This window comes from Streptomyces cinnamoneus, from assembly GCF_014650495.1.
Lineage (GTDB): Bacteria > Actinomycetota > Actinomycetes > Streptomycetales > Streptomycetaceae > Streptomyces > Streptomyces cinnamoneus.
The window spans coordinates 287,927-344,200 of record NZ_BMVB01000005.1 but is presented as its reverse complement, the minus strand read 5'-3'; the positions used below and the strand labels follow the sequence as shown (position 1 = coordinate 344,200).

Genomic DNA, 56,274 nt, shown 5'->3' with positions numbered 1-56,274 from the left:
GACGGTGGACAGGGTGGACTCCCGGCCGGCGCTGTCGGTGACCTGGACGTCGATCTTGGGGCCGTAGAAGGCGGCCTCTCCCTCGGCCGCCTCGTAGGGAAGGCCCGAGCGGTCGAGGACGTCGGTCAGCAGGGCGGTGGACCGCTGCCACTTCTCGGGGGCGGCGACGTACTTCCCCCCGGGGCCCGGGAGGGAGAGCCGGTAGCGGGTCGGGGTGATGCCCAGCGCCTCGTACGCTCGGCGGATCATCTCCAGTGCCCCCTGTGCCTCCTCGGCGACCTGGTCCAGGGTGCAGAAGATGTGCGCGTCGTTCAGGTGGATGGCTCGGACCCGGGTCAGCCCGCCGAGTACGCCCGAGAGTTCCGAGCGGTACATGCCGCCGAGCTCGGCCATGCGCAGGGGCAGTTCGCGGTAGCTGTGGGAGCGGGAGCGGTAGATGACCGCGTGGTGCGGACAGAGGCTCGGCCGCAGTACGACCTGCTCACCGCCGAGGTCCATCGGGGGGAACATGTCGTCGCTGTAGTGCGCCCAGTGCCCCGAGAGCTCGTACAGCTCCCGTTTGCCGAGCACCGGGGAGTACACGTGCCGGTAGCCCGCCCGCCGTTCCGCGGCGCGGACGTACTCCTCCAGGACGTGCCGTATGGTCGCGCCGTCGGGCAGCCAGTACGGCAGTCCGGCGCCCAGCAGCGGGTCGGTGTCGAACAGGTTCAGTTCGCGGCCGAGTTTGCGGTGGTCGTGCATGGCGGTCTCCTCGTGGACATCGGGCGAGTGACCACAAGCCGAAGCCCCGGGGCACTCGCCCCGGGGCTTCGGACTGAGACATCTGTCAGCGCGCCGGGACACTCTCCGGCGTCGTCGTCATGGCAGCGCGCTTCATGCCGGGGACATTAGCAGGCCGTGGCGATGCCTGCTCGGTCTTTTTCGTCGACGAAAGTCGCCACGCGCGTACGCAACTTGGCTCACGTTCCGCACGAAGCGCGGCCCAGGGAGGCAGGTGTGCGGCCGAGGAGGGTGCGGGACGTGCGGGTCAGGTGGGCCTGGTCGGCGAAGCCTGCGGCGGCCGCCGCCGAGGCCACCGACGCGTGGGGCAGGCCGGCGACCGCGTTCCGCAGGCGTCCCCACTGCCGTAGCCGGACGAGGGGGACCCCCACCGACTCGCGGACCAGGGCCCGTAGCCGTGACGGCGACAGGCCGACCTCGGCGGCCAGCTCGCTGATCGAGCCGTCAGGTCCGGGAAGGGCGGCTGTCCGTACGGCGTGAGCCACCCTCTCGTCAAGGCGGGACGCGGGCGCGGCTCCGGTGAGAGCGATCAGTTCGCTGCAGGCCGCCGTCAGGTCGCCGGCGGCCGCGCCGAGCCCGTCGGCGTCACTCGGCCCGAGCGCAGCGAGCAGGCGTCGTACCGCGTCGGCGTCGAGCCGTACGAGCCCTGTGCCGGCGCGCAGGTGCCAAGGGTCGATGAACAGGGCGGCGTACGGGGACGTCACTGCGCAGGTATGGGTGAGTTGGGGCGGTACGACCAGGCCGGCCGCGGCGAGCGGCGGGTGGCCCTCCCGCCCGATCCGGACGTGACCGCCGACCGGCAGCACCACCTTCCACACCGGGTGGTGGTGGCGGGCGACGCCGGCCCCACCGGATTCGGCGAACAGCGTCGCCTCGGCACCGGTGGAGAAGACGAGCCGGCGATCGTTTTGTTCAAGCGTCCATGCGCGGGGCGAAGGGATCATCGCGCCATGCATGCTATCGCTGCCGTCGCGCTGGCGGTGTTCCTGATGGCCGTCGGGGTGCTGCACTGGGTGACCCCGGGGTACTTCCGTTCCCTGGTGCCGCCCTGGCTCGGTGCGGCCGCCCTGCTCGTGGCCGTCAGCGGAGCGGTGGAGGTCGGGGTGGCCGTGCTGGTCCTGGTGCCCCGGACCCGGGCAGCGGGCGGGTGGGCGGCGGCCGGGCTCATCACCGTGTACCTGGTCTCGCACCTCGACGCCCTGCGGCGCGCGCATCCCACACGTCCCGGTGTGCTGGAACGGCCGGCGGGCGCGGTCGCGCGGCTCGTGGTCAACCTCGGCTACGTCGCCTGGGCGGTCATGGTGGCGCGCGCACCGGCCTGACGCACACCGACGCCCCCGTCGACGCACGTCGACGCCCGCCGACGCACGCCGGCTCACGCTTGCGCACCAGAAATCACCGGAACTCACCAGAACTCACCGAAACCACATAGAGCGAGTCACGCCATGAGCCACCACCTCGTCGTCCTCGGAGCCGGCTACGCCGGTCTCGTCGCCGCCAAGCGCGCAGCCCGGCGGCTGCGCGACAGCGACGTCACCATCACGCTGATCAATGCCGGGGACCGGTTCGTGGAGCGCATCCGGCTCCACCAACTCGCCGCCGGACAGCACCTGCACGACCTGCCCTTGCTGGACCTCCTGAGCGGCACGCGGGTCGGACTCATCACCGCCCGCGTGTGTGCTGTCGATGCCGCTGCCCGCACCGTCCGCCTCGACGGTGCCCCCCACTCCGTCGGCTATGACACGCTCGTCGTCGCCCTGGGGAGCCGGCCACACCACGGCACGGTGCCGGGGGCGGCCGAACACGCCCACACGCTCGCCGGAGCGGGCGAGGCGGAGCGGCTGCACCGCCACGTGAGCCGGCTTGCGCCCGGCAGTACCGTCGCCGTGGTCGGGGGCGGCCTCACCGGCCTGGAAACGGCCTCCGAGCTCGCCGAGACCTACCCGGCCCTGCGGATGACGCTGTTCACCGCATCCGGCACCGGCGACGGGCTGTCACCGCACGCCCAGCGGCATCTGCAGCGCGCGCTCGACCGGTTGAAGGTCACCGTCCATTCCGGCACGCACATCACAGAAGTCCATCCGGGTGCGTTGTTGTCCGACGACGGCACGCCGCATGCCGCGGACGCCGTCGTCTGGGCCACCGGCTTCCGCGCCCCTTCTCTGGCGCGCGAGGCGGGGTTCGCCACGGACGAGCAGGGCCGGATGACGGTCGATCGAACCCTGTGTTCGGTGTCCCATCCCGAGGTGTACGGGGTGGGAGACGCGGCCGCGGGGCACACCGGAAGCGCCGGCATCACCCGCATGTCGTGCCAGACGGCCATGCCCATGGGACGTCAGGTTGCCGACGTCATCGCCGCCCGCCTGACCGGCCGCGAACCGGAGCCGGCCCGGGTCAGGTACGTCTTCACCAACATCAGCCTCGGCCGTCACGACGGCATCGTCCAGTTCACCCGGGCCGACGACAGCCCGCGCGCCGCGGCACTGACCGGCCGTACCGCGGCGGCCTTCAAGGAGGCCGTGGTGCGGAGCACCGTCCTGGCCATCCGCCGCTGTTGACGGGGCGACCGGCTGACGGGCTGACGGGCTGTCCGGCTGTCCGGTTGCAGGCCGGCACCCGGGCGCAGGTGGTCAGTCGACGGGCGGGACCAGTCCCAGTGACCGGATCAGGTCTCGCATCTCGTCGCGGTAGAGCGCCCCGGGCGCGAAGGCGACGGGGGAGAGGTGACCGTAGAGCTCAAGCGCCAGCAGGCCGTGCATCCGCCCCCAGGTGCGCAGGGCCAGAGCCACCGCCTCGGGGGGCAGCCCGGGGTGCTCGGCCCGGACGTGGGCGCCCAGCTCCTCCCCGAAGTCGGACCACTGGTAGGAGGTGTGGCCGTGGGCGGCCCGGGCGTGCGGCCATGCGGCCGCGATCAGGGCGGTCAACCCGGCGCAGGCACGGGCGCGTGCTGCGGCTCCGGGGCCGCCTTCCGGCGGCCGGTAGCCCGGCACGGGGTCGCCGTAAACGAGGCGGAAGCCCTGGGGGTTGGCGAGTGCCCACGTCCGCAGCGCTCCGGCCCATGCCTGCACCCGGCCGGCGGCATCGTCGGCGGGCCGGGCGTCACGGGCCGCTTCCACGGTGTCGACGAGGTCGGTGTACACCTCGCCGACGAGCGTGGTGATCAGGTCGTCGCGCGTGGCGTAGTAGCCGTAGACGGCCCCCGCCGTCATGCCCATCTCCCGCGCGATCGCCCGCAGGGAGATGGCGTCCGGACCGCCCTCGGCCATGAGCTTCAGCGCGATCGTCTTGATCTCCCGGGCCGTCTCGGCCCGCAGGCGTTCCCGTCGGCTTCTCGTCACGTTACCCACCGTTGACACTTTACGGCACCGAGATACTATCTGCCGTATGGAAACTGAACGCCGTGTAGTAAATGCACGGCGTCCATCAAGGAGGGGGAATCCCATGGACATCGGAGTGCTGGGGGCGACCGGCCTCATCGGCCGGGCGGTCGTGGCGGAGGGCCTGCGTCGGGGTCATGCGGTCACCGCCGTCACGCGGGACGCCGCACGCGTGCCGGCGGACCGCGGCGGTGCGACGTGGCGGGTTGCCGACGCCGGCGACCCGGAGGGTGCGTCCCGGGCCGTCGCCGGTCTGGACGTCGTCGTGAACGCCATCGCCCCCGGGGGTGACATCGCCGACCAGATCGCCCACGCCGACGTACTGCCGGCCACTGCCTCCGCGCTGCTGAAGGCGCTGGAGCGTCACCCCGCCACCCGCCTCGTCGTGGTCGGCGGCGGTGGCAGCCTGGAGTCGGCGCCGGGCGTACGGCTCCTGGACGACGAGGAGGGATTCGCGCGCGTCCTGACGGACGTTCTGCACGTCCCCGCCGAGTACCGCAAGGTCGTACTCGCCCACGCCGAGGTCCTGGACCTGTGCCGCCTGTCGGACCGCAACTGGACCTACCTCAGCCCCTCGGCCGGCCGCATCGAACCCGGCGAACGCACGGGCCGCTACCGGTCGGGCGGCGACCAGGTGCTTCCTTACGAGGAGGGCGCCGGCGACATCTCCACCCAGGACCTTGCCGTGGCCCTGCTCGACGAGATCGAAAACCCCCGTCACATCCAACGCCGCTTCACGGTCGGCTACTGACGGAGGGGGGCCGCTTCGTCCTTCACGGCCCGCCGGCCGAACGGGCTTCCGGGCTCTGGCCGGGATTCGGTTGTGCATGCGGGGCGGTGCGTAAGGCTGGTCGACTCGTCGCTTAATGGGATGGTTGTTGCGTTCGTCCCATTACCTGTGATGGACGTCAGTGGTCTCCTGGTGGTGTTCCGTCGCGGGCCGGGGTGTCCGCGTCGCACGGACCTTGGGGAGGACCCAGGAATGATGCGATCGATGATCAGACGCGTGTGGAGGCCGGCAGTCGCCGCTGCGGTGGGCGTGTGCGCCTTCGTGGGGATGGCGGCGCCCGCCCCTGCCGCACCGCAGCCGCCGCAGGCCCGGGCCGCTGCTTCGGGCTACCTGAACCTTCACCAGTGCATGTACTACTCGTCGTCGGCCACCAATCACTTCAGCACGGTGGTGCCGAGCAGTGACGGGCGGTTCGCGGCGGGGACGAACGTCTCCGGTACCGCGGATTCGCAGGTGTCCTGTGGTGCGGGTGACGGGAACTATCAGGTCGTTCCGATCCTGTCGGGCGTCAAGGCGTTGAACCTCGCCTCGGGGCGCTACGTGAACATCCACCAGTGCGTGTACTACTCGTCCTCGGCGACGAATCACTTCACGACGGTGGTGCCGAGCAGTGACGGGCGGTTCGCGGCGGGGACGAACGTCTCCAACACCGCGGATTCGCAGGTGTCCTGTGGTGCGGGTGACGGGAACTACCAGCTCGTCCCCATCCTGTCGGGCGTCAAGGCGCTGGACCTGACCTCCGGGCGCTACGTGAATCTGCACCAGTGCATGTACTACTCGTCCTCGGCGAGCAATCACTTCAGCACGGTGGTGCCGAGCAGTGACGGGCGGTTCGCGGCCGGGACGAACGTCTCCAACACCGCGGACTCGCAGGTGACCTGCGGCGCGGGTGACGGGAACTACCAGCTCGTCCCCATCCTGTCGGGCGTCAAGGCTCTCGCCGTGACCTAGCCGGGCCGGCGAGCGCCGTTTCGTGGCGAAGGCCCCTTCACCCGAGGGTGGAGGGGCCTTCCCCGTGTGTCACGCGTCGTGCCTGGGCGGCGCAGAAGGCTTTCCGGAGGAGTTCGCCGAATTCGGCGGGGTGCGTGGTCAGACCGGTGTGTCCGCCGGGGAAGTGCAGGAGTTCCCTGCCGAGGCGCTCGGCCAGGAAAGCGGCGGAACGGTAGGGCAGCTCACCGCGCGAGTCCTGGCCGCCGGCGAGCACGAGCCGGTCCGACAGCTCCTGCAGCCGGTGGGCGTCCGGGGCGTAGGCCATGAAGCCGGGCACGATGCGCCCGACGAAGTACGGCAGGTTGGCCATCGTCTGCTCGGCCCGCGCCGCTGCCTGCGGGGGAAGCGTGGTCGCGGCCTTCGGCCCGGTGGTGTCGCCGTCCCTCTTCAGCCCCGCAGCGAACACGGCCATCGCCGGCATGGGCCCCTCTGCGTGCAGGGTCTCCTGCACGCGTGCGATGAACGCGCGATGTTCGGAGGCGTCCGGCAGGACCTCCACCACCGGCGGCTCGTGGGCCACGAGCCGTTCGATGCGGTCGGGGTGGGCGGTGAGCAGGTGCAGGGCGGCGATCGCGCCCGAGCTGGCACCGAACACCCGGGCGGGCTCGTGGGGCGAGAGCAGTTCCAGCATCCGGAACGCGTCGTCGGCGTGCTCGGCCACATGCTGCTCGGCTTCGGCGGCGTCGAGCGTGCTCCGGGACATCCCGCGCGGGTCGTAGGTCGCGACCGTGTACTCGGCGGCCAGGGCGTCGGCGATGCCGTCGAAGGCGGCCGCACCCCCCGCCCCGCCGGGGATCAGCAGCAGGAGCGGGCCCCGGCCACGTACCTCGTAGTGCAAGGTCGCGCCGTTCACGCGCAGGGTGCCGGTGGTCGGGGCGGTCATGAGGGTTCTCCTTCTCGGGACGGAGGCCAGTGCTCCAGGAGGGTGTGCAAGGCGTCGAGGGCGCGGACCCAGGAGTGCTGCGGCGAACGCTTGTGCGCGAAGCTGCCCGTGGCCTCCAGGGCGACGAACCCGTGGAACGTGCTGCGCAGCAGCCGGACCGCGTCGGTCAGATCGGGCTCGGCCAGGCCGTAGCCGCGCAGCATGCCGTAGGTCAGCTCGATCGCACGCCGCGGTCCGGGCGCCTGTGCGGCCAGCTCGGGGTCGATCTGGATCGGGGTCTGCGTGGCCGCGTAGCGGCCCGGATGCCGGTGGGCGTACTCCCGCCAGGCGTTCGCGAACGCGACCAGCGCGTCCTTGCCCGCACACCCGGCGGTCGCCTCCGCGATGCGGAGCGTCTTCTCGTCCGCTGCCAGCAACGCGATCCGCCCGCGCAGGTCCTCCAGGTTGCGGACGTGCGTGTAGAGGCTCGCGTCCTTCACGCCGAGTCGCCGCGCCACCCGCGCCATGGTGACCTGGTCGAGCCCGACCTCGTCCGCCAACTCGGCGGCCGCGATCGTCACCCGCTCCGCGGTCAGTCCTGCCCGTGCCATGAGCCCTCCGCTCTCCTAGGCGTCCTAGGTTAAACCTAAGGGTCCTAGGTTTGCAACGGGTGCAGATGCAGCTCGCGGCCGGCAGACGGGTGACGTCCGCGTCGGCGGAGCACGGCGTCACCCGCTCACCCGCATCTGCGGGCCGCGCCGACGCGCCCGGCTTTTACTGTCCTTGAGGCCGACGACAGCCGATCGTCGAAGGTGCCATGGCCGAAGTCCAGGCCGCCGCCACCGGAACAGCAGACGCCGCACCGCTGCTGTCCGTTGGCGACCGCTGGGAAGGATTCCTCGACGAACTCCAGGCGGGAGCCGACCCCAACGCCCTGGACACCCCTGGCACGACCTCAGCGAAAACAATCGAGCTCAAGTCGGCCAACTGATCACCGTCGGCGCCGCCACCGCCGACGGCAAAAGCCTCTTCGGCATGAACCTCGCAGTCCACGTCGCTCTCAAGCGCAAGGCCCGCCCTGGTCGCCGGCATGGAAATGAGCGGCAACGAACTGATGACCCGTCTCGCCGCCGCCGAAGCAGGCGTCAACCTTGACCGACTCATCCGCCGCAAGCTCACCGAAGCCGACTGGGGACGCATCGCCAAGGTCGCCGACCAGCTCGCCACCGCCAAGAACTCCGTCCTCGACGACTCCGCCAACCTCACCCTGTCCAAAATCCGGGCCCGCATGCGATGGATGACCTCCCGCGGCAAACACCCCCGCCACCGTCGTCGCCGACTACCTCCAGCTCATGCCCCCTGAAGGCGGCAAAGCATCCGACAGCCGGGCCGTCGGACCTCGTGGCAGTCGTCTCCTCGGTGCCGCCGCTCGTCGTGGCCACATGCTCCACATGGCGGCCGTGCCGGTCGACGAGCTGCCTGCGGCCGACCGCAGGCGGGAGCTGGAGGAGGCGGCGAGCTTCTTCGCAACCGAGGTTGAGGAGTCCCTCCACCTGGCAGCGCGCCAACTCCTTGATGCGACTGTTCGAACCTCAGCCGCTCGCAAGGAGCGAGCCGGCAGCGGCGAGACCCCGCAGATCCGAGGGAGGCCGGAAGGCGGTTCCCCTCCATGTCGTGAAGAAGATGGTAGCCGTCATGAAGGCTGAAGGGGCGGCGATCAACGGCAAGACGCCGGCAGGGCGTCTGGGCTGTTCCGAACGGTCGGCCTATCGCTACCTCGGCGAAGTAAGAGCCGCCTGACCGCCGAACCGGCGAAGCCCCCCTCGCCGGTCGGGCTTCGCCAGCCCGGCGGTTGAGCCCGGGCCGGCGCGGCCGGCCTCGGCCTCGAGCTCTGTCACCAGTGGGTGAGGTCCACGGCGCGGGAACAGTGCGGATCGGAGTCGTCCGCCGTCCAGCGCTCCTCTTCGGTAATCAGGGAGGGCAGGGCCGCAGTCAAGGCAGTGATGGCGCCGGACAGCCGCACGTCGGTGGCTACTACGCCGGGGGTCTCCGTTGTGTCGAGGTAGAGACGGAACCGGTCCTGCCCCGTGAAGAGGAAGCCGCGTAGACGTGTGCTCGACTGGTCCTCGATGAAGGGGCAAGCGATGGTGCGAAGAATCCTCAACGCGTTGTCGTCCGGGGTGTCAGCGGCTGGTTCTACGTCGGTCTGCTCCACGCGGACGAGCCTCATGCCCATCATCGTGCTGACGCGATCATTGGGGTGGAAGTGGGTACCCGTGAGCACGGAGCGCAGGATTCCGATGATGTCGTAAGCGGTCAGCAGACCATCGTCTGTCCGCAAAGGGATCTCGTAAGCGATCAGCTCGTCCGGTGCGCAGGCGTGCTCACTTCCTGTGACGATGCGGATGGCCTCGGCCGGTGGCGGTACGGGGAGGACGCCTCGGATGAGCTGAGTGCCGGCAAGAGGGGCGTGGATGTGGTGGAGCAACAGGCGGGTGATGTCCGCCTGCTGCTCGCCGATCTCTTCATGCATGAATGTCACTCGTTGAGCCAGTTGGGGCACTTGTTCATGCCCTTGCAGTAGGCGGTGATGACGCCGATCTTCTGTCCGTCGCCTGCATCGTAGCGGCCGTCAGCGGTCTTGCGGGAGTACTGGGCGATGACGATGATGCGGACGTGGCGGCCTCCGTTGATGGCGTCGCCCCAGTATTCGAGCCGGTCGCCGTTCTTCTTGTCGACCTTGCCGGAGAGGGCGGCGTTGACGGCTCTGCACGTCTTGATGTTGTGCGGTCCGGAGAAGTGGTTCCAGCCGAGTTCGGAGTTGCCGAACCGTGTAGGTATCTTCCGGCCGTCCGGGTCGGTCTGCTGGCACTTGACTCGCGTGTTCCAGGAGGGCCCTGCGTGTGCGGGTGCCGCCATGGTGGCGAAGAGAGCGGTCGCTGCGATGGTTGTTACCGATAGCGCTGCGAACTTCTTCATGACTGGACCATGACACCTCCCCCGTTGGGCGTCGAGCCGGTTTTGCGACAGTGGCGACGGAGGGAGAAGGAGCGGCTTGGGTTGTGGAGGAGCACGCTCGCGTCAGTGGTGGTCTGCGGAGCCGCGGATTTCGCCGCTACAGCAGCTGCGTGAGAAAGGGGCTTCGGATCGCCTGAAACGACCCTGAAACCGTGGCAGTTACGAGCTCTTATGGTGTGCACAAGTAGGTTCGGCGACGGCGCACGGTCCGCGACAGGCCAATAACCCGAACGCGGCGCTCGTTCGGCCGAATGACCCGAGCCCATTCCTCATCAACTCAGGTCTTCCGCCGCCAGGGTTTGGGCGTCAGCGGTCGGCCTCTCGGTAGACCCCGGCCGATCGGTCAACGGTTTTCCTTGCCGCTGCCAGCCGTGCTGCCGTTGCGGGCCGGGAGGCCGACTGCGCGGCATCGAGCGCGGCGTGTAGCTCGGGCAGCAGCGTCAGGGCCGCCTCGATCAAGTCCTGGGACACCTTCGGGTCGGCCTGTACGGCGCTGAACGCCTCCAACGGGGCAGCTGGCGAAGATCAAGAACCCAGAGCCTCGTGACGACCGCGAGCATGTTGTGGCCGCGCGCCTGCTGGAGGCTGCCGAGGACACGCCTCGGCGTACGGAGACGACAAGCGCATCTGCGTTTCGTCACCGACACGGGAGTCGCCTCCCGTGTAGTAGGCATGATCAATGTCGATGAGTTCGGGCGTCACTTGCAGCCCGGCGGCCCTGATTCCTGCCGACACCCAGCTGCCTCGCACGAGCCCGCTACCTGGTTTTGGTCCGACCCGGTCTTGGTGGGTCAGCGGGCGAGGGAGACGGCGAAGGGCTTGAAGCCGTTTCGGCGCAGGATGTGGGGCACGATCAGGATCATGGCTTCGGTGGCGCGGGCTGTGACGATGTCGCCGAGGTCCTCGATCCGTTCGGGCTGCCAGCCCAGGTCGCCGAGCAGGCCGGTGACGGTCCTCTTCGCGTGCTCGCTGTTGCCCGAGAGGTAGACGGTCGGTGGGGTGGCCAGGGTTTCGGGAGCGGTCATGACCATGAACAGCATGGTGTTGAGGGTCTTGACCACATGAGTGCCGGGGAGCGCGGCCTGGAGCTTCTCGGCAAGGCTGCTGCCGGGATAGCACAGATCTCCGGGCAGGCCGTCACCGGCGTCGCGGGTGGCGTTGGAGACATCGATGAGGATCTTGCCGGAGAGCTCGGCGCGCAGGTCGGTGAGGCGCTCCAGGGAGCTGTCGCCGGGCGTCGCGTTGATCACGATGTCCGTGGTGCGGGCAGTGGTGCGCTGGTCGGCGAAGGCGATCCGCGGGGCGAGCCCAATGGTGCGGGCGGCGGTGTCTTCGGGGCTCCGGCCACCGAGGGTGACATGGTGTCCGGCTGCGGAGAGCTTGCCGGCGAGGTTGGTGCCGACGCGGCCGGCGCCCAGGATGCCGATGCTGGTCATGAGTGATGCTCCTTGCGGTATCGGGGTGGGGAAGGGCGGAGACGTCCGGTCAGGCGATCGGCGAGAGGACCTTGAGGGCGGCGCCGTGGATGCCGGGGGCGGCGGCCAGGAAGTCGCGGCTGCCGGTGTTCCAGGGTTCGCCCGTCAGGTCGGTGACGGTGCCTCCGGCTTCGGAGACCAGCAGGGCGCCGGCGACCAGGCCGGAGCGGACGTCGGAGAACTGCCAGAACGCGTCCATGCGTCCGGCGGCGACGTGGATGAGCTGCATCGTGGCGGGAACGGACACGCGCACGACCAGGCCGTTGATGAGCATGGCGGTGACGGAGTCACCGATCCGCCGGAAGGTGCGCTCGTCCTCGCCAGGCTTGGCCTGGCCGGTGCCGATGAGCGCGGCGGCCAGGTCGGTCTTGGCGGACACCTCCAGGGGCCGGTCGTTGAGGCGGGCACCACCGCCGGCGACGGCGGTGTAGGTGTCGCCGGTCAGCGGCAGGTGGACGACGGTGAGCACCGGCTGGTTGTCGCGGACCAGGGTGGCGGTGACGGCCCAGTCCTCCATGCCGTGGACGTGGTTGATGTTGCCCTCGGCGGGGTCGACGACCCACCACTCCCCGGGTGGGAGCGCGCCGCCGGCCAGCTCGTCCTCGGCCCACTGCGACCCTTGCCGGGCCCGCAGCAGAGGTTCCCGCAGCACGTCCAGCACCGCGTCGTCGTTGGCGTGGATCTCGCCGACGACCTCGTCCAGACTCACGCCCCGGGCGTGCGAGGTGTAGCGGTCGCGCAGCGTGACGCCGGCGGCCTTCACCGCAGCGGTCACGTCGGACAGGAGCGTCGCGTCGGCGTTGAAAGGCATGACTGTGCTCATGGTGGGCTCCCTGGGACCGGTCGAAGCGGGGCGGTTGTCTCGCCCCGCACTTCGAAGGTAGGCCGCCTGACCATTAACAACAAGTGCATGCTTTTCATTTGTAGAGTTACTCTCATGCAACTGGATCTGAACCTGCTCACCGCCCTGGACGCCCTGCTGGAAGAAGGCAGTGTCGCCGGCGCCGCAGCACGCCTCCATGTCACCTCACCGGCGATGAGCCGCTCGCTGGGCCGCATCCGCAAGGCCACCGGTGACCAGATCCTGGTCCGTACCGGCCGCAGCATGGTCCCCACCACCCGCGCGCTGGCCATGCGCGCCCAGGTCCACGCCCTCGTGCAACAGGCCCACCAACTTCTCTCCGCACAGCAGGAACTCGACCTGGCGGCTCTGGACCGGGTGTTCACCGTGCGCTGGCACGACGCCCTGACCGCAGCCTGCGGCACCGCCTTGACCGCGACCGTCCACCATCAGGCCCCCGGCGTCCGCCTGCGCCTGTCCGCCGAACCCGGGACGGACGACGCCGAACTGCGCCGTGGTGAGGTCGACCTCGAATCCAGCTCCAGCGCTCCGACGTTCCCCGACATCCGCCACCGCCTCGTCGGCAGGGACCGGCTGATCGTTGCCGTCCGCCCAGGCCACCCGCTCACCGAAGGCCCGCTGAGCCTCGAGCGCTACGCAGCCGCCGAACACCTCACCGTCTCGCGGCGCGGAAACCTGCGCGACCCGATCGACGACGCCCTGACCACACACGGCCTCGAACGACGCGTTGTCGCCGCCGGGCCCACCGCCACCTTCGCCCTGCAACTCGCCCTCGACACCGACCTGATCGTCACCCTCCCCGACGCGGTCACCCGCACGGCTCGGAAACAACTCGGCCTGACCACGCTGCCGCCACCACTCCCGCTACCCGACGTCCCCCTGTACCTGCTGTGGCACCAGCGCTACGACAACGACCACGCCCACACCTGGCTGAGAGAGCTGGCCACCGAAATCGTCCAGGCACTGTTCGCACCACCGAACGCCTCTCAACAGCCTCCCACCAACCGGACCAGGCCGTGACGGATACCTCCGGGGAAGGGCATGCGGCAGCTGACTCCCGTTCTCGTGAACATCACCTATTCGTGCAAGCGTGCGGCTCTCAATCTCACGTCGAAACGACGTCGCAAGTCGGGTTCTGGCTCAGCTTCTGTTGGTGCGGCCACGCTGAGTGACGGCTGAGCGTCTGTGGCCGGCTCGGCAACTTGCCCGAAAGTCAGCCGCGACCGCCAGGCCGGAAGACCTTTTCACCGGCCCGTGGCAGAACCGAACCTCCGTACTCGGCGAGTACAAGACCTACCTCGATGACCGCTGGAACGACGGCTGCACCAACGCCTGGAAGCTCTGGGAAGAGATCGTGCCACTCGGCTACAAGGGCAGCTACCAGCGCGTCCGCGCCTGCTTGCGCAACAAGCGCACCTCACCGCGACCCGTGACCGCACGACCTCCCTCTCTCCGGGCTGTCGCCGGGTGATTCTCCGCCGTCCGGAAACGCTTGGCGAGACCGAACAGCTCCAGCTCAAGACCGTCCGGGCTCACTGCCCCGAACTGGACGCCCTCACCCGGCACATCCGCACCTTCGCGACCATGCTCACCGAACGCCAAGGCGAGCGTCTGCAGGACTGGCTCGACGCCGTCCGACAAGACGAGCTGCCCAGCCTCCACACCCTCGCCGCAGGCATCGACCGCGACCGCGACGCCGTCATCGCCGGCCTCACCCTGCCCTGGAGCTCAGGCGCGGTCGAAGGACATGCCAACCGGATCAAGATGCTCAAGCGCCAGATGTTCGGCCACGCCGGCTTTCAAGTGCTCGGCAAGCGGGTTCTCCTCGCTCCGTAATCCAGTCAGGACCAGGCGCGGCACGGACATACGATCGGGACGTGACGATCAAGTACGAGTGGCGGGGTGACTTCGACAACGCCTCCCTGAACGCGCTGCATGCCGACGGCTTCGGCCACCCGGTCACTCAGACCGACTGGCGAGAACGGCTGCAGCGCCACAGCCTCGGCTGGGTCTGCGCATGGGAAGACGGCTCTCTGATCGGCTTCGTCAACGTTGTCTGGGACGGCGGAGCTCATGCCTTCATCCTCGACACGGTGGTCGCACAGCCCTGCCGGTCGAGAGGAGTCGGAGCCGCGCTCGTCGCAGCTGCCGCCAAAGAAGCCCGTGTCGCGAAGTGCGAGTGGCTTCACGTCGACTTTGAGGAGCACCTGCGTTCGTTCTATTTCAATGGCTGTGGCTTCAAGGAGACGGCAGCCGGACTGATCGCCCTATAACGCGGTGGACCAAGCCCTTCGCCCAGTACACGGAATCTCAGACGTCACGCACAGTGGCACCACCACACAAGTTGGGCCAGAACCGTAGGTCGCGTACACAGCCACGCGGCGACGGTTCGGGTATGGCTGTCGCCGATCGAGTGCCTGACGGCCCAGGATGCAGGCGGCCGCGCACGCCGGGCGTGGGAGCAGCGCTTGTTCCGCTGCTGGGTGCGCGGCCCGCCCGGACGGCGTGCGATGGCCCGGGCGGGCTCCGCATTCACGGTGGCGCACCAGACCAGTACCAGCCCGCATTCCCCGCCGTGAGGCGTCGCCGACTGGCCCGCGGACCGGAGGCTCACGTGGCTGCGCGGAGGGCCTTGAGGTCGGTGGCGAGGGCAGCGACGTCGAGTGTCTTGGTGGCGGCGCCCACCACGATGCTGATGGCGTCGTCCGCCTTGTACTCCAGGGTGTGGCCGTTAGCGTGGAGAAATGCCTCGGCGCAGGCCCAGGCGAAGAGCTTGTTGTGGGCTTCCAGAGGCTCGTGAAAGGCCAGGATCTGCAGCAGTGCTGCCGCCTTGAGCCAGTCGGAGGCGTAGGTGTCTTGCTCCATCCACCGTGCGCGCGTACGTGCCACTGCGGCGTCCAGGACCCCGAGGTCGTCGCAGGCGGGGTCACCAGGGAGACGTTCGGTGATCCACAGCAGGTCGCGGGCAGGTCGTCAAGGACGGAGGTACCGTCGCTCACTACGTCGTCGGGAACCCGGAAGAACGACTCATGGGTGAGTCGAAGGTCAAGCCCGCACGAGATCTTGTTCGATGCCTGAGCCCAGTCGGACGGGTCCGGCTGCCTTGATGTAACGGTCCTGTCGGTAACGCCCGGCGGGGCCGATGTCGGCGTGTGGGCGCTCCGTGTTCGGCGAACGCCTCACTGGTGCCAGGGCGTGCCTGGGCACACCCCGGTGAAGAAGGTGATGCTCGGGCGGGACCGAGGCGGGTGCACCCGGATGCCCGTGGCGGACGTGCGCGGGCGGCCAGGGTCCGGTGGCATGGCAGTGCACTGAAATAGGCGACGAGTCGTCCCCGAGTCCCCGGCACACACTCTCGACGGCGGCTGCAATCCGTTCGGCCGACCGATCTCGGCTGAGCACGGAGCTGAGCACGGAATTGACGAACGGTGCCGGACAGCACGCTCAGTCACATCAGGTGCGACTGAGCGCCCTGAGCGCTCTATTTGGCCCGGCTGAGCGATTTGGGTGGCCCGCAGGGCAGTGAGACAGGTCCGGTGGCGCCTCGTGTCTGGTCAGGAAGACAAGGATTGGACCCGGCCCGGCTCAACCTTCCGGTGCTCGCTCCGTAGGCTGCGTGACCTGCCACCGCTGATACCCGGCACCTCGCCGGGGTGGCTCCTCGTGTTACTCCGCGGGCGTGATCCGCCAGGTGCCGTGACGTTGGTCGAGCGTCGCGGTGAGGTCGGCCTGCTGCGGGAACGAGACGCCCAGCTGCCACCGGTCTGGCAGGGCAGCCAGCCCGATGGTGACCAGATCCTCGGTGACGTTGCCCAGGGCTCCGATCCAGTGAGGTGCGGTGGCGATCAGCTGCTCAGGTAGCCAGGGCCCGGGCTCGGGAACGTGCGAGAGAGGCTCCTCGGCGAGTTCGGCGAGTTCGGCGAGGGCGGAGCCGGCCAGCAGGGTCAGCAGCCGCGCCAGGACCGCGGCCGGCAGGGCGGGGTCGCGGGTCTCCAACAACACGTAGCAGTCGTCGTGGCCCGAGAACCAGACCCGGGAGTCTCCCAGGCGGCTCAGGAGCGGCTCGTCGACGTCTGTCGTGCCGAGCACGAGGGCGAGCTCGTCGAGTTGCTCCGTGGTCACGTCGGCGGGCACGTCGATCAGAGTCAGCTCGTACGGCGACCAGGTGCCGTCGAGGAGACGGGGCAGGAGCTCGCGGTCCATCACCAGGAACTCCTCCGCGAGTCCGTACGTGCCGGACGCCCAGGACCCGAGGGAGTGGACTGTGCACGGCACGCCGAGCTCGGCCGCGATCAGCGAGGGGCGCAGCGGATGCCAGTCCTCATCCAGGTAGGAGTTGGTCTCCAGCGACACCACCGCCACGGCGTCGTTCGCCACGGCCACGAGCAGGTCGACCAGCTCGCCCGCCTGGGCTGCACCGGCGCTCACCTGCCACAGGCCCTCGGCCTCGCGGATGCTGAAGCTCAACGGGAACGGCTGACGCTCCATGCCAACACAGTTCACGCTGAACGCGCCCTGCTGCCCGACCTCGATCACTGCTCCACCCCCGAGAACCCACCGGACGCCACTGCCCAGCCCGCCCGCATCAATCATCGCCGGTCGCCGAGGCGGGCCTGCCACGGCCGACCACCCCCTCGACGGAGGCGTGATCCAGGGATCACGCGCGCCCGCATATGGGGTCTGGCCGAGATATGGGTCAAAGGGGTCATGAGATGCTCTTGAAGCCTGGCAGGGCTCAGGCCATGTCGTTGTCCTCGGCGAGAGGGCGGTAGACCGTGGCGACCGAGGGATGCTGCCCCTTGTCCGGATCGGGTGCGGCGTGACCTGCTCGGCCTTGATGCCGTCCGGCAGTGCGACCACGGCCGTGTAGCGGGTGGTGCGCTCGACGAGCGTGGCGATGGCGGACGGCCGGCTGCCCGTGACGAGGTCGCCTTCCCCGTGCCCGGGCACCGTGCGGTCCTCGACCTCGGCCGGACGCTGGCTGATGGAGACCATGTCGCGGATGATGCCCCAGCACGACGGACGCCGCGCCGCCCGCGGTTGCCGCATCGGGAGCGCGGCCCGCGACCGCTGGGTCAGCTTGCGGTTGATGGCCTGCCTGCGACGCGGATCGAAGAGCGAGAGATAGGTCGCCTCGTGCGAGAGCTGCATGGCGCTCTCGCCGGGGAACCGGCGCTGCAGCCAGCCGGAGATCTGCTCCGGCGACCAGCTCAGCGCGAGCTTCTCCTCGACCACCGCTCTGAGGGCCGGCAGCAGCAGGGCCAGCTTCGCCGGCTTCGGACGCGAGAGGACGGGGGAGACAGTGGCCGGGCTGCTGCGGCCTGGCAACGCGGCGGCAACACCGCCTTCGACCACATCGAAGTCGCCCGCCTGGCCATCGCCCAGCTGCCCAGGACATACCGGCACGGATCGCGCACCCTGATCCGCACCGACTCCGGTGGCCGCACCCATGAGTTCCTCAACTGGCCCACCGCACACGGACAAGGGCTGTCGCACTCGGTCGGCATGGTCATCGCCGAGCAGATTCACCGCCGTGCTCAAAGTCCCGGCCTCGGCCTGGACGGCGGCCGTCGAACCGGACGGAGAGATCCGCGACGGCGCCTGAGTCACCAAGCTGGCCGAAGACTGCCTGGCGGTGGGCTCAAACGCCTGCGCCTGCGCATCTCCGGCCGCCGCCCAGCTCGTAACGACCGGCCGACGCCGATTCCTCCGCCTGGCCGGCACCTGCCCCTGGGTCGACGTGATCATCAGCGCGTTCGAACGGCTGCAGGCCTTGCCGAACCCCGGCTGGCCAACTGCAACGACCTGTCCCGACGAACACCCGACTCTCCGGAGCAGTGGAACCCGGCGCCCACCCGAAGCGACAGCCGGGCCACCAGCCTGCCCACCTGCAGAAGATTCCGCCCTGAACAGACGGAAAGGGTCCGTCCGTCTGCAGGCTGACGGACCCTCACGCAAGATCGAGGCTAGACGTTTAGGCAGGGGGTCTTGATGTACTTATGGTGGGGGATTTCTGTGCCACTCAGAAAATCCATGCTCAGTTTGCCTTGATAGCACTGCTTTCCTCGTCCGTTCTCTTTGGCGACGCTATAGTTCACGCCGTTCCCTTCGCTAACGATTCGGATGCCCGGGCTTTTCGGGTTACCGTAGGCGTGGCCGTTCTTCAGGAGACTGATCCAAGGCGTTACGATCACCGACCCGCCACGTTCGCAAAATATCCCGAAGAATGCCTCAACATCGGGGCCGGTGTTGTTGGTGTGAACGTATACGTCGGCAAAGCACTTCCCGAACTGATAGTGAGCGGTACGCGATGCCGCCTCGGCGTTTGGTGTGGCCAGTGCAGCCACGCTGAGGGCCGTTACGCCAACGAGGGCGCCCATCCTCGTCTTGTGCTTCAAAGGATTCTCCTTGAATGCAGGGAATGGAATGAGAACGTCGGTAGCGACCCCTGGGCTGTCGTGATGGGGGCCGTGATCGTCCGAATTTCGGTCAGCCTGTGGCCTGACGTCGGAGGAAGGTCCAGTGAGATGACTTTCCCCTGCCGTGGGCGGCCCGTCAGACCGCAGTTGTGGAATCAGCCGGAGGTACCTGTCGGGTACGGCCTGGGGCCGGCCAAGCAGCGTGCATGAGGACGAGCCGAGGTCCGGCGCGAGTGACACGGCACCAGCACCCTGGCCGGGTTTCGGCTCACCAGTCCATCCTCTCGCTTGGGACTCGAAGACATGACCTCACGGCTCGCCGGGTGACAGCGCTCAATAGTAGAGGTAAAGCGAGTAACCGCTGCCTGCGCTCTTCCTGCACTGCCACGGCACGTCGGCCGTGTGGCCGTCCGCAATGCACCTCGCCTCGGAGGAGTAATGGGCTGCGTAATGCCAACTCTTTGAGGCGGTCGCGGCCCCCGGCTGCCCGGCAACCGCAGCATTCGCCGTGCCCGCCGCCGCGACTCCCGCGCCGAACAGCAGCGCGGCGGTCAGCCCTACAGCAGCGGCAGTCCCTTTGATTTGGAGCATGGCTTCCCCTCGGCAAGAATTCAACGGTGTTTGTACTGCACGCCCATTCGCGAGCGCCACAGTTCATTCTGGCCGAGCAGGATTCCGTGCGGAAGGACTCATTGATGTGAAGCAGAAGGCGATTGATACCCTTCCCGCATCGGAGGTTGGGCGGCTGACCTGCCGTCCCGACAAAGGGGGAATCATGGCGTCCGATCCGAGTCCGCATCAGTTGCGGTTGCTCCTCGCGCTGGCGGAGGAGCTGCACTTCGGGCGAGCGGCAAGGCGGCTGTTCGTGAGTCAGCCCGCGTTCAGCCGGCAGATCCGCGCCCTTGAGGAGCACTTGGGGGTGAGCCTCGTGGAGCGTTCCACGCGGCGGGTGGAGCTCACGCCGGCCGGGGAGGCCCTGCTGCCGCAGGCGCGAGCCGTGGTGGAGGCCGTTGACGAGCTGCTGCGTGCCGCAGAAGCGGTGGCACACCCAGCTGCGCAGGACCGAGTGGTCATCGGCTCCTACATATCGGCCCTGCCCGCCCTGCGCATCCTTCTCGACGAACTCCGTGGACGCCACTCGGGCCCGGATGTCGAGTGGCGCGCCGTCGACAACATCGCGCAGGTCAGGGCGCCACTGGACGGAGAGGTCGACGCGGTCATCTGCTACGGGCCCATGCCCGCCGACTTCGAGACGCTGCGGCTGGGCAGCGAGGCTCGGTTCGCCTGCATACCCGAGACCCACCCGCTGGCGGAGCGCGAGTCGGTGACCCTCGCGGACCTGGCCGACCTGCCCGTCATCGGCTACTCACCTCACGTGCGCCGGGAGTACCGCGAGTTCTGGGCCGCCGACCCGCGCCCCGACGGCACCCCCGTGCGGTACTCCGACCACATTGCGACCACTCTGGAGGACTGCGTCTCCCTGGCCAGCCTGGGGCACGGCACTCGCTTCATCACCGAGAGCACCCTCGCCCTCATGCCCCGGCCCGGCGTCCGCTTCGTCCCTGTCACCGACCTCCCCCCGTGCACGGCCCTGCTGGCCTGGCCGGTCTCCCGCCCCCGTACCGCCGCCTTCGACTCGCTGCTGCGCCTGCTGCGCGCCCACGCACGCACGACGGACGAAGACACCCTCCGCCGCACCGGCAGGCGCTGGTGGAACCCGGCCTGAGCCCGACGGGCGATGGAAGGCCCTGACCTCGCGCTTCTGCAAACGGAGCGTCCGGAGGCCGATCAGGTAGGGGATAGCGCTCCTGACCTGGGAAGATGGGACTTGTCGAAGGCTCTGTCCACCGCAGGAAAGAAGTCACAACTTCTACGTGTCGACGGTAAGAGGCAGAAGCTAAGAAATGCCATGCTCAGCTACTCGCCGCCTGTGTCGGTCAACGGCACCCCGATGTACGAGGCGCGAGAACCTGGCTCGGCCCTGGTCAGTCACGGGAGCAACGTCACGAGGTCCATGGCATCGTCGATCGCCTCCCGCCACCCCGGGCCGCCACCAGTACCGAACGCCGCTGCAAGCGCGAACCCGACGGAGGCGTCGAGGGGACGCACATCCGCCGCCTTCGCCTGCCACTGCACCATCACCCGCCCACTGATCCTTGTCCTGAACCGCCCCACGCACATCCCGTCCCTCAGCAGTGAGCCTTCGCCAACTTGAAGTCGCAGGTGAAAGGGCTGGTGTGACCGGTTTTCGGGGTGCTCACGCTGGTCGTGGGCGGAAGTCTGCGAAGTAGATCGTCCGTCAGCGGTTGACTTCGAGGTTCGTCAGGACAAGCAGGGCGCGAAGGAGCTGGGTGGCACGGGCGGGGTCGGTGCGGAGTTTGGTGAGGGTCCGCCAGTTCTTGAGGTGGGCAAAGCCGTGCTCGACCGGTGCGCGTCCGACGGCGAGGACGCGGTTGGCGGTCTTCTGGCCGCGGGTGAGCTTGTGGGTGCGGCTGGCGTGGAAACCGGTGACGATCAGGGGGTCGCGTACGTCGTTGTCCAGGCCGCGGAAGCCGAGGTCGGCCAGTGCCCCGAGGCCGGCGGCGCGCAAGTGGGCCAGGATGTGGTCGTGGCGGGCGGCGGATATCCAGATCAGCCGGCCCTTCTCGTCGGTCAGGGCGAGGAAGTGCAGGCCGTGATGGTGGTGTTTGCCGGAGTAGTTCCGCCGGTCGGCCCTTCCGGTGCGGCGCTGGGTGCGGATGAGGGTCCCGTCGATCAGAACCACCTCTCCGCCCTGTTTGGCGACCTTCTTCAGGGCGCGGTCCAGGCGCGGGGCCTGCGCGGCAAGCAGGGCGATCAGCTCGTCGCGCCAGCGGCGGATGGAGGACTCGGACACATTGGTGCCACCAGCCATGTCGGCCAGGCGCTGGTCGTGACGGAGCACGGCCAAGACGATCACCGCGATCCTCCCGGACGGCAGGATCCGCCACCGGGACCGTATCGCTTTCAGGTGGCGTCGCAGCAGACCGGCAAGGTGGTTGACGGTGTGCGTGGACAGCGGCAGACGGCACTGGTAGACAAGCGGGCAGGTATCCCCGGCGCGTTCTTTGGTACTCGTCACACAGTTCCAACGGCCGTCGGGGGCATCCCGGTCACGCCCCTGACGCACCGTTCCGGGTGTCGCTGTGCCTGGTCACAGACGGGTGGTGAACCGGCCGTCGGGCAGTTTCCGCAGCCAGCCGCGGTCGGCCAGCCTGATCAGCTTCCCGCGCAGCGGTTCCAGCTTGCCCCGCACGCTGATGTCTACTTTCAGCACTTCGCCGACCTGGCGGGCCATGACCGGCCCGGCGGCCTGCCGCACGGCGGCCAGGATGCGCTGATACTCCGGCGGGAGCGTGACCTCCTCCACGCCCGGTGCGCGTTGCGGGATCAGCATCACCGCCTGCCCGCCCACCTGCCCGGCCGCCGCCGGCGCGGCCGAGGCGCGCTCGTCGGCGAGCTGCTCACTCACCCGTTCAAGGACTCGTTCGGCGACGGCGAGTTCGTCCCGCTCAGCCCGCACCTCTGCCAGCTGCTCTTCGAGTTCGTCCAGTTCCGCGCGCCGCGCGGTGATCCGTTCCCGCAGCTCGGGATCCAGCATGCACAGATCGTAGAAGCCCGTTGATGGGGTTGGGGTGTGATTGAGTGGCTTCGTTCACGAGCCGACAGCACCTGTACACGAGTTTGGGCAGTACTCGAAGCTCTGCAGACGTCGAGCAATTCATGGCTTCGGGCAGCTCGGGCCCCTGCCAAGAGTCTGGCAGGGACCCGTGGTGTAGAGAGCCGAGGAGGCCAGGACCTGTCCCTGGATGAGCAGCATCCTGGCCAACACGGCTACCGTCTGCTGGTGGCCTGACGGCCCGGCGTCACTTCAGGTGCCGGGTGAAGAACTGGGCCGCGGCGTCCCCCGCGAACTGCGGGACGCCGGTGTGCCCGCCCATATTGGCGTGCAGCGTCTTCTCCTTGGACCCGAAGGCGTCGAACAGGTCCAGGGCCGCCTGCCGGTCGTTCCCTTCGTCGTCCCACTGCAGCAGGACGTGCAGAGGAATGGTGACCTGGCGGGCCTCCTCGAACATGGCGCGAGGGACGAAACTCCCGGCGAACAGAACAGCGGCCGAGATGCGCGGCTCGACCACCGCCAGCCGGGTCCCGATGGAGATCACTCCCCCCGAGTACCCGACCGGGCCGCCGATCTCGGGCAGCGACAGGAGGGCGTCCAGGGCGGCCCGCCATTCCGGGACCGCCTTGTCGACCAGCGGGAGGATGAGGGCGTCGATGATCTCGTCGCTGACCGGCTCGCCGGCCTCCATAGCCCGGCGCAGGTCGGCGAGGGCCTGCTCGGCGGCGGGCCAGCGGGGCCGGTCGCCGCTTCCGGGGAGCTCGATGGTGGCCGTGGCGAAGCCGTGCGCCGCGGAGTGCCGGGCTCGGGCCACCAGTCGCGGGTACGTCTTGCGCAGTCCGAGGGGCGGGGGGCTGATCAGGATCAGCGGCGCCGGAGCGGATGCGGATCCGGGCGTCCACAGGATGCCGGGGATCTCGCCGAGGGTGAATTCGCGCTCGAGGACAGCGTCGTCGAGACGCTGTTCAGAAGTGAATTGCATGGTCGGGCCTTTCGGGAGTGCCATTGAACGGCGCTCCCGGACGACCTATCGCCCGACCGTGACCCCGGAGGGAAGCACCCATGTCGATACGTTCACGGGTACCACCTCCTCGCTCTCTTGCACGGCCTCCGAAAACGTAGCAGTGGCCGCCGTGATTCCGCCAACGGGTTTTTGCGGAGGCTCTGTGGCCGAACACCACGGCGTCGGAGTCACGCCTGTCACTGGTCGGGAAGCGCACGTCCGCCACCGATTCGAGCACCGAAAACCGGCAATCAACCGCTGACGGACGATCTACTGCGCAGACAGCCGCCCATGGCCAGCCTGAGCACCCTGAGCACCGGTCACACCAGCCCTTTGACCTGTGGCTTCAAGTTGGCGGAGGCTCAGTTGACTCCACCAGAACGTGACGGCCTCGAACCGGTAGGTGGCATCCGTGCACTGGACGGCCCCCATATGGACGCGACGAGTCGTGTGGTCCCTGCTCGGGGTGATCACCGCCGGTGTGTCCTCCACGCTGATGGTGAGCTCTTTGGCGTCGCGTGTGCCGATGGGCACCTCCTTGTCGCGCTTCGCTTGCCAGGTCCGGGCGATCCTCACCCGGGGAACAGCCGGACCGGATATATCCACAACGCCGTTCTCCCGGTTGAGACAGACAGTGATGGCGCCGTACAAGGGGTCGTGAGTCATCCGACCATGATCGCAAACAGGCGGGTGGCGGCCCCCTCGTTTCGGGCCCGAAGGTCAGCGGCGGAGGACATTGACGCATTCTCCGCTCATGGTGCGGCTACTGAGCACCACTTGGGACCACCCGTAGAGGTGCGGACGGGCAAGCCGATGCTGATGGTGGCCTCGCCGGCTCCATTCACGAGTCGTGGTTCCGGCTCAGGCTGTGGGCTCTGTCGCTGATTCGGGGGTGTCAGCTGGTCGGCGGATTGGGCATCGCCTGGGTGTGGACGGGAATGTGCACGTTGCCGATCTCCTCTTCCCGGGTGTGGGTTCCTGAAGCCAGCCGCCGAGCACCCCCAGGAGTGAGGGCCGGCCTCTTCGCCTGGCCTACAGGTACGACGAACGGCGACCAGGAACCTGGGAACCCGATCGAGAAGCTTTTTCGCGGTAGGCAGTGTCGCGTCGGATAACCGGAGGGCTTATCCGGCTGAAAACGAGCGTCCATCCCCACGCTCCGGGCCCGTGTCCCGTCACGGCGAATCTGCTTCGCTGTCACCGGATCTGCTTCGGGCTCGTGTCGCACGGGCCAGGTCCGGTGACACCGACGCGCGGTTACCTATCGCGCCGAAGGCTGAGTACTGGGCCTCCGCCTTATCGAAGGCTTGTTGATGGCTGCGACTCTGCGACATGGAGCCATCAACGGTGGCGGCCCGGGGCACTCGGTGCGGGCGGGGCGTGCTTGCTGCCGCCGGCTGCGTCAGAGCGTAAGCAGCCGGACGACCAACGGCATCAGCGTGCCGACTGTGAGCACGGACCCCAACACAGTGGCCTGCAGGTCGAACATCTTCAGGTCCCAGCCCGGGATCGCGAACCGGCGCGGATCTTCCGGATCGTACTGGACCATGACAAGGGCTCCCACGCCGAACTTTCCTCCGGCGGTTCCGCGGCTGCCTTTGACGGTTCCGCGGCCAAACCTGGATGAGTACTCGCACTCGCGGCCGTCCCGGGTCGTCCAGGCTGCGACCGGGTGGTAAAATGTGGCGCCTTCGTCGCTTCGCGTGACCTCATGTCGGACGATCCGGCCCTCTACGGTGACACCTCTGCGACGGAGCACGCTGGCGTGGCGGAGTCCGTACACGCCGAAGCTGAGAAAGCCCGCGCCAATCGTCAGCGGGATGAGTGAGAAGAGCCATTCACGTTCCATATGGTGTGCGACGCGTGCGTGGGCGTGCCGGTTGCCCGTGTGGCTGCTGTGGCTACCCACCACCACTGTTTCGCGTACTCGGTGGGGCGCTCACTCGCCGCCGGGCGGGCGCTGGAACCACTGCCCTGTCCGGTCACGGCGTGCTGCCTCGTCGGGGAACCGGGCGAGAATCGCCGGTTGTTTCCCCGCGTACGTCAGGAGCTCCCCGCTCACGGTCCCCCCTGCTGGCCGTTACGCTCCCCGGGCCGCGAGCAGCGGAAACACAGATTCACATGCACGCTGCCCTCTCTGCCGCCGCGCCTGCCTTGGTGTCGCACGACGGCAGAATAGGGCTGTGAATTCTGATCTCTATCCTGACCTGACTGCTTCGGGCAGCCTGGTCGCAGCGCTGGAACAGTCGGCAGCCGATCTTGGTGTCGATCTCACGGTGGTTCCCCATGAAGGTGGGTCCCCTGATACAGCGGGCATCGCCTCGGCAGTCCCAGGGCGAATGCCACTGTCCGTCTGCATCGGAGCAACCAGCCGCTCGTTTCTTTTGTCGGGCTGGGGCGAGGGGATCGAGCTCATTACCGGATCCACGCCGGATCTGGCGGATGTCGTCAGGGCTGGTATGGCGTGGGGACAGGGCAGGAGTCTGCGGGAGTTGCGGGCCGGGCTGCCGTTTCTGCACTCCAGTGAGCGTGCCGAGGCTCACGAACGCGGACCAGCAGCAGTGGTGGAACTGCAGTGGCGAAAGATGCGGGAGCAGGCAGCCAAGGCCCCGGATTATCCTGAGTTCGGCGAACTCGTGGAAGCGACTCATGCTGAACCGAAGCTGCGACAGCTCTATGTGTTCTTCAGCCACTGGACGCTCGGCTTCAGCTCCTGCACCGGATTCCCCTTCCGCATGGAGGTGGCCATAGCCCCGTCGTCCCCGGGCCGGCCCTACCTCGTCCTGGAGAGTCCCCACCACCGCATCCTCGGGGAAGCCGATACGGCCGAAGAGGCTGTCGCCCTGGCAGTGGCCCACCTCCCGGCCGGTCTCGGTCCGGCCATTGCCGGGACCGCTGACTCAAGCGCGTGACACAGGCGACGAGGGCGAGCAGGCAGAGTTGCTCCTACCTTGCGCGGGTGTCCCAACATGGTTGCAAGGGTGGCCTGCTCCCTCTGGGGGATGCAGAGCCCGTACAGGTGCTCGTCCGGGTCCAGGCGAGGGGAGGTGAGGTTCAGCGAAGTGCCAGGAGGAAGCCGGCACTGCGCGGTACAGCCGGGGCTCGGGATTCTGATAGCCGGCCATTTTGTGCCCGTTGAAAATAACGAATACGAGGGGGAGTTTTGAACGCATACTTAGGCCCGCTGGAGCATGCCGGCACCCGGTGGGTAGTCGGGGACCCCGACCGGCAGGGCGGCGCTCATCTGGAACTCTGTCCTGAAGGGATACGGACCTACATCGCGGGTCACGAGGAGGAATTGGTGCCATGGGGACGGTTCATGGGGCTCTCCATGGAGGTCACTGCCCGGCGCTGGTCCAGTTCCCGGACCGCCGGTGTGTTGAATGCTGTCTTCGGTGAGGGGGACGGCGGGGTGAACAGCAACGGCTCGTGCCTGACCGGCACAGTCAGGCACCCGTACGAGCTGTGGGTCGGGCGGTTCAGTCACCACGCTCGCCGCTACTCCTGGAGTGAGATCATGATGGCCGAAACGCTCATCCAGCAGCTGATCGCCGCCGGCGCCGCGCAACGGCTCGGCGATCCGGCCTGGCTGGACCGGGTTGTCGCTCTGCTGACGGCCGAGCGGCCCCGGACGCCCCGGCGGGCGGCGGCTCTCGTGGCGCACGTCCTCGAAGCAGAGGCCGGAATCGAAATACCCAAGCCCCTTCTAAACAATGGCATTCCCGCCCTGACAGTCGAACCCACGCCATAGGGCCGCCAACGACCGGACAATGCACCGGGCCACAGCAGGCCGCCCGAAGACCGGGGAGCCGGGTGCGTCGGGCGACGCCGAGGGCAGCGGCAAGACCCCCAAGCCACGCCAGCAGCCCCGACGTCGACCGGCTACGTCCCACACGGGGAGCACGCCTTCAGCGGCCCCGCTGCCGAGGCGTTCACGACGAAGTGCGGGCGCACCTCTGCCATGACGACGTTCAGGCGTCCCGTAACGAAGAGGTGCCCCGACGGTGACCGGGCGGAGCGAGCGCCGCAGACACCGGGTGGGGTCCGGCCTCTTTCAGCCGTGCAACCACGTCTTCGCGCGGCATCGTGAACTCGGCCGAGTACGTGCAATCCAACCGCGCGCCCTCGTTGATGCACTTCCTGCCGGTCGCCTGCTGGGGCATGCGGCCGCCGGCGAATCGCATGACCTCGGAACATGACGTCGCGTGGGGCACAAACAGGGGGACCACGATGACGTAGGAGAAGAGACCCGCAACGGCCGCGATGTCTCCCACGGTGGCCACAACGGGTACCAGCCATCCAAAGCGCCTCTTCGGACGTGGGGCGTGCTGGGGCCAGTGGCGCAGGCCGCTGCGGGGCACTCGGATTTGGGGACTTCCAGTCCGGCTCCGGGCCACTGGGTGTTGCCGTCTATACGGCCAGGTCGGCCAGGCCGGCCAGGCCGGCCAGGGCGGACCGGTCGCCGTCAGCGTCCTCATCGACGCCATCGTCATCCGGCTGCTCCTGGTTCCCGCGTCCACGACCCTGCTCGGCACCGGCAACTGGTGGGCACCCCGGTGGCTGGACCGCATCCTGCCCCGCTTCGACCCCGAAGGCCGGGACTCGGCCCGTCTGTCCTGAGCAGCCCGGTACGACGGGCTCGCGAGCCGCCCCCGACAGCCGGGGGCGCCAGGTAGTGGATCATATGGACGACATGGTTCCGGAAGGATGGGGGAGCGGAGAGTGGACGCCGCGGAAATAGACCAGGTCCGGTGGGATGCCGCCGAGATCTGGGGGCAGGCCGGTGACGCGGCACGGCTCACGGAGTTCGGCGAGGCGCTGGTGCAGGAACGCGCAGTGCTGCGCAAGCGGCTTCGCAACCTCGACCACCGCCTGACGCAGGTCCTGCGGGCCCTGGCGCTCACGCCGGGCCGGCAGTTCGTCGAGCAGCTGCTGCGGGTGTACCACGCAGCAGGGGGATCGGACGCCGGCGCGCCGTCAGGGCCGCGCTTCCTGGCTTCCTTGCTCGCCGAGGCTCAGACCCTGGAGGACCTGCTGCCCGTCCTGTCCCACGACGGCGGCGCCCTGTGGGACGAGCTTCGTGCCTGCCTGTTCCACGAACTGCTGCTGCGCGGCGTGGACGCGGAGGAGATCCGCCGGCGGTCGCACAACATCCACTTCTGCGCCCCGTGGGGCGGCCTGGCCTGGCTGCCCCAGAAACTCGCCGACATGGAACACGGCGCCCGCTTCCCCCGTCGCGGCTACAGCAGTGCGGCCGGCATCGGCTGCCCGGCGATGTCCTCGCCCGTCGCCCTCGATGCCGCCGCCCGTCGCGTGGGAGCCGGCCACCCGGTGACCGACGCCACGACCGTGCGCCTTGCCGAGGCGATCACCGGGCCCCCGGAACAGGGCAACTGGGGTGCTCACGACGTGGGTGTCTTCAGCACCGAGCGGCCCGTCACCCCGGAGGAACTGCCGGGCGTCGTGGCGTCACTGCCGATGGAGTGCCTTGCGGGCCTGGGGGTGGAGGACCGCTTCGTCTTCGCGCCGTGCTCCGTCGGGGAAGTGTGGCGCGTGCTCTTCGCCACCGCCTCGGGCGCAGGGGTGTACGGACCGGGGGTGCACGGTGCCTACGGCCGTCTGTCCGCGTGGTGGTCCATCGCGGGCCTCGCCGGCGCGCGCCCCGACGCCGGCCCTGCCGAGGTCGAGCAACAGGCGTCGGCCTGTACGTGGATGCGGTTCGAGGCGGGCTCCGAGTGGTTCCACAACGAGATCAACGACTACGGCATCGTGGCGCTCACCCCGGACGGCCGCCGCATCGCCGTACTGGCTGCCACCGACACCGACTGAACCACGCCCTTCCGGCGGGCCGGCCGGCATCCACGGCACTGGGGCGGCCGCCCTCGTCGGCCGGCGTCGCCGACCGACGAGGGCGCGTTTACCGCGTTTACCGCGGCTACCGCGTCTACCGCGGCGGTTCCTGCGCGACCCCGGCGATGACCGCGGTCACGACCTTGTGGACGGCACGGGACTTCGGCGGGGTGCCGTCCCGGTCGGCGAACAGCAGGTGCGCGGCCCCGATCAGGGTGGGGGCGAGCGTGTCGACGTCGGCATCCGCTGCGATACGGCCCAGCTCGCGTTCCGCGGTGAGGTAGGCGGCAAGCATGGCCGAAGCCTCCGTCAGCAGGGGGACGCCGGTCGGCGTGGTCCGGCGCAGCCGGGTGCGCAGCTCGTCCCGGGACGTGATGAGCGCGACGATCGCCACGGCGACCGACCCGAACAGCTCGGTCAGCGCGTCGGTGAGGTTGCCGGCGACGGTGCCGGTCCCGGCGGCGTCGCGCAGGGTGGCGGCCCGGGCGTCGATCCGGGCGATGCGCTCCAGCACGAGCTCGGCGAGGAAGGCGTCGAAGTCGGCGAAGTGCCGGTGCAGGACGCCCTTGGCGCAGCCTGCCTCCATGGTGACGGCCCGGCTGGTGAGCGCGTTCGGCCCGTCCCGGAGCAGGACGCGCTCGGCGGCGTGGAACAGCTGCTCGCGTGCGTCGCGCAGGGCTACCCCTGTGGGCACCGCGGGTTCCTCCTCGCTTCCGTCGGGCCCGCCCGGTTGACGAGTGGGCATGTGCCCACCAATAGTGGGCGCATGCCCACTATACCCCCGGAACGATCACGGCCGTCCGAGCACCGGCTCCATCAAGACCGGGAGGCGGCCCAGTCGTTCGGCACGGACGCCGAACGCTACGACCGTGCCCGGCCCCGCTACCCCGACGCCTTGGTGGACCGGATCGTCGCCGGTCGCCCCGGCCTGGACGTCCTCGACGTCGGCTGTGGGACCGGAATCGCCGCCCGCCAGTTCCAGGCGGCCGGTTGCAGCGTGCTCGGGGTCGAGCCCGACGCGCGGATGGCCGGCCTGGCACGGCGGTTCGGCGGCGAGGTCGACGTCGCGACCTTCGAGGACTGGGAGCCGGGCGGCCGGCGATTCGACGCGGTCGTCGCCGGGCAGGCGTGGCACTGGATCGACCCGGTCGTAGGAGCCGCCAAGGCCGCGCAGGTGCTGCGCCCCGGCGGCCTGCTGGCACCGTTCTGGAACGCGTTCGGGTTTCCGCCCGGCCTCGCACAGGCCGTCGCCGACGTCTGCCGACGGGCGCTGCCCGACGCTCTGTTCGACTTCCAGGCGATCATGAAGGAAACCCTGAGCGGGTACCAGGTGCTGTTCGCCAAGGCCGCCGACGGCATCCGGGAGGCGGGCGGATACGGCGAAGCAGAGCAGTGGCGGTTCGGCTGGGAACGGTCCTACACCCGGGACGCCTGGCTGGAGCAGATGCCCACCCAGGCCACCTTCACCCGGCTCCCGCCCGAGAAACTGGAGGAGGTGCTGCAAGGGGTCGGGGCCGCTATCGACGCGGTGGGCGGCAGCTTCACGATGCGCTACACGACGGTGGCCGTCACCGCGGTACGAACCGGCGCCGCCTGACCCGGCCCACCGCCCGGCCGCGCGGGCGCGGGGTGGGCACCGCACGCCGTCACAAGCCCCGGGCCCTTCGGTCACGGTGAGCGGACGGGGTGATGCCGCGTACGCGCTTGAAGGCCGCGCTGAAGGCGAAAGCGTCCGTGTACCCGATGCTCCTGGCCACGGAGGTGACCGTCGCGCCCGGTGCGCCCAGCCGGTCGGCGGCAAGCCGCATCCGCCACTCCGTCAGATAGGTCAGCGGAGGTCTGCCGACCAGAGCCGAAAAACGGCGCGCGAAGGCGGTGCGGGACATGCTCGCCTCGTCCGCCAGCGACGCGACCGTCCACGGACGGGCCGGCTCCTCGTGCAGCCGCCGCAGCACGTGCCCGATGTCCGGGTCGGCGAGCGCCCGGTATCCGGTCGGCGGGGTGCTGTCCGGGCGGGCGAACCACGAGCGCAGCACCCGCACCAGGAGCAGGTCCAGGAAGCGGTCCAGCACCACCTGTTGCCCCGGCCGGTCGTGCTCGACCTCGGCGGCGATCAGGTCGAGCAGGGGAGAGACTCCCTCCTCCGGCCGTATGACGGCGATGGTGGGCAGCGAGTCCAGCAGCGGCCCGCACAGCTCGCCGCCGACCCGGTACCCGGCGGTGATCAGCAGATCCGATGCGCCGTCGGCCGTCATCTCGTCGACCGTGCGGCCGGCCAGCCGCCAGTGACGGCCGGAGTCCGCCTGCGCCCCGGTGAGCGCGCACCGGTCCTGCCCGTCCACCAGCACGTGCGGGGGACTGCCGGGGTGGTCCGCGACGGTGTACGGCTGCGCGGTCCGCACCAGCGCGACGTCGCCCTGCCGCATCCGGACCGGCTCGCCCTCGGCGGGCACCAGCCACGCGGTGCCGCGCAGCATCGCGCTGAGCGTCAGTGACGCGGGCTCGGTGAACCGGAGCCCCCACGGCGGGCAGCTGACGGCGTTGCAGAAGACCGCTCCGTGGGCGCGCACACCGGTGAGATAGTCGTCGAGGAGATCCACCGTGGAACGATCGCACAGGTAATCGGCCGTTTCAACCATGGGCCGTACCGAACGGGCCGGGTTGACTGAGACGCATGACAGAGATCCTCGTACTCGGCGCAACCGGCAAGACCGGCAGCCGGATCGTCCCCCGCCTCCGCGCCCTCGGCCACACCGTCCGCGCCGCCTCCCGTTCCGGCGCCACGCCCTTCGACTGGGCCGACCCGACCACCTGGGACCGTGCGCTCTCCGGCGTCCAGGCCGTCTACTTCGTCCCCACCGAGACCCTCGGCCTGCCCGAGCGCTCGGAGTTCGTGGCGCGGGCGAAGGCCGCCGGGGTCCGCCGGATCGTCCAGCTCTCCGTACGCGGGATCGATCCGGAGGACGGCGGCACGCCGGAGACGGAGGCGGCCGTCCGGACTTCGGGACTGGAATGGACCGTGCTGCGCCCCTGCTGGTTCGCGCAGGACTTCGACGCCCCCGACTTCTTCCTCTCCGACGTCCGCGCCGGCACGCTGGCGACTCCCGCCGGAGACGGGCGCGAACCCTTCATCGACGCGGCGGACATCGCCGACGCCGCCGTCGCCGCACTCACCGGGGACAAGCACGTCTCCAAGGTCTACGACCTCTCCGGCCCGCGCGCCCTGACCTTCGCCGAGGCCCTCACCCTCATCGGCGACGCCACCGGCCGCACCCTCGTCCACCAGTACCGGGACGCCGCCGCGTACGCCGTCGACCTGATGCGCGCGGGCTACCCCGCCGGCGACGCCGAAGCCGTCGCCTCCTTCATGGACGGCATCGGCAAGGGCCACGACGACTACCTGAGCACGGGCGTCCAGGACTGCCTGGGCCGCCCGCCCCGCCCCTTCGAGGACTACGTGCGGGAGACCGCCGCCACGGGCGTATGGAACCCGTGATCCGTCACCGGCACGCGAACCCCGCTCATCGGTCACATTTCTTCGACGCGATCCGTCATGGCAGTGACAGCAACTGACAGCACGAAGGGATACGACGATGGAAACGCGTTCGATCACTGCGGAGGTTCCGACGGGTCCGCGGATGTCCGAGGACCCGGTGGAGCTCGTGCCGGAGCTGGCGGAGGTGTCGGCGGCGCTGTTCAAGGCCACCGGCAACCGCTCGGTGCCGCGGACCACGATCAGTCTGGTGCAGCTGCGCGCCGGCCAGATCGTCGGCAACACCTACCTGACCGTCCTGCACACGGGTTTCCTGCGCAAGGCCGGGGAGTCGGAGGAGCGGATCACCGCGGTGGCGTCCTGGCAGGACGCGCCGTACTTCACCGGCGCCGAGCGTGCGGCGCTGGCCCTGGTGGAAGCCGTGCTCCAGCCCTCCGCGCACGGCGAGAGGGTGTCCGACGAGCTGTACGCCCAGGTGGCCGAGCACTATGACCCCAAGGCGCTGGCCACGTTGACGATTGCGATCGGGCAGGTCAACTTCTTCATCGCCGTGGCCCTCATCGCCAAGCCGGTCCCCGGCCGGTCGTTCACTGACCCCTGGAAGTAGGACCGTAAGACTGGAGCCGGATGTTCGGGTCCCCGGCGGGGGACCCGAACATCCGGAGCGGCGGGGGAGGGACCGGCTCGCCGCTCACCCGCAGGGCCGGGGCGGGGCGTCACGGTGTCGGGACGACACCGAGCTGCTGGAGGAATCCGAGGAGATCCTTGTCCGACCACTTCTCCGCGAGCTTGCCGTTCTCGATGCGGTGCATCACCGTCGCGGTCATCGTGACCGGCCTGCCGGTGGCAGGAATGCCGGGGAGGTCCTTCTCGTGCACGCCACGGGCCGTCAGCCGGGTCACGACCTTGTCGCCCTCCGCGATCTGGTCCTCGATATCGTGGGTTCCGGGTGTGGCCTCCCAGAACAGGCGGAAGGCCTGTTTGAGGCCCTCGCGGCCGGGTGCGAACCCCGGGAACGGTGGCGGCGAGTGATCCTTGTAGTCCTCGGCCACGAGATCGTCCAGGGCATCCAGGTTGCCCTCGTCGATCTCCTGGTAGAACCGGCGAACCAGCCTCTTGTTCTCCTCGGTGGACACGGCACCTCTCTGCTGTCTTCACCTCATGCCGCCGGAGCGGTACACATGGCCCGCATCGTCACCCGTCGGCTCCCTCCGCCCCCTCCCCGGCACGCCGGACTCCCGTGGACGTTCACTCGGAAGCGCTGCCCGGGCGGCCGGCCGGGGTGGCGGTGAGTGCGGTGCCGGCGGCGTCGAGGATCCTTCCGAAGACGTGGGCGATGACGGGCTTGGCGACCACGCGGGTGAGGGCCGCGCCGAAGGGGAAGCGGACCTGGAAGGTGGTCGTCCAGACGACGAGCGTGCCCTCGGCGACCTCCGTGAAGGTCATGCGGCCGAGCTCGTGCCGGGCCGGCGGGAAGCTGCGGTCGACGGCGTAGTCGAAGTCGTACGGCGGGTTGTAGGACGTGATCCGCTCGCGGAACCAGCCGATCACCCACGTGTGCAGCCGGACGGCGCCCACTCCGTAGGGCGCGCCCGCACCCGGCCGGGCCAACCGTGCCTTCAGGACGAAGGGGGAGCGGGTGTAGTTGGTGGTCGTGGTGCACCATGCGAAGACGTCGGCGATCGGCGCTGCGATGACACGTCGTACCGTCAGGGTTTCCATGTCGCGTTCCTTCTCCTGGCCAACGGGCGCGGGACGACGGCCGCGCCGAGCTTGTCGGGGTTGCGTACGGCGTACATGCGGTGGATCAGGGCGTCGGCGATCTCGAAGACCAGCACATGGTCGAGCCGGTCGCCTGAGCGGACCAGCAGTGCGGGCAGGGCGTTGTAGCTGGCGAACTCGGCCTGGGCGCCGAGCCCGCTGGTCCTGGCGACTCCGGCGACGAACCGTGCGACCTGCTCGCGCCCCCGGACCGGACGGCGGGCGGCGGTGACCCGGCCCCCGCCGTCGGAGACGTGGACCACGCCCGGCGCCATCAGCTTCATCAGCGCCGTGACGTCGCCGGTGCCGGCCGCGCGCAGGAACCGGCCGACGATCTCCTCCGCCGTGCGCGGGTCGGGGGTGAAGCGCCTGCGCCGCGCCCGCACGTGCTCGCGTGCGCGGTGTGCGATCTGGCGTGCCGTGGTCTCGGTCTTGCCGACCAGGTCGGCGACCTCACGGTGCGAGTAGCCGAACACCTCGCGCAGGACGAACACCGCGCGTTCGTCCGGGCTCAGCGTCTCCAGCACCAGCAGCATCGCCATGGACACCGACTCCGCGAGCACGACGTCCTCGCTCACGTCCGGCCCGGTGCGCACCGGCTCGGGAAGCCACGGCCCGACGTAGTCCTCTCGACGCCGCTGTGCCGAGCGCAGGTGGTTCAGCGCCTGCCGGGTGACCGTGCGCACCAGATAGGCGCGCGGATGCCCGATGTCCTTCCCCTCCGCACCGTGCCACCGGAGATAGCTGTCCTGCACCACGTCCTCGGCGTCGGCCGCGCTCCCGAGGATCTCGTAGGCGATCGTGAACAGCAGCGGCCGGCACTCGGCGAAGACCTGTCCCTCGCTCACCCTCCACCTCGCATGCCCGTCTCCCTTCCTCCGCGTATCAGGCTCGCCGTGTAGACACCGCGCAACCCGAAACCGTGACGCCCTCGCCGGTGACGTGCATCACCTCGAAGGTGCCGGCGCGGCCGTCGCCGACTCCGTCGCGGCGACGGCAGGAGGGCATCCCAGCCGGTCCCGCACCAGGCGGTGCTGGACCAGGCAGGTGGCGGCGATGACGGTGCCGAAGGCCGCCCAGCCGACGGGGCCGGCGGCGATGGCCGCCGTCACCACGATCGGACCCGCCGCGCGCTGGGTCGCCTGGGCGAGGCCGTGGACGCCGAGGTAGGCGCCCTGGGCGGTCCCGGGGGCCAGGGCCACGGAGAGCTCCCAGGAGACGGTGGCGTGGAGCATTTCGGCGAGGGTGAAGCCGATGGCCGCGACGGTGAGGAAGACCGCGGCGAAGGCGGCGCCGTGCGCGGCGGAGGCCGCCATGGCGATGCCGGCCGCGGCGAAGGCGATGCAGAGGGGGACGAGAAGGGCACGGGCCTGGGCGGTCGTCGCGCCGAACCGGGCGAGGGGGACCTGCAGCGCGACGACCAGCACGCTGTTGAGGACGAGCAGCAGGGGGACGAGGCCGTGCGGGGCGTCGGTGGCGCGGACGGCCCACAGCGGCAGGCCGACCCGGAAGACGGCGTCGTCGAAGAAGAGCACGCATTCGGTGACCACGTACGCCAGGTAGGTGCGGTCGCGCCAGGGGCCGGCCGGCATCTCTGCGGGCGCGGGGCCCGCGCCGGTGGCGACGGTGCGGGCGGGTGCCGAGGCTTCCGCGCAGCGCAGGGTGATGAGGGCGGCCGCGACGAAGGAGAGGCCGTCGCCGGCGAGCAGGTACCGGTAGACGGAGGTCGTGCCGATGCCGAGCGCGGCGGCCGCGCCGAGGCCGCCGACCGCCCAGCCGACGTTGGCGACCGTGCGGTTGACGGCCTGGTAACGGACCCGCTCGGGTCCGGCGATGCGGGCGCCGTAGAGCTTGGTGAGGACGCTCGTGGCACGGTCGCCGAAGCCGCCGGCCGCCGAAATCAGCAGCAGCGCCGCGTAGTCGCTCGTGACGAGGAGGCCCACGACGGTGGCGGCGCGCAGGAGCTGGAAGGCGGCGAGCACACGCGTGAGCGGAAGGCGGTCGGCCAGGCGGCCGCCGATCGGGGCGCCCGCGATGCCGGCGATGCCCGCGGTGGCGACCAGGGTGCCGACCTCGGCCACCCCCAGGTGGCAGACGTAGGTGAAGTACAGGACCGAGGTGGCGGCCCAGAGGCCGCTGCCGACCCTGTCGACCAGGGCCACCCCCAGCATCCGGCGCCCGTCCCGGCCCCCTGGTACGCGTGCGCTGACGGTGGTGCCCCATGTGCGTGCCGACTTCACGGTCCGGTTCCCCCCGGTTTCCCTTGCCAACCAATATGTATCAATACATAATTGACTACGTGGCAACACAATATGTGATCGCAGGTACGACGGCCAAGGCCATTTCCGCGTCGGTCGAACGGGCCGTGAGGGACGGCGCCTTGGAGCCCGGGGCGGCACTGCCGCCCGTGCGCAGGCTCGCCGAGGAGCTCGGGGTCAGCCCCGGCACCGTCGCGACGGCCTACCAGGAGCTGCGGCGGCGCGGCATCGTGAACACGCGCGGCCGCGGCGGAACGGTCGTGGCGCCCGCCCCCGCCGTGGCGTCCCGCCGCCCGCCCCAGGTCCCCGACGGCCTGTGCGACCTGGCCGGCGGCCACCCCGACCCGGCGTTCCTGCCGGACCTGCTGCCGCCCGCCGGCCTGTCGCCCGGCGCCCGGTCCCACCGCTCGTCCCCCCGTCTGCCGCGCCTGGAGGAGGCCGTACGGCAGTGGCTGGGCGGCGAGGGCGTGCCGGTGGAGCACGTGACGTTCGCGCACGGGGCGCTGGACCTGATCGGACGGCTGCTCTCCATCGAGCTCGGCCCCGGCGACGCGGTCGCCACGGAGGACCCCGGCTACCACCATCTGCTCGACCTGATCACGGCGTTGGGGCTGCGCACCGTCGCGGTCGAGGTCGACGACGAGGGCATGCGTCCCGAGGCGCTGCGCGCCGCGCTGCGGGCGGGAGTGCGGGCCGTCGTGTGCAGCCCGCGGGCGCAGAACCCCTACGGCGGATGCTTCTCCGCCGCCCGTCGTGACGCGCTCGTCGAGGTCCTCCGCGAGGCTCCCGACGTGCTGGTGATCGAGAACGACCACGCCGGACGCATCGCCGCGGCCCCCCTCCACTCCCTCACGCAGGGCAGCGGGAGCGGGAGCGGGAGCGGGGGCGGGAGCGGGATCGGCGGCGGGAACGGGCTCACGCGCTGGGCGCACGTGGCGACGGTGACGAAATACCTGGGTCCGGACCTGCGATGGGCGGCGGCCGCGTGCGACGCGACGACGCTGGCACGGCACGACGGGCGCATGCTGCTCACCTCCGGCTGGGTGAGCCACCTGCTGCAGGAGACGGTGCTGGGCCTGCTGACGGACACGGGCGTGCAGGACCTGGTCCAACGGGCTCAGGAGGCGTACGACGAGCGGCGCCGTGCTTTGGCCGGCGAGCTCGGCCGGCGCGGCATCCCCGTGCACGGGGCGAGCGGCATGAACGTCTGGGTGCCCGTACGGGACGAGTCGGCCGTGGTGAACGGACTGCGGACCCACGGCTGGTGGGTCGCGGCCGGAGCGCGCTTCCGCATCGGGACCGCACCGGGGGTGAGGATCTCCACGGCCGGGCTGCCACCCGCCGACGCACGCCGGCTGGCCGCCGACTTCGCGAGCGTCCTGGGCGATTCCCAGGCGCTGTACGGCGGGTGAGGCCGGTGTGCCGGGGCGGGTGAGGGCAGCGTGCGGCGGGCGGGTCAGCGCCGTTCGAGTTCCGTCCGGAGGACGGCCGCGGCGCTGATGTCGCAGTCCTTGGTGGCGGTCAGGAGGGTGAGGGGATGGTGTTCCGCGACGGAGCGAAGATGGAGCAGGGCCTTTGCGTGCACGGCGTCGGCGTGCAGCTCGGCGCGGTAGCGGCGGCTGAACTCGGGGAATTTCTCCGGGTCGTGGCCGTACCACTTGCGCAACTCGGTCGAGGGGGCGGCGTCCTTGCACCACTCGTCGAGGGCGGCGGACTCCTTGCTCAGCCCGCGCGGCCAGATGCGGTCGACCAGCACGCGACTGCCGTCCGCAGTCCCGGCCGCCTCGTAGACCCTGCGTACGCGCACGTCGTGCGCCCGCTTCGCCGCCACTGCCACCTCCAGGTCACCGTCCCCCTCCGGGTTCCATGGTCCGCCCGGCGCGCCGGCCCTGCACCCGGGCGGCGAGCCGGCACCGTGGAAACGCCGTCGGCCTCCGGCCCCCATGGAGGGGACCGGAGGCCGACGGCGCGGATCGGAGCCAAGGACCGGAGCCAAGGGTCGGAGACCCGGCCCGGAGCCAGGGCCCGGAGTCAGGCGTGGAGTCAGCCGAGCTTCTTCACCTGGGCGTCGATCACGGCCTTCGGCTGCTCCGCCTTGCCGGCCAGGCTCTGGGCGTAGAAGGTGGCGACCGTGGTGCTCTTGCGGACGGCCACCATGTGGGCCGTGCCCGCCTGACCCTCCAGGTCCACGGTCAGGGTGAAGGCGACAGCCTCGTCGCCCGCGGTGTAGGAGGCGGACTCGACCTTGGTGATCTTCGTCTTCTCGCCGCCCGCCGTCAGGGTGAAGCCGCCGGCGCAGTCGGTCCCGGCCTTCTTCAGGCCCGCGACGGCCTCCGTGGCGCCCTGGCCGTCGTGCGAGCCCAGGGTGTCGGCCGTGACGGTCGCCCCCAGGGCGCCGAGGCCGGCCTTCATCTTCTCCTCGGCCGAGGCGTCCGCGGCCGGTGCCTGGGGGATCCCCACGATCTTGCGGGTCGCGGTCGCGGCGGGCGTGCCGGCACCGTGCATCATCATGGCGTCGACGAGCGGCTTGCACTCGGCCTTGTCGCTGCTGACGCCCTTGGTGGCGGCGAGGTCGGCCTCGGTCGCCTCGGCGACCTTGTGGCCCTGGAGGTCCGCCTGGGTCAGCACGAGCTTGTCCAGCTCGGCCTTCGACAGCGCCTTGCCGCCCGGGGCGGCGGGTGCGCCCGACGACGCCTTGGCCTTCGGCTCGTCCTTCGCCGACGAGTCTTCCTTCTTGGAACCACAGGCGCTGACGAGCAGAGCCAGCGAGACCGCGGTAGCGGCGACGGCGGTACGGCGGACAGTGGTGCGGCGCATGGAACAGCCTTCTTCTGGGACGAGGACAACGTCCCCGCGGGGGAGTACCACCCACTGGTGGTCGCGGGAAATCGTCGTGTGCAGATCAATTGTGGTGCGGAACAAACTATGCCGCGCGTTGACCGAAAGATCGACGTATTTTTGCCATTGGCTGGATCGTGATACCGACGCAATCACTCGTCTATTCGATCGAGATATCTGACGGTGCAACCTTTCGGCTATTGTCCGAATTCGGCTGTTCCGGGTCGTTGGTGACGGTCGGGGGGAGGGGGCGCCGGCTCCGTGCGGACCGCCGCGGCGCCCCTGGTGTGCGGTCGTCGGCCGGGTGCGTCGCGCAGCCGGCTGGGTGGCGATGCCGGCCGGTCTGCCGGCCCGGGTCTGCCCGGCCCGGCCTGTCGGCCTGGTCTGCCGGTCCGGCCTGTCGGTCCGGCCTGTCGACCCGGCTCTCCGGCCCGGTCCTGTCCGGCGGGCCGTCCGGCCCGTTCGTCTCCGGGCGCGGATCGGATCGCTGGTGTGCCGCCCAGGCCCCGGCCGTGCCGTGGGCCGCGTGCGCGCCCCGGCTTCCGGGGTGATCGCTGGATCCGGGGTGGGTCGGGTGCCGTGGCCGGCCGTCAACTCGGCGCCCCCCAGCGGAGCGAGCGTGCTCGCGGCGCTCAGCTTCCGTGAACATCAGGGGAATTCCAGCCGCCTCCGAGGAATTACTCGTCGGTACGGCGGCATTTACCGGTGAGTAGGGTTGGCTCAGGGTGCGGAGTTCACGCCGCGCCCGGCCCGCATTCCCGGTCGTCCGGGGTGTGGGTGGCTGCGGATTTTGCCTCTGACCTCGGCGTTTCAGATGCACAATCCGTGTGGGCATGCTCACATTGCGCGAAGTGGTGTGCCTGCTAGGTTGATTGCGACTTCAGGGCGACAGAGGGGGCTCGTAAGCCGTTGTCACACAGTTCTTGTTGCAGAAACAATTCCGTACCGTGCGCCGTGATTTGCTGTAGCCGGTCACTCGACAAGTAGGCACAGCCGCAGGCGCTACCGGACACGCCGTCGCACCGATATCTCCGGCGTGTTCATCCGCTCGCACCCGTGTTGCTTTCCGCCCGTCACCTCGGTCCCGGGAAAGCGCGCGGCGCGATGCCCGATTTTCGGCATTCCCCATCAGTACCCGCACCACCACACCGACGGCCGGGCGATCCCCGGTCGCGTCGGCACGCGCTCGTACGGCGCGTGACGGGAAAGGTCCTTCCGCATGATCACGGCGTCTTCGCCGCACCATCGACACCACCCCCTGATCGAAGACCTCTTCAAGGAGCAGGTCGAACGCCGCCCCGACGCCCTCGTGGTGGTCGACGGCGCCACCCGGCTGACCTATCGCGAACTCCACGAACGTGCGGGCCGGCTGGCGGCCGGGCTCGTCGCGCGGGGCGTGTGCCGGGAGACGCCGGTGGCCATGGCCTTCCCGCGTTCGGCCGACGCGATCGTGTGCACCCTGGCCATCGTGCTGGCCGGCGGCGCATACGTGCCCGTGAACCCGGAGTTCCCGGGCGAGCGCCTGGCCCACATGCTCGGCGACAGCGGCGCCTCCCTGCTGGTGTGCGCGCCCGGCCTGGAAGAGGCACTCGCCTCCGCACTGCCCGCCGGGACGCGCCTCGTCACGCCCGATGCCCTCGTCGCCGAGGGGGCCCGCGCCGGTGTCGCGTCCCCGGCCGCACCCGCACCCGCCCCCGAACCCGCCCCCGCAGCCGCTTCAGGGCCCGACGGCCGATCGCCCCTCGCCTACATCATGTTCACCTCCGGTTCCACCGGGCGGCCCAAGGGCGTGATGGTGGAGCAGGCCGGCATCGTCCGGCTGGTCAAGGACAACGGCTTCTTCCGCTTCTCCGAGCGGGAACGACTCCTGCTCACCGGAGCCCTGGAGTTCGACGCGGCGACCTTCGAGATCTGGGGCTGCCTGCTCAACGGCGCGACTCTGTACGTGACGGACAAGGAGACGCTGCTCGTCCCGTCGGCGCTGAAGAAGGTCCTGCACGACAGCGCCATCACCGTCATGTGGATGACGGCCCCGCTGTTCAGCCAGACCGTCGACGCCGCCCCCTCGGTCTTCGCTCGGCTGGGTGCCGTGGTGGTCGGCGGTGACGTGCTGTCGGCCCGCCACGTGCGCACCCTGCGGGCGGCGCACCCCACCCTGCGGGTCATCAACGGCTACGGGCCGACGGAGAACACCACCTTCACCACCACCCACGAGGTCCGGCCCGACGAGCCGGGTGCCATCCCGATCGGCCGCCCGGTCGCGGGCACGACCGTCCTCGTCCTCGACGAGCAGCGCGTGCCGGTGCCCGTCGGCGAGCCCGGCGAGCTGTACACCGGCGGCAGCGGACTGGCCCGCGGCTACCTGGGCAATCCGCAGATGACGGAGGAACGCTTCGTCACGATCGACGGAGCGCGCTACTACCGCACCGGCGACCGCGTCAGCCTGGACGCCGAAGGGCTGCTGCACTTCCACGGCAGGATCGACGACCAGGTCAAGATCCGCGGCCACCGCGTCGAGGTCAAGGAGGTCGAGGCGGTCCTGATGGCCTGCCCCGGCGTCCTCGACGCCTGCGTGGTCGTCGCCTCGGACGAGGCGGGCAAGCACCTGCTCGGCTACGCCGTGCTCGCCGAGGGCGCCCGGGCGGACGACGTCGACGCCGCGCTCGCCGAGCGGCTGCCCGACTACCTGCGGCCCGAGCGGCTCGTCGTGATGGAGCGCCTGCCGCTCAACGCCAACGGGAAGGTCGACAAGGCGGCGCTGCCCGCCCCCGGCCCCGCCGGCCCGGCCTCCGCCGGCGCCTTGGACCGGGACCGCCTCCCCGACGGCCAGCGGGAACTCGCCGGGCTCTGGGACGCGGTGCTCCGCCTGAAGGGCCGTGGCCTCGGCCCCGACGACGACTTCTTCGCCCTCGGCGGCAACTCCCTGGCCGTCGGCGCGCTGATCGGACGGCTGGCCGTCCGTGACGGGGTGCAGCTCTCCTTCTCCGAGGTGTTCGAGCACCGCACCCTGGCGCGGATGGCGGACGCCGTGCGACGGGCCGCCCAGGCCGCCCCCGCCCGCAGCGTCCCGCAGATCACCCCGGTGCCCGCCGGCGTGCCCTCGGCCCTGCACCCCCAGCAGCACGGCCTGCACACCCACGCCCAGGTCGCCGCAGCGTCGGTCGCCTACAACATCCCCCTGCGCCTCGACGTCCACGGCCCCCTGACCGCCACAACGGTCCGCAGCGCCCTGGCCGAACTGGTGCGCCGCCACGACGCCCTGCGGACCCGGTTCGTCACCACGCCCGAGGGCGTGCGGCAGGAACCGGTCCCCGGCGCGACAGTGCAGCTCACCGAGTCGGACGCCCTCACCCACGGGGACGACCGGGCCGTACTGGAGACGTTCGTACGCCCCTTCGACCTGGCGCACGCCCCTCTGCTGCGCGCCCTGCTCGTGCGCATCGACGACACGCACCACCGGCTCTACCTCGACGTCCACCACATCGTCTTCGACGGGGTGTCCCTGCGGATCGTCGCGGAGGAGCTGACCGAACTGCTCTCCGGCGCCCCGGTGCCGGAGACGAAGTGGGGCTACGCCGACGCCTCGCAGTGGTTCGCCGACCGGCTCGCGGACGGCTCGTTCGAGGCGGACGAGCGCTACTGGCTGACCACGCTCGCCGACCCGCCCCGCCTGGAGCTGCCCACCGACCACCCCCGCCCGGCCGTCCGCGCCGAAACGGGTGCCGTGCTGCGGCTCGCCCTGACACCGGAGCGGAACGCCGCGGCCGGCCGGATCGCGGACCGCGAGGGCACCACCCCGTTCGCCGTCCTCCTCGGCGCGTACAGCGCCGCCCTCATGCAGCTCTCCGGACAGCACGACGTCGTCGTCGGCAGCCCCATGAGCGGCCGCGTCCACCCCGACGTCGAACCGGTCGTGGGCATGTTCGTCAACACCGCGGCCCTGCGCCTGACGGTCGCGGAACCGGCCACCCTCGCCGACCTGCTGGCCGTCACGCACCGGCGGCACCAGGAAGCCCTGGAACACCAGGCATATCCCTTCGAGCGGGTCGTCGGACGGCTGGGACTGCCCCGGGACGCCTCCCGGCTCCCGCTGCTGGACGCCTTCTTCGCCCTGCAGAACATCGACTTCCACACCTTCGCCCGTGACGGCCTGCGGGTGGACGTGAGCCTCCTGCACGCCGGTTCCTGCCGGTTCGACCTGAACCTGCAGGCATACCAGCGCCCCGACGGGACCGTGCTCGAACTCGAGTACAACACCGCCCTGTTCGCCGCATCCTCGGCGGAATATCTGCTCCACCGTGTGGCCGAGCTGATCGACGACCTCGACGCCTCCCCGCACACCCCCTTGTTCGGCCCTTCGGCGTCCCAGGACGCGGTCACCCCCGCTTACGCCGATTTCTCTTTCTAGAAGGACCCGATGACTAGCGCACTGCAGGCCCAGCAGGCACTCCGCAACCACCCGGCCCAGCAGGAATTCTGGGACGCCCGCCGGCAGACCTGGACCGAGCCGGTCCAGGTCATCCGCGACCACCTGCGCCCCGACGCCGGTGACCACCGCGTGAGCGGCACCGACCTCGATCCGGCCACCACGGCCGCGCTCGCCCGCATCACCTCCGGCGACCCGGTGCTCCTGCGCACCGTCGCCGCCACCGTGCTGGCGCTGCTCGCCGCCCGGACCACCGACCGCGACGACGTCGTGGTCTTCCTCCCCGCCCCGCCGCCGGCCTTCGGCTCGCCCAACCGGGCGATCCCCGTCGAGGTGGCCGTCCCGGTCGGCACCCCGGCCAAGCAGCTCCTCGGCGCCGTCCGCGCCGGCTACCTCCAGGCGGCGGCCCACCTCGACGTGCCCGTGTGGTTCGTCCTGGACCGCGCCGACAGCCGGCCGACCGACTTCATGGTCGCCGTCGACGGCGACCTCGGCCCCGAGGACGCGGACCGTGCCGGCACGCCCCTGCTGTTCTCGCTCACCACCGGGCCCACCGCCCGCCTCGCACTGCGCTACGACCCGACGCTGTTCACCGACGCCACCGCGCACCGGCTCCTCGGCGCCTACCGCGCCCTGCTGGACGCCGTCACCACCGACCCGGCCACGACGACGGACGCCCTGCGCGCCCCCGGTGCCGACGAACTCGCCCTGATCACCGGGGAGTTCAACGCCACCGCGGCCGAGTTCCCAGACGGCCGGCTGCTGCACTCCTTCCTGGAGGAGCGGGCCCGCGAGCACGGCGACCGCATCGCGGTCGCCGACGGGCAGGGCACGACCTACGCCCGGCTCAACGCGGACGCCAACCGGCTCGCCCGCACCCTGCGCGAGCGCGGTGTGACCGCCGGCAGCATCGTGGGCGTCTGCATCCCCCGCTCCGCGGCCATGCTCACCGCCATCTACGCCGTGCTCAAGGCGGGCGGCGCCTACCTGCCGATCGACCCGACGCTGCCCGACAACCGCATCGAGTACCTCCTCGACCACAGCGGCACCCAGCTGGTGCTCGCCACCACCGAGACCGCGCCCGTCCTCGGCTCCCGCACGACGCTCGACCTGGACGACCCCGCCAGCTGGTCCGACGAGGACGGCGACCTCGACCCCGTCACCGGCCCCGACGACGCCTGCTACGTCATCTACACCTCCGGCTCCACCGGCCGCCCCAAGGGCGTGGTCGTCGAGCACCGCGCCATCGTCAACCGGCTGTGGTGGATGCAGCGCGGCTACCCGCTCGGCGCGGACGACGTCATCCTGCACAAGACGCCCTTCACCTTCGACGTGTCGGTGTGGGAGATCTTCTGGTGGTCCCTGGCCGGCGCGTCCGTCGCCACGCTGCCCAACGGGGCCGAGAAGGACCCCGAGCGGATCGCCGAGCGGGTGGCGGACAGCGGCGCCACCACCCTGCACTTCGTCCCCAGCATGCTGCACGCCTTCCTCACCTACACCCAGGCGTCCGGCACGGCCGGCAAGCTCGGCTCGCTGCGCCGGGTGTTCGCCAGCGGCGAGGCCCTGGCCGTCAGCCACGTCGAGCTCTTCCACACCTCCCTGCCGAAGGCCCTGCTCGTCAACCTCTACGGCCCCACCGAAGCGGCCGTGGACGTCAGCTACTTCGACTGCGACGCCGTGGACTCCACCCGCTCGGTGCCCATCGGCCGCCCCATCGACAACATCAAGCTGGTCGTCCGCACTCGGGGCGGCGACCTCGCCCCCCTGGGCGTGCCCGGCGAGCTGTGCATCGCCGGTGTCGGCCTGGCTCGCGGATACCTGCACGCCCCCGAGCTCACGGCCGAGCGGTTCGTGGCCGGCCCCGAGGGCTTCGGCCGCATCTACCGCACCGGAGACCTGGCCCGCTGGCTGCCCGGCGGCGTCCTCGAATACCTCGGCCGCCTCGACACCCAGGTGAAGATCCGCGGCTACCGCATCGAGCTGGGCGAGATCGAGCACCTCGCCAGTGGCTTCACCGGCGTCGTCGAGTGCGCGGTGGCCGCCGTGGCCGGCGACCGCGGCGAGAAGGCCCTGTGCGCCTACGTGGTGGCGGGCCCGGACTTCGACGAGAACGCCCTGCGCGCCGCGCTGGCCGCCGAGCTGCCCTCGTACATGGTCCCCCAGTTCGTCATCACCGTCCCCGCCATCCCCACCAACCACAACGGCAAGCGCGACGTGTCCGCGCTGCCGCGGCCGGAGAAGCAGGGCGACGGACAGGAACACGTCGAGCCCACCACCGACGTCGAGCGCCTGCTCGCCGCCGTGTGGCAGGACGCCCTCGGCGTGACGCGGGTCGGCGCCCACGACAGCTTCTTCGCCCTCGGCGGTGACTCCATCATCGGCATCCGCGTCGTGGCCGCACTGCGTCAGGCCGGATACGAGGTCACCGTCGGCGACGTCTTCGCCCACCAGCGACTGAGCGACCTGGCGGCCGTGGTGCGCCGCGCCGACAATCAGCCGGCTGCCGCGCCCACGACGGACGACGCCCGCTCCTGGCCCGCCTCCGCCCTGCAGCAGGGCATGATCTACCACAGCAGCGTCGACACCGACGTGCCCGTGTACCACGACATCTTCCGCTACCACGTGGACGTCCCCCGCGCCGAGCCCGACGCCCTGATCGCGGCCTGGCGGCAGCTGGCCGAGCGGCACCCGGTGCTGCGCGCACGCTTCGACATCGCCTCCTTCGAACAGCCCCACATGGTCGTCGAGGACGCACCGCCGCTCCCCGTGGAGGTCGTCGACCTGCTCGCCGAGCCCGACCCGGCGGCCGCCGTCGCCGCCTGGGCCGAGCAGGAGAAGCACACCCCCGTCGACCCGGCCGTCGCCCCCGCCTACCGCCTGCGGTTCTTCGTCACCGGCCCCCGGCGCGTCGTCCTCGGCCTGAGCTTCCACCACGCCATCCTCGACGGCTGGAGCGTGGCCACCCTCGTCGAGGAGTGGGTCCGCGCCTACGGCGACCACCTCCACGGCCGCACCCCCGCCACCAGCCCCGTCGTCCCGCTCCAGAAGCTCTACGCCGACCTGGAGCGCGACGCCGAGGAGGACCCGCAGCAGCGGGCGTTCTGGGCGGCCGAACTGGACGGCGCCCAGATCACCGAAGTCCCCCGGCTCGGCACCGGCACCCGCGGCCACGCGGTGGGCGCCGAGGTCGTCGTCAGCGCCCGCGAGCTGGACCCGCAGCTGCTGGACACCCTGCGCTGCCGGTCCCAGGAATGGTCCGTCCCGCTCAAGAGCGTCTTCCTCGCCGCCCACCTGCGCGTCCAGTCCCTGATCGCCAACCAGCGCGACGTGACCACCGGACTCGTCGCCAACGGCCGGCCCGAGGTGGACGGCGCCGAACACGCCCTGGGCATGTTCCTCAACACACTCCCCTTCCGGCTGGAGCTGGACACCGAGCAGAGCTGGCGACGGCTCGCCGAGCGCTGCTTCGAACTGGAACAGCGGCTCCAGCCCCACCGCTGGTACCCGCTGCCCGCCATCCAGAAGCTGCACGGCGGCCCCGCCTTCGACGTCCTGTTCAACTTCACCAACTTCCACGTCCACCAGCAGGGCGGCGCCCAGCAGGACGAGCCGGCCGTCGGCGCCGTGGAGTACTTCGAGCAGACCAACGCCCCCCTCGTCGTCTACGTGGGCTCCAACGCCTACGCCGGCGGCTGGGAGTACCGCATCGGCTACGACCCCGGCCAGTTCACCGCCGACCAGGTCGACCGCTACCTCGGCTACTACCTCGCCTGCTTCCACGCGCTCGCCGACGCGGGCGAACGGCCCTGGGCGGACACCGACCCGCTGTCGGCCGGCGAACGCGCCGAACTGCTGCCCGCCGTCGCCCGCCCCACCGCGCCGGACCTCGACGGCAGCCGCAACCTCGTCGACCGCTTCGAGGCCATGGCCCACAAGCACGGCGACGCCACCGCCGTCTCCTGCGACGGCCGGCGACTGACCTACCGCGAGCTCGACCGCCGGGCCAACGCCCTGGCCCACCACCTCGCCGCCACCGGCATCCGCCCCGGAGACCTCGTGGCCCTCGCCCTGGAGCGCGAGGTGGAGATGGTCGTCAGCATCCTCGCCACCCTCAAGGCCGGCGCCGTCTACGTACCGATCGACCCCGGCTACCCCGAGGACCGCATCCGCACCACCGTCGAGGACGCCGGCGTCCGGCTGGTCATCGCCACCGCCGAGGTGTGCGCCCTCTTCCCCGGGCGCGACACCCTCACCGGCACCCCCGCCGCGCTCGACGCCCTCATCGGCGACGGCGCCGACCACGGCCCCGACCACGGCCTGACCGCGGACTCCCCGGCGTACGTCATCTACACCTCCGGCTCCACCGGCAAGCCCAAGGGCGTGCTGGTGACCCACGGCAACGTGCTGCGCCTGTTCGGCGAGACCGAGCACTGGTACGGCTTCTCCGACCAGGACACCTGGACCCTCTTCCACTCCTTCGCCTTCGACTTCTCCGTGTGGGAGCTGTGGGGCGCGCTGCTCCACGGCGGTCACCTCGTCGTCGTCCCGTACTGGGTCAGCCGCTCCGTCGAGGACTTCGCCGACCTGGTCGTCGCCGAACGCGTCACCGTGCTCAACCAGACGCCGTCCGCCTTCGGCCAGATCAAGCAGGCCCTGATGGACCGCACGGGCCCCGACGACGTCTCCCTGCGCTACGTCGTCTTCGGCGGCGAGGCCCTGGACTTCGCCTCCCTGGCCGACTGGTTCGACCACTTCGGCGACCGGCGCCCGGAGCTGGTCAACATGTACGGCATCACCGAGACCACCGTGCACGTCACCTACCGCCCGGTGCGCGCCGCCGACACCCGTGCCCCGGGCAGCATGATCGGCGAGCCCATCCCGGACCTCGGCCTCTACCTCATCGACGACCTCGGCCGCCCCGTGCCGCTCGGCACCCCCGGCGAGATCGCGGTCACCGGCGGAGGCGTCGCCCTCGGCTACCTCAACCGGCCCGAGGAGAACGCCAAACGCTTCGTCGAACTCGACCTGGGCCACGGCACGACCCGCGCCTACCGCTCGGGCGACCTGGCACGGCGACTGCCCGGCGGCGAGGTGGAGTACCTCGGCCGCGGCGACGCCCAGGTCAAGATCCAGGGCTACCGCATCGAGACCGGCGACATCGAATCCGCCCTGGCCGCACACCCGCAGGTCGACTCCGCGCTCGTCGTCGCCTTCACCCGCCGCACCGGCGGGAAGGCACTGGCCGGCTACTACGTGCCCCAGCCCGGCGAGCAGATCGACGGCACGCTCCTGCGCGCCCACCTCGCCGACCGGCTGCCCGGCTACATGGTGCCCAGCTTCCTCGTCGAGGTCGAACGCTGGCCCCTGACGATCAACGGCAAGACCGACCGCCGGGCCCTGCCCCACCCCGAGGACCGGCCGGGCGGCACCGACCGCGCGCACACCGCACCCCGCGACGCCACCGAGGCCCGGCTGGCCGCCGTCTGGCAGGAGGTGCTCGGCGTCGAACGGGTCGGCATCGACGACCCCTACTACGACCTGGGCGGCGACTCCCTCCAGGGCATCCGGCTCGTCGGCGCCCTGCGCCGCAACGGCTTCGAGGTGCCCCTGCACGAACTGTTCCGCGTACAGACCATCCGCGCCCTGACCGACCAGGGCCTGGTGGCCACCGCCGAGGACCGCACGGCGGCCTCCGGCGAGCCGTTCGACCTGCTGGACGCCGAGGACCGCGCCCTGCTGCCGGCGGACGTCGTCGACGCCTACCCCGCCACCCAGCTGCAGCTCGGCATGGTCTTCCACACCGACGCCGACCCCGCACAGGCCGTCTTCCACGACCTCATCCGCTACCGCATCGACCTCCCCCTCGACCAGGACGCACTGACCGGCCTGCTCACGGACATGGTCGACGCGGACGGCCACGAGATCCTGCGGACCTCCTTCGCCCTGGGCGGCTACAGCCGGCCGCTGCAGCTGGTCCACGCCCACGGCCAGGTCAACCTCACCGTGCACGACCTCTCGCACCTCGGCGAGACACAGCGGACCGCCCTGGTCGACGAGTGGTTCGAGGCGGAGAAGAGCACCGGCTTCCTGTGGAGCGCACCCACCCAGATGCGCTTCTTCGCCCACCGGGCGAGCGAGAACTCCTTCTACCTCTCGGTCAGCTTCCACCACGCGATCATCGACGGCTGGAGCTTCTCCGGCCTGATGGCCCGCCTGCTGGAGGACTACCGCCGGACCCTGGCCGGCGAGCCGCGCACCGAGCCCGCCCCGGCCCCGCTCGCCTACCGCGACTACGTACGCCTCGACCTGGCGGCGCAGCAGGACACCACGTCCCGCGACTACTGGACGGCCCTGCTGGCGGGTGCCGAGTACACCAAGCTGCCCCGGCTGCCCGAGCCGGCGAGCCGCTGGGCGGAGGCGGAGCTGCTGCTGGAGGAGGAGCGCTACGACCGCCTGACGGAGATCGCGGCCCGCCACCAGGTGTCGGTCAAGCACCTGTGCCTCGCCGCGCACTTCCGGGCCCTGTCGCTCATCACCCGCACCTCCGACGTGACCACCGGCGTCTTCGGCCACGGCCGCCCGGAGCACCTGGAGGCCGACCGCATGGTGGGCCTGTTCCTGAACATCGTGCCGCTGCGCGCCACGGCCGACGGCGCCTGGGACGAACTGATCGGCGCGGTCAACCGGGCCGGCCACGAGCACCTGCCGCACCGCCGCTACTCCTACGCCTCGATCCAGGAGGCCACGGGCGGGCGACGGCTGGTGGAGACGGCGTTCAACTTCGTCAACTTCACCGCCTACTCCGACCAGCTGGGGGACGGGGGCGGGCAGGTGATCGGTGACCTGAAGTGGTTCGAGCACGCCGACTTCGCGCTGCTCGTGACCTTCAACGCCGACCTGTTCACCCGCCGGATGCGCGTCAACTTCAACGCCGCCGCGCAGGTACTCGGCCACGACGCCGTGCAGACCGTCGCCGAGGTCTACCGGGCGGTCCTCGCCGAGCTCCTGGAGGAGCGCTGGGACGGCCCCGACCTGGCGGAGCTGCTGGACCGGCTGCCCCCGGCGGCCGACCGCGAGCCGGACGGCTACGACCGCGGCAACCCGCGCCCGGCGGCGCGCACCGCGGGGATCGAGCGGATCGACGCGGCAGCCCTGCGCGGGCTGATCGCGGGGATCCTGGCCGACGCCGATGCGTCTGCCGGTGCCGGCACGGACGATGCGGACCCGCTGGGCGGCGACGCCGCCGCGGTCCACCTCGACTCGCTGACCGCGCTGCGGATCGCCCACGCCGTCCGTGACCGCTTCGGCGTGAGCGTCCCCCTCCCGGCGCTGCTCGGTGGCGGCCTCACCACCCTGGGGCTGTGACATGCGAGCGATCTTCTCGACGATCCTGCTCAGTTCACTCGGGTCGACGGTCCTGTGGCTGCTGCTCGTCCCCAGCTTCTCGGCGCAGACGCAGTCCGACGGACTGGTGGGCCTGCTGGGCATGGAGCGGCAGGTGCTCGGCGTGGTGGGTGCACTGCTCGTCGGCGTCTGGGCCGACCGGGGCCGCATCGGCCGCAAGTTCGCCCTGCTGCAGGGCGCGCAGCTGGCGCTGGCGGTGGTGTTCCTGCTGATGACGTGGCTCGGGACGGCCGGCCCCGACTTCGTCCTGGTGTGGACGGCACTGCGGTTCGCCCTCGTGGGCGCGAGCTCGGTGCTGGCCTACCGGCTGCTCGCCGACGCCTCCGGGTCCAGCGCCCAGGGCGCGGTGCTGCAGATGGTGACCTCGCCGCAGGGAGCCATGGTGTTCGCCGCCGTCATCTGCGCGGCGGTGCCGGCGTGGACGTCGCACACCCTCGTCGTGGCGCTGCTGTTCGACATCGTGACCGCGATCGTGGTGATCGCCCTGCTGATGGCCAGGCCGGAGGAGGGCGAGGGCGAGTTCGGCTTCGAGTGGCGCAACGTCGTCGGCCGCGGCGTCGACGCCGTGCGCAGCTACTGGCTGCCCGAGCTGTGGCCGTGGAACCTCATCCAGATCGCGTTCCTGGTGAGCCTGTCCGGCATGATGGTCTACGCCAGCGTGATCGCCGAGGCCCAGGACCTGGTGCCGACCGGGATGGCCTTCTCCGGGGCGTGGTTCTTCTACGGGCTCGCCTTCTGGCTGACGGCTCCGCTGCTGCGCAACCGCGAGCGGGCGACGCGCTGGGCGCTCGTCTTCGCCGGAGTGCTGACGGCCTCCGGCGTGGCCGGTGCACTGGCCGGGCACGGGTCCTTCCCCGTGCACATGGCCCTCTACGTGGTGCTGACCTTCGTCAACGCCTACTGGATCCACTTCACCAACGCACGGATCCTCGAACCGGCGCCCGCCGCACGGCTCGGCCAGATCAGGGCCAGTATGATCTTCTACCTCGGTCTGGTGTTCGGCGTCGGTGAGCAGCTCGTCGGCCTCCTGCTGGAGCTGAAGCCCGGCCTGCTGCTGCTCGGCCTGGCCCACGTCGTGGGCGGCATCGCGCTGGCCGGCTCGTTGCTCGTCATCCGCACACGTACCCGCCGCACGCTCGTGCCGGCCGGGTGAGGAAAGGAGTTCCCCATGTCTCCGGAGGAGATCGTCGACGGCCAGCTCGCGGCCTACAACGCGGGCGACCTGGAGAAGTTCCTCAGCTACTACGTCGACGACGTACCCGTCCACGCCTTCCCCTCGGGCGAGGTCCTCGCCGACCGCTCGGGCCCGGCCTTCCGCGAGCGCTACGGCAAGCTCTTCGCCTCCAGCCCGGACCTGCACGCCGAACTGGTCTCGCGCGTCACGCACGGCCGCATCGTCATCGACCAGGAGCGGGTGACCGGCTTCATGGGCGACGAGGTGCGCACCGCCGTGGCCCTCTACGAGGTGGGCGAGGAGCGCATCGAGCGGGTCTGGTTCGCGGTCTGACGGACGAGCCGATCGTTCAGCCGGTCGGCTGACCGGCCCCGGCCTCGTGGCACCCGGCATCGCCGGGCTGCCACGGGGCCGTTCGCGTGCACGGCCTCCGGAGCAACCCGCCGCGTCCCCGCCATCGGCTCAGACCTCCGGGACGGGCCGTCCGATCTGATCCAGCAACGCGAAGCGCCGTACGAACGAGGCGAAGCCGTGGGGGAGCGAGCGGGCCAGCTCGGCCCGGCGGCCCCAGGCGCTGCGCTGTTCGAGCATGACCAGGGCCTCGCGGATGTGGTCCGGGTATTCCAGGGCGTGCAGGCGCACCATCTCCAGAATCATCGATTCGGGGAGGTGGGCGGTCCCGAAGCGCAGGCAGTTGTGGACCATGGCGGTGCGGGCCGCGGCGAGGAACGCCGTGCACTCCGCCTCCGGCTTGAAGCGGTGCGTGACCTCGACCGTGGTGGTGTGCACGATCTCCGCGCCGGCCCGCCACGCCCGGACGCTGAACTCCGGCTCGAAGCCGCCGTAGTGCACCATGCCCTCGTCGTAGCCGCCGAGACGTTCGAAGAGCGCGCGTTGGACGACCGTTCCGGCCGAGGAGGCGATCTGGACGTGGGCGCGGGTGCCGGTCGCCGGGGGAGCGGTGTTCCAGCGCGTGCCCATGTGCGGGACGACGAGGCGGCAGCCGTGGCCCCGCCAGGCCGATGCCCGGTCCCGGACGGTGACGGAGAGGATGCGGGACGGGGCGATGAGCCGCCGCACTTCGTGGTCCCAGCCGTCGGAGAAGCGCGTGTGCGCGTCCGTGATGAACAGGAGCCGGCCGTGGGCGTGCCGGGCGGCCAGGTTGCGTGCCGCGCCCACGCCGAGGTGCAGCTCCGAGCGGATGATCCGGGTGCGCCGCCGGTCCGCACCGGCGGCGACCCTGGGCCGGCCGTCGGCCGACGAACAGTCGTCCACGACGACCGCCTCGATGCCGTCGGGCTCGGCGGCGGCGCCGAGGGCCGAGGCGACGGTCGCCCCGACCCTGTCGCCCTCGTCACGCGCGGGCAGCACCACGCTGATCGTGGGCGCGACCGTCCTCACAGGCCATGGCCTGCGGTGATGGTGATGGTGTGCAGCGTGATGGTCACGTACTCGCCGCGCGCATCGCGCGGAACAAGCTGCTCCGCGTCGGCCAGCCGGTCCCGTACGTCGCCGGAGAGGCCGAAGCGGTCGGCCAGGGCGGTGGGGTCGTCACGCAGTGCGCGCAGGGCGGCCGGTTCCGCGGCCGCGGTCAGCATGACCTGGTGCAGTGTCTCGCTCATTGCCTTTTCCTTCTTCGGGTGGGTTCCGCACGCCGGCGGCTGCCGGTGGCGTGGAGGTGGCCGTGGGCGCCGGCACCGACGCGGCCGTGGGCGCCGGTGCCGCTGTCGGCGGGGGCCGCCAGCGGACGGTCGGCGGGAGGCTGCCGGCGTGGTCCGCGATCCGGTCGGCGTACGGCAGTAGGTCGCGGAGGAGGCGCTGCAGTTCGTCCTCGATGGGCGCGGAGGGGCGGAAGCCCAGGGCGGGCAACTTCTCGTGGTCCGGGTGGTAGTGGTGCTGCTCCGCCTCGGCCCGCGGATTGTCGACGGCACTCACGTACGCCTCGATGCCCAGGCGGTGCGCGGCTCCTCGTACGAGCTCGGCGAGCCGCCCCACGGACAGGACCTCGCGCAACTGGTTGAAGACGCGGTACTCCCCGGCGGCGGGCGGGTTCTCCAGCGCCAGGGTGAGGCACTGCAGCGCGTCGGCCAGTGACAGCAGGCCACGGCGCTGGGCTCCGGAGCCGTAGGGCGTGATCGGGCGGCCCGTCACCGCCTGGCAGCAGAAACGGTGCACCGCGGTGCCGAACGCCTCGTCGAAGTCGAGCCGGCTGTTGAGCCGCGGGTCCTCGGGGCACCAGCTGCCGTAGACGACCCCCTGCATCACGTCGGTGGCCCGCAACCCCCACAACCGGCAGGCGAACGCGACGTTCTGCGAATCGAAGACCTTGCTCCAGTGGTACCAGGAGCCCGCCTGCCGCGGGAACGGCAACACGTCGCGACGGCCGCGGAACTCCACCTCGAAGAAGCCCTCGGGGATGTCCACGTCGGGCGTGCCGTACTCGCCCATGCTGCCGAGCTTGACCAGATGCGCGTCGGGGCAGTGCTCGCGCATCGCGAACAGCAGGCTCAGGGTGCCCGAGACGTTGTTGCCCTGCACGAAGTCCGCATGCCGGAAATCGATCATCGAGTAGGGCGCGGACGGACACTCGGCCAGGTGCACCACGACGTCCGGCGCGACGTCGCGCAACAGACGGCCCAGTGCGGTGTGGTCCCGCACGTTCACGGGGGAGAAGGGCAGGGACACGCCGAAGTGGTCGCGGAACGCCGCGCGCCGTTCGTCGACGGAAGCGATGGGGACGGCGCTGTCCGATCCCATCTCGGCGACCCACGCCCGTCGCAACAGGGCGTCGACCCCGGCCGGCTCGTGCCCCCGCGCGGCGAGGTGCTGAGCCAGCGGCCAGCCGAGATAGCCGTCGATACCCGCAATGAACACCCGCATCGGACCGGCCCCCCCTTCCTCCCGGAAGCGGGCCACGTCGCCGTGGCTTCCCTCCAGAAGAGCACACGAAGGACGTTCAACCGACAGATTTCACTCGAAGGTGTGTATCAGGTGATATGGCCGGTTCATGTCCGAGGGCTCACCCGGGCTGGCTGAGGTTGTTCTCGATCCTGCCCAGCAGCTCGGCGACAGCGGCCCGTTCCGGCTCGTCGAGGCCGCGCAAGGTGAGGTCTTCCAGCTGCTGCCAGGCGTGGACGACCTGCTCCTGCAGTGCTTGCGCGGCGGCGGTGGGTTCGACGACGACCGCGCGGCGGTCGTCGTCGCTGCGGCGGCGGCGGACGAAGCCCGCCTGCTCCAGCCGCTGGACCATCCGCGTCACGGTCGACGCGTCCAGACCGAGCAGGTCGATCAACTGGCTCTGCGGCTGCGGGCCGTGATCCCACAGCTGCATCATCAGCAGCTCCTGGCCCGGATGCAGGCCCAGGCGGCGCAGCAGCTGTCCGGCGGCGGAGCGGTGCAGGCGGGCGACGCGGGACAGAGCATGGCTGATGGTGTCATGAGTGGCGGACATGCAGTCATTGTACGCGCAAGGATTCTCCTGCTGGCACGGCAACCACCTGGTTGAGGCTTGCATTGACGGGGCCTCAGGCATTTAATTGGCCGTACAAGCAATCAGATCCAAGGGGGAAACCATGCGAACCATCGCCGCAACCGTGCCCGTCAACGACCCCGGCCGCACCGACCAGGTGCACCTGGACCGCGACGACCTGTGGGCCGGACTGCTGCGCAAGGCGCAGAACGCGGTGCCGTTCGTGCCCGCGATACAGGAGTGCACCGTCGTGCAGCGCACGGCCGACGGGCTGGTGCGTGAAGTGGTCATCCACGGCGAGCGGGTGCGGGAGGAGGTGGTCTTCCACCCGAAGTGGCGGGTCAGTTTCTCCCGCCACGACGAGCGCGCCACCTGGCTGATCCACAAC

General features: G+C 70.4%; 53 protein-coding genes and 2 pseudogenes (2 of these 55 only partly in view). 24 read left to right on the top strand and 31 right to left on the bottom strand.

All coding sequences use genetic code 11. The annotated features are described in order from the left end of the window. A pseudogene (thrS, locus tag IE182_RS10375) lies at positions 1–747 on the bottom strand (threonine--tRNA ligase); its annotated part reaches 486 nt to the left of the window's first position; the annotation flags it as partial. Between the two features lie 212 nt (positions 748–959). After that, on the bottom strand, positions 960–1,724 hold the full coding sequence (locus tag IE182_RS32010; RefSeq protein WP_229844713.1) for a helix-turn-helix domain-containing protein: 765 nt from the start codon (positions 1,722–1,724) through the stop codon (positions 960–962). Positions 1,725–1,730: 6 nt separating this feature from the next. On the opposite strand from IE182_RS32010, the gene IE182_RS10365 reads away from it, so the two are divergent. Together IE182_RS10365 and IE182_RS10360 are read left to right on the top strand one after the other, a co-directional pair. Then, a complete protein-coding gene (locus IE182_RS10365; protein WP_190109400.1) occupies positions 1,731–2,102 on the top strand; it encodes a DoxX-related protein in 372 nt (123 codons plus the stop codon). Between the two features lie 123 nt (positions 2,103–2,225). Continuing rightward, positions 2,226–3,338, top strand: coding sequence for an NAD(P)/FAD-dependent oxidoreductase (locus IE182_RS10360; protein ID WP_190109399.1), 1,113 nt, complete (start codon positions 2,226–2,228; stop codon positions 3,336–3,338). A gap of 72 nt (positions 3,339–3,410) precedes the next feature. On the opposite strand, the gene IE182_RS10355 is transcribed toward IE182_RS10360, so the two are convergent. Next, complete coding sequence (locus IE182_RS10355) at positions 3,411–4,118, bottom strand: TetR/AcrR family transcriptional regulator (RefSeq protein WP_308432099.1); 708 nt, start codon at positions 4,116–4,118, stop codon at positions 3,411–3,413. Positions 4,119–4,221: 103 nt separating this feature from the next. Between IE182_RS10355 and IE182_RS10350 the strand changes: the two genes are divergently transcribed. Beyond that, the gene (locus tag IE182_RS10350; RefSeq protein ID WP_190109397.1) at positions 4,222–4,908 is read left to right on the top strand and encodes an NAD(P)-dependent oxidoreductase; all 687 of its coding nucleotides are present in this window, start codon (positions 4,222–4,224) and stop codon (positions 4,906–4,908) included. A 243-nt stretch (positions 4,909–5,151) separates the two neighbouring features. Beyond that, a complete protein-coding gene (locus tag IE182_RS10345; protein WP_190109396.1) occupies positions 5,152–5,898 on the top strand; it encodes a hypothetical protein in 747 nt (248 codons plus the stop codon). Positions 5,899–5,935: 37 nt separating this feature from the next. Here IE182_RS10345 and IE182_RS10340 read toward each other — a convergent pair whose 3' ends face one another. Continuing rightward, positions 5,936–6,820, bottom strand: coding sequence for an alpha/beta fold hydrolase (locus tag IE182_RS10340; RefSeq protein WP_190109395.1), 885 nt, complete (start codon positions 6,818–6,820; stop codon positions 5,936–5,938). Continuing rightward, on the bottom strand, positions 6,817–7,410 hold the full coding sequence (locus tag IE182_RS10335) for a TetR/AcrR family transcriptional regulator (RefSeq protein ID WP_190109394.1): 594 nt from the start codon (positions 7,408–7,410) through the stop codon (positions 6,817–6,819). Before IE182_RS10335 ends, IE182_RS10340 begins: the two co-directional genes overlap by 4 nt. Positions 7,411–7,616: 206 nt before the next feature. Between IE182_RS10335 and IE182_RS10330 the strand changes: the two genes are divergently transcribed. From IE182_RS10330 to IE182_RS32435, 3 genes are all read left to right on the top strand, one after another. After that, on the top strand, positions 7,617–7,790 hold the full coding sequence (locus IE182_RS10330; RefSeq protein ID WP_190109393.1) for a hypothetical protein: 174 nt from the start codon (positions 7,617–7,619) through the stop codon (positions 7,788–7,790). A gap of 105 nt (positions 7,791–7,895) precedes the next feature. Then, entirely contained in the window at positions 7,896–8,162 is a 267-nt protein-coding gene (locus tag IE182_RS10325; protein WP_190109392.1) for a DnaB-like helicase C-terminal domain-containing protein, read from the top strand. Positions 8,163–8,473: 311 nt separating this feature from the next. Beyond that, positions 8,474–8,599, top strand: a complete 126-nt coding sequence (locus tag IE182_RS32435) for a hypothetical protein (protein ID WP_268249613.1) — start codon at positions 8,474–8,476, stop codon at positions 8,597–8,599. A gap of 94 nt (positions 8,600–8,693) precedes the next feature. Here the strand turns inward: IE182_RS32435 and IE182_RS10320 are convergent, their stop codons facing one another. The 5 genes from IE182_RS10320 to IE182_RS10300 all read right to left on the bottom strand — a co-directional run bounded on the left by IE182_RS10320 (position 8,694) and on the right by IE182_RS10300 (position 12,115). Next, a complete protein-coding gene (locus IE182_RS10320) occupies positions 8,694–9,332 on the bottom strand; it encodes a hypothetical protein (RefSeq protein ID WP_190109391.1) in 639 nt (212 codons plus the stop codon). A gap of 5 nt (positions 9,333–9,337) precedes the next feature. Then, positions 9,338–9,778, bottom strand: a complete 441-nt coding sequence (locus tag IE182_RS10315) for a hypothetical protein (RefSeq protein WP_229844711.1) — start codon at positions 9,776–9,778, stop codon at positions 9,338–9,340. Between the two features lie 345 nt (positions 9,779–10,123). Next, entirely contained in the window at positions 10,124–10,276 is a 153-nt protein-coding gene (locus tag IE182_RS10310; RefSeq protein WP_190109390.1) for a hypothetical protein, read from the bottom strand. A gap of 332 nt (positions 10,277–10,608) precedes the next feature. Next, a complete protein-coding gene (locus IE182_RS10305; protein ID WP_190109389.1) occupies positions 10,609–11,253 on the bottom strand; it encodes an NADPH-dependent F420 reductase in 645 nt (214 codons plus the stop codon). Between the two features lie 49 nt (positions 11,254–11,302). Further along, the gene (locus IE182_RS10300) at positions 11,303–12,115 is read right to left on the bottom strand and encodes an inositol monophosphatase family protein (RefSeq protein WP_190109388.1); all 813 of its coding nucleotides are present in this window, start codon (positions 12,113–12,115) and stop codon (positions 11,303–11,305) included. A gap of 114 nt (positions 12,116–12,229) precedes the next feature. Here IE182_RS10300 and IE182_RS10295 point away from each other — a divergent pair, with 114 nt between their 5' ends. The 3 genes from IE182_RS10295 to IE182_RS10285 all read left to right on the top strand — a co-directional run bounded on the left by IE182_RS10295 (position 12,230) and on the right by IE182_RS10285 (position 14,427). Beyond that, complete coding sequence (locus tag IE182_RS10295; protein ID WP_190109387.1) at positions 12,230–13,174, top strand: LysR family transcriptional regulator; 945 nt, start codon at positions 12,230–12,232, stop codon at positions 13,172–13,174. 447 nt (positions 13,175–13,621) lie between these two features. Next, entirely contained in the window at positions 13,622–13,990 is a 369-nt protein-coding gene (locus IE182_RS10290; protein WP_190109386.1) for a transposase, read from the top strand. 41 nt (positions 13,991–14,031) lie between these two features. Beyond that, on the top strand, positions 14,032–14,427 hold the full coding sequence (locus tag IE182_RS10285) for a GNAT family N-acetyltransferase (RefSeq protein ID WP_190109385.1): 396 nt from the start codon (positions 14,032–14,034) through the stop codon (positions 14,425–14,427). A gap of 337 nt (positions 14,428–14,764) precedes the next feature. Here IE182_RS10285 and IE182_RS10280 read toward each other — a convergent pair whose 3' ends face one another. Together IE182_RS10280 and IE182_RS32005 are read right to left on the bottom strand one after the other, a co-directional pair. Continuing rightward, entirely contained in the window at positions 14,765–15,019 is a 255-nt protein-coding gene (locus IE182_RS10280) for a hypothetical protein (RefSeq protein WP_229844710.1), read from the bottom strand. An 801-nt stretch (positions 15,020–15,820) separates the two neighbouring features. Then, on the bottom strand, positions 15,821–17,389 hold the full coding sequence (locus IE182_RS32005) for an IS30 family transposase (RefSeq protein WP_229844709.1): 1,569 nt from the start codon (positions 17,387–17,389) through the stop codon (positions 15,821–15,823). Positions 17,390–17,438: 49 nt separating this feature from the next. On the opposite strand from IE182_RS32005, the pseudogene IE182_RS32905 reads away from it, so the two are divergent. Further along, positions 17,439–18,146, top strand: a pseudogene (locus IE182_RS32905) (hypothetical protein); the annotation flags it as partial. Here the strand turns inward: IE182_RS32905 and IE182_RS10270 are convergent. Then, the gene (locus IE182_RS10270; RefSeq protein ID WP_190109384.1) at positions 18,121–18,552 is read right to left on the bottom strand and encodes a hypothetical protein; all 432 of its coding nucleotides are present in this window, start codon (positions 18,550–18,552) and stop codon (positions 18,121–18,123) included. The pseudogene IE182_RS32905 and the gene IE182_RS10270 overlap by 26 nt on opposite strands. Before the next feature lie 796 nt (positions 18,553–19,348). On the opposite strand from IE182_RS10270, the gene IE182_RS10265 reads away from it, so the two are divergent. Continuing rightward, entirely contained in the window at positions 19,349–20,299 is a 951-nt protein-coding gene (locus tag IE182_RS10265; RefSeq protein WP_190109383.1) for a LysR family transcriptional regulator, read from the top strand. A 263-nt stretch (positions 20,300–20,562) separates the two neighbouring features. On the opposite strand, the gene IE182_RS10260 is transcribed toward IE182_RS10265, so the two are convergent. The 6 genes from IE182_RS10260 to IE182_RS10235 form a co-directional block, all read right to left on the bottom strand. Further along, on the bottom strand, positions 20,563–20,712 hold the full coding sequence (locus IE182_RS10260; protein WP_190109382.1) for a hypothetical protein: 150 nt from the start codon (positions 20,710–20,712) through the stop codon (positions 20,563–20,565). A gap of 160 nt (positions 20,713–20,872) precedes the next feature. Next, complete coding sequence (locus IE182_RS10255) at positions 20,873–21,511, bottom strand: transposase family protein (RefSeq protein WP_229844708.1); 639 nt, start codon at positions 21,509–21,511, stop codon at positions 20,873–20,875. 234 nt (positions 21,512–21,745) lie between these two features. Further along, entirely contained in the window at positions 21,746–22,192 is a 447-nt protein-coding gene (locus IE182_RS10250; protein WP_190109380.1) for a hypothetical protein, read from the bottom strand. 265 nt (positions 22,193–22,457) lie between these two features. Beyond that, a complete protein-coding gene (locus IE182_RS10245) occupies positions 22,458–23,192 on the bottom strand; it encodes a dienelactone hydrolase family protein (protein WP_190109379.1) in 735 nt (244 codons plus the stop codon). Positions 23,193–23,483: 291 nt separating this feature from the next. Further along, positions 23,484–23,879, bottom strand: a complete 396-nt coding sequence (locus IE182_RS10240) for a hypothetical protein (RefSeq protein ID WP_190109378.1) — start codon at positions 23,877–23,879, stop codon at positions 23,484–23,486. Between the two features lie 736 nt (positions 23,880–24,615). After that, the gene (locus IE182_RS10235) at positions 24,616–25,062 is read right to left on the bottom strand and encodes a DUF3592 domain-containing protein (protein WP_190109377.1); all 447 of its coding nucleotides are present in this window, start codon (positions 25,060–25,062) and stop codon (positions 24,616–24,618) included. Positions 25,063–25,396: 334 nt separating this feature from the next. Between IE182_RS10235 and IE182_RS10230 the strand changes: the two genes are divergently transcribed. From IE182_RS10230 to IE182_RS10220, 3 genes are all read left to right on the top strand, one after another. Beyond that, positions 25,397–26,125 (top strand): DUF6193 family natural product biosynthesis protein, encoded by a 729-nt coding sequence (locus tag IE182_RS10230; protein ID WP_190109376.1) that lies wholly within the window; start codon positions 25,397–25,399, stop codon positions 26,123–26,125. Between the two features lie 407 nt (positions 26,126–26,532). Beyond that, positions 26,533–26,964: a hypothetical protein gene (locus tag IE182_RS10225; RefSeq protein ID WP_190109375.1), complete on the top strand. Its 432-nt coding sequence runs from the start codon at positions 26,533–26,535 to the stop codon at positions 26,962–26,964. Between the two features lie 971 nt (positions 26,965–27,935). Beyond that, on the top strand, positions 27,936–29,042 hold the full coding sequence (locus IE182_RS10220) for a DUF6183 family protein (protein ID WP_229844707.1): 1,107 nt from the start codon (positions 27,936–27,938) through the stop codon (positions 29,040–29,042). Positions 29,043–29,157: 115 nt separating this feature from the next. Here the strand turns inward: IE182_RS10220 and IE182_RS10215 are convergent, their stop codons facing one another. After that, complete coding sequence (locus tag IE182_RS10215; protein WP_190109373.1) at positions 29,158–29,757, bottom strand: TetR/AcrR family transcriptional regulator; 600 nt, start codon at positions 29,755–29,757, stop codon at positions 29,158–29,160. A 72-nt stretch (positions 29,758–29,829) separates the two neighbouring features. Here IE182_RS10215 and IE182_RS10210 point away from each other — a divergent pair, with 72 nt between their 5' ends. Beyond that, the gene (locus tag IE182_RS10210) at positions 29,830–30,660 is read left to right on the top strand and encodes a class I SAM-dependent methyltransferase (RefSeq protein ID WP_190109372.1); all 831 of its coding nucleotides are present in this window, start codon (positions 29,830–29,832) and stop codon (positions 30,658–30,660) included. A gap of 49 nt (positions 30,661–30,709) precedes the next feature. Here the strand turns inward: IE182_RS10210 and IE182_RS10205 are convergent, their stop codons facing one another. Next, complete coding sequence (locus IE182_RS10205) at positions 30,710–31,702, bottom strand: AraC family transcriptional regulator (RefSeq protein ID WP_229844706.1); 993 nt, start codon at positions 31,700–31,702, stop codon at positions 30,710–30,712. Positions 31,703–31,737: 35 nt separating this feature from the next. On the opposite strand from IE182_RS10205, the gene IE182_RS10200 reads away from it, so the two are divergent. Then, positions 31,738–32,559, top strand: a complete 822-nt coding sequence (locus IE182_RS10200) for an NAD(P)H-binding protein (RefSeq protein WP_190109371.1) — start codon at positions 31,738–31,740, stop codon at positions 32,557–32,559. Positions 32,560–32,656: 97 nt separating this feature from the next. Continuing rightward, positions 32,657–33,163 carry a carboxymuconolactone decarboxylase family protein gene (locus tag IE182_RS10195; RefSeq protein WP_190109370.1) on the top strand — a complete coding sequence of 169 codons (507 nt, stop codon included), beginning with the start codon at positions 32,657–32,659 and terminating at the stop codon, positions 33,161–33,163. A 109-nt stretch (positions 33,164–33,272) separates the two neighbouring features. Here IE182_RS10195 and IE182_RS10190 read toward each other — a convergent pair whose 3' ends face one another. From IE182_RS10190 to IE182_RS10175, 4 genes are all read right to left on the bottom strand, one after another. Next, positions 33,273–33,692: an ester cyclase gene (locus tag IE182_RS10190; protein ID WP_190109369.1), complete on the bottom strand. Its 420-nt coding sequence runs from the start codon at positions 33,690–33,692 to the stop codon at positions 33,273–33,275. Positions 33,693–33,804: 112 nt separating this feature from the next. Next, positions 33,805–34,278 carry an SRPBCC family protein gene (locus IE182_RS10185; protein WP_190109368.1) on the bottom strand — a complete coding sequence of 158 codons (474 nt, stop codon included), beginning with the start codon at positions 34,276–34,278 and terminating at the stop codon, positions 33,805–33,807. Continuing rightward, positions 34,266–35,165 carry an RNA polymerase sigma-70 factor gene (locus IE182_RS10180; RefSeq protein WP_190109367.1) on the bottom strand — a complete coding sequence of 300 codons (900 nt, stop codon included), beginning with the start codon at positions 35,163–35,165 and terminating at the stop codon, positions 34,266–34,268. Before IE182_RS10180 ends, IE182_RS10185 begins: the two co-directional genes overlap by 13 nt. A gap of 99 nt (positions 35,166–35,264) precedes the next feature. Then, a complete protein-coding gene (locus IE182_RS10175) occupies positions 35,265–36,557 on the bottom strand; it encodes an MFS transporter (RefSeq protein ID WP_308432097.1) in 1,293 nt (430 codons plus the stop codon). Positions 36,558–36,616: 59 nt separating this feature from the next. Between IE182_RS10175 and IE182_RS10170 the strand changes: the two genes are divergently transcribed. Further along, positions 36,617–37,987, top strand: coding sequence for an aminotransferase class I/II-fold pyridoxal phosphate-dependent enzyme (locus IE182_RS10170; RefSeq protein WP_229844705.1), 1,371 nt, complete (start codon positions 36,617–36,619; stop codon positions 37,985–37,987). 44 nt (positions 37,988–38,031) lie between these two features. On the opposite strand, the gene IE182_RS10165 is transcribed toward IE182_RS10170, so the two are convergent. Continuing rightward, a complete protein-coding gene (locus IE182_RS10165) occupies positions 38,032–38,406 on the bottom strand; it encodes a DUF488 domain-containing protein (protein WP_229844704.1) in 375 nt (124 codons plus the stop codon). 212 nt (positions 38,407–38,618) lie between these two features. Further along, entirely contained in the window at positions 38,619–39,392 is a 774-nt protein-coding gene (locus tag IE182_RS10160) for a hypothetical protein (protein WP_190109364.1), read from the bottom strand. A gap of 1,240 nt (positions 39,393–40,632) precedes the next feature. Between IE182_RS10160 and IE182_RS10155 the strand changes: the two genes are divergently transcribed. The 4 genes from IE182_RS10155 to IE182_RS10140 are packed head-to-tail and all read left to right on the top strand — an operon-like array spanning position 40,633 to position 52,750. Further along, positions 40,633–43,821 carry a non-ribosomal peptide synthetase gene (locus tag IE182_RS10155; protein WP_190109363.1) on the top strand — a complete coding sequence of 1,063 codons (3,189 nt, stop codon included), beginning with the start codon at positions 40,633–40,635 and terminating at the stop codon, positions 43,819–43,821. 9 nt (positions 43,822–43,830) lie between these two features. Beyond that, positions 43,831–51,204: a non-ribosomal peptide synthetase gene (locus IE182_RS10150; protein ID WP_190109362.1), complete on the top strand. Its 7,374-nt coding sequence runs from the start codon at positions 43,831–43,833 to the stop codon at positions 51,202–51,204. 1 nt (position 51,205) lies between these two features. Then, the gene (locus tag IE182_RS10145) at positions 51,206–52,396 is read left to right on the top strand and encodes an MFS transporter (protein WP_190109361.1); all 1,191 of its coding nucleotides are present in this window, start codon (positions 51,206–51,208) and stop codon (positions 52,394–52,396) included. A gap of 15 nt (positions 52,397–52,411) precedes the next feature. After that, positions 52,412–52,750 (top strand): nuclear transport factor 2 family protein, encoded by a 339-nt coding sequence (locus tag IE182_RS10140; protein ID WP_190109360.1) that lies wholly within the window; start codon positions 52,412–52,414, stop codon positions 52,748–52,750. A gap of 129 nt (positions 52,751–52,879) precedes the next feature. Here IE182_RS10140 and IE182_RS10135 read toward each other — a convergent pair whose 3' ends face one another. From IE182_RS10135 to IE182_RS10120, 4 genes are all read right to left on the bottom strand, one after another. Further along, positions 52,880–53,818 carry a glycosyltransferase family 2 protein gene (locus IE182_RS10135; RefSeq protein ID WP_190109359.1) on the bottom strand — a complete coding sequence of 313 codons (939 nt, stop codon included), beginning with the start codon at positions 53,816–53,818 and terminating at the stop codon, positions 52,880–52,882. After that, complete coding sequence (locus IE182_RS10130; protein ID WP_190109358.1) at positions 53,815–54,039, bottom strand: hypothetical protein; 225 nt, start codon at positions 54,037–54,039, stop codon at positions 53,815–53,817. The genes IE182_RS10135 and IE182_RS10130 overlap by 4 nt, the downstream gene beginning before the upstream one ends. Continuing rightward, complete coding sequence (locus IE182_RS10125) at positions 53,969–55,297, bottom strand: NAD-dependent epimerase/dehydratase family protein (RefSeq protein WP_190109357.1); 1,329 nt, start codon at positions 55,295–55,297, stop codon at positions 53,969–53,971. The genes IE182_RS10130 and IE182_RS10125 overlap by 71 nt, the downstream gene beginning before the upstream one ends. A gap of 139 nt (positions 55,298–55,436) precedes the next feature. Then, positions 55,437–55,868 carry a MarR family winged helix-turn-helix transcriptional regulator gene (locus IE182_RS10120; protein WP_229844703.1) on the bottom strand — a complete coding sequence of 144 codons (432 nt, stop codon included), beginning with the start codon at positions 55,866–55,868 and terminating at the stop codon, positions 55,437–55,439. Positions 55,869–55,989: 121 nt separating this feature from the next. Here IE182_RS10120 and IE182_RS10115 point away from each other — a divergent pair, with 121 nt between their 5' ends. Next, on the top strand, positions 55,990–56,274 hold the 5' portion of the coding sequence (locus tag IE182_RS10115) for an SRPBCC family protein (protein ID WP_190109355.1). 183 nt of this gene lie beyond the right edge of the window; the window shows 285 of its 468 coding nt (coding positions 1–285); it begins with the start codon at positions 55,990–55,992; its stop codon lies off the right edge, out of view.

Bases quoted from the DNA above. Each gene is read 5' to 3' on its own strand.
- IE182_RS10120 (WP_229844703.1), bottom strand. From the start codon at position 55,868: ATGTCCGCCACTCATGACACCATCAGCCATGCTCTGTCCCGCGTCGCC.
- IE182_RS10365 (WP_190109400.1), top strand. From the start codon at position 1,731: ATGCATGCTATCGCTGCCGTCGCGCTGGCGGTGTTCCTGATGGCCGTC.
- IE182_RS10160 (WP_190109364.1), bottom strand. From the start codon at position 39,392: ATGCGCCGCACCACTGTCCGCCGTACCGCCGTCGCCGCTACCGCGGTC.
- IE182_RS10140 (WP_190109360.1), top strand. From the start codon at position 52,412: ATGTCTCCGGAGGAGATCGTCGACGGCCAGCTCGCGGCCTACAACGCG.
- IE182_RS10315 (WP_229844711.1), bottom strand. From the start codon at position 9,778: ATGAAGAAGTTCGCAGCGCTATCGGTAACAACCATCGCAGCGACCGCT.
- IE182_RS10305 (WP_190109389.1), bottom strand. From the start codon at position 11,253: ATGACCAGCATCGGCATCCTGGGCGCCGGCCGCGTCGGCACCAACCTC.
- IE182_RS10130 (WP_190109358.1), bottom strand. From the start codon at position 54,039: ATGAGCGAGACACTGCACCAGGTCATGCTGACCGCGGCCGCGGAACCG.
- IE182_RS10295 (WP_190109387.1), top strand. From the start codon at position 12,230: ATGCAACTGGATCTGAACCTGCTCACCGCCCTGGACGCCCTGCTGGAA.
- IE182_RS32010 (WP_229844713.1), bottom strand. From the start codon at position 1,724: ATGATCCCTTCGCCCCGCGCATGGACGCTTGAACAAAACGATCGCCGG.
- IE182_RS10150 (WP_190109362.1), top strand. From the start codon at position 43,831: ATGACTAGCGCACTGCAGGCCCAGCAGGCACTCCGCAACCACCCGGCC.
- IE182_RS10185 (WP_190109368.1), bottom strand. From the start codon at position 34,278: ATGGAAACCCTGACGGTACGACGTGTCATCGCAGCGCCGATCGCCGAC.
- IE182_RS10195 (WP_190109370.1), top strand. From the start codon at position 32,657: ATGGAAACGCGTTCGATCACTGCGGAGGTTCCGACGGGTCCGCGGATG.
- IE182_RS10225 (WP_190109375.1), top strand. From the start codon at position 26,533: ATGGGGCTCTCCATGGAGGTCACTGCCCGGCGCTGGTCCAGTTCCCGG.
- IE182_RS10300 (WP_190109388.1), bottom strand. From the start codon at position 12,115: ATGAGCACAGTCATGCCTTTCAACGCCGACGCGACGCTCCTGTCCGAC.
- IE182_RS10210 (WP_190109372.1), top strand. From the start codon at position 29,830: ATGCCCACTATACCCCCGGAACGATCACGGCCGTCCGAGCACCGGCTC.
- IE182_RS10145 (WP_190109361.1), top strand. From the start codon at position 51,206: ATGCGAGCGATCTTCTCGACGATCCTGCTCAGTTCACTCGGGTCGACG.
- IE182_RS10155 (WP_190109363.1), top strand. From the start codon at position 40,633: ATGATCACGGCGTCTTCGCCGCACCATCGACACCACCCCCTGATCGAA.
- IE182_RS10325 (WP_190109392.1), top strand. From the start codon at position 7,896: ATGAGCGGCAACGAACTGATGACCCGTCTCGCCGCCGCCGAAGCAGGC.
- IE182_RS10245 (WP_190109379.1), bottom strand. From the start codon at position 23,192: ATGCAATTCACTTCTGAACAGCGTCTCGACGACGCTGTCCTCGAGCGC.
- IE182_RS10330 (WP_190109393.1), top strand. From the start codon at position 7,617: ATGGCCGAAGTCCAGGCCGCCGCCACCGGAACAGCAGACGCCGCACCG.
- IE182_RS10350 (WP_190109397.1), top strand. From the start codon at position 4,222: ATGGACATCGGAGTGCTGGGGGCGACCGGCCTCATCGGCCGGGCGGTC.
- IE182_RS10250 (WP_190109380.1), bottom strand. From the start codon at position 22,192: ATGCTGGATCCCGAGCTGCGGGAACGGATCACCGCGCGGCGCGCGGAA.
- IE182_RS10205 (WP_229844706.1), bottom strand. From the start codon at position 31,702: ATGGTTGAAACGGCCGATTACCTGTGCGATCGTTCCACGGTGGATCTC.
- IE182_RS10360 (WP_190109399.1), top strand. From the start codon at position 2,226: ATGAGCCACCACCTCGTCGTCCTCGGAGCCGGCTACGCCGGTCTCGTC.
- IE182_RS10200 (WP_190109371.1), top strand. From the start codon at position 31,738: ATGACAGAGATCCTCGTACTCGGCGCAACCGGCAAGACCGGCAGCCGG.
- IE182_RS10240 (WP_190109378.1), bottom strand. From the start codon at position 23,879: ATGACTCACGACCCCTTGTACGGCGCCATCACTGTCTGTCTCAACCGG.
- IE182_RS10125 (WP_190109357.1), bottom strand. From the start codon at position 55,297: ATGCGGGTGTTCATTGCGGGTATCGACGGCTATCTCGGCTGGCCGCTG.
- IE182_RS10320 (WP_190109391.1), bottom strand. From the start codon at position 9,332: ATGCATGAAGAGATCGGCGAGCAGCAGGCGGACATCACCCGCCTGTTG.
- IE182_RS10265 (WP_190109383.1), top strand. From the start codon at position 19,349: ATGGCGTCCGATCCGAGTCCGCATCAGTTGCGGTTGCTCCTCGCGCTG.
- IE182_RS10335 (WP_190109394.1), bottom strand. From the start codon at position 7,410: ATGGCACGGGCAGGACTGACCGCGGAGCGGGTGACGATCGCGGCCGCC.
- IE182_RS10260 (WP_190109382.1), bottom strand. From the start codon at position 20,712: ATGGTGCAGTGGCAGGCGAAGGCGGCGGATGTGCGTCCCCTCGACGCC.
- IE182_RS10280 (WP_229844710.1), bottom strand. From the start codon at position 15,019: ATGGAGCAAGACACCTACGCCTCCGACTGGCTCAAGGCGGCAGCACTG.
- IE182_RS10345 (WP_190109396.1), top strand. From the start codon at position 5,152: ATGATCAGACGCGTGTGGAGGCCGGCAGTCGCCGCTGCGGTGGGCGTG.
- IE182_RS10340 (WP_190109395.1), bottom strand. From the start codon at position 6,820: ATGACCGCCCCGACCACCGGCACCCTGCGCGTGAACGGCGCGACCTTG.
- IE182_RS10235 (WP_190109377.1), bottom strand. From the start codon at position 25,062: ATGGAACGTGAATGGCTCTTCTCACTCATCCCGCTGACGATTGGCGCG.